Source organism: Phenylobacterium sp. (assembly GCF_013911965.1).
GTDB lineage: Bacteria > Pseudomonadota > Alphaproteobacteria > Caulobacterales > Caulobacteraceae > Phenylobacterium.
The window spans coordinates 1-56,010 of sequence record NZ_JACESE010000020.1 but is presented as its reverse complement, the minus strand read 5'-3'; the positions used below and the strand labels follow the sequence as shown (position 1 = coordinate 56,010).

The 56,010-nt window shown below is 69.9% G+C and carries 49 protein-coding genes and 1 pseudogene (1 of these 50 only partly in view); 25 read left to right on the top strand and 25 right to left on the bottom strand.

Annotation, left to right across the window (positions count from 1 at the left end):
- On the bottom strand, positions 1 to 32 hold the 5' portion of the coding sequence (locus H2041_RS16825; protein ID WP_293414686.1) for an HIT domain-containing protein. The gene continues 388 nt to the left of window position 1, outside the view; 32 of the gene's 420 nt are visible here — the first part of the coding sequence; the start codon lies at positions 30 to 32; its stop codon lies beyond the left edge, outside the window.
- A gap of 119 nt (positions 33 to 151) precedes the next feature.
- Between H2041_RS16825 and H2041_RS16820 the strand changes: the two genes are divergently transcribed.
- Positions 152 to 1,138: a malate dehydrogenase gene (locus tag H2041_RS16820; RefSeq protein ID WP_293414684.1), complete on the top strand. Its 987-nt coding sequence runs from the start codon at positions 152 to 154 to the stop codon at positions 1,136 to 1,138.
- A 68-nt stretch (positions 1,139 to 1,206) separates the two neighbouring features.
- On the opposite strand, the gene H2041_RS16815 is transcribed toward H2041_RS16820, so the two are convergent.
- Positions 1,207 to 1,962, bottom strand: coding sequence for a lysozyme inhibitor LprI family protein (locus H2041_RS16815; RefSeq protein ID WP_293414682.1), 756 nt, complete (start codon positions 1,960 to 1,962; stop codon positions 1,207 to 1,209).
- Between the two features lie 108 nt (positions 1,963 to 2,070).
- Here H2041_RS16815 and H2041_RS16810 point away from each other — a divergent pair, with 108 nt between their 5' ends.
- Positions 2,071 to 2,646, top strand: coding sequence for a GNAT family N-acetyltransferase (locus H2041_RS16810; RefSeq protein WP_293414680.1), 576 nt, complete (start codon positions 2,071 to 2,073; stop codon positions 2,644 to 2,646).
- Positions 2,647 to 2,649: 3 nt separating this feature from the next.
- On the opposite strand, the gene H2041_RS16805 is transcribed toward H2041_RS16810, so the two are convergent.
- A complete protein-coding gene (locus H2041_RS16805; protein ID WP_367134164.1) occupies positions 2,650 to 3,486 on the bottom strand; it encodes a LytTR family DNA-binding domain-containing protein in 837 nt (278 codons plus the stop codon).
- 97 nt (positions 3,487 to 3,583) lie between these two features.
- Between H2041_RS16805 and H2041_RS16800 the strand changes: the two genes are divergently transcribed.
- From H2041_RS16800 to lpdA, 6 genes are all read left to right on the top strand, one after another.
- Positions 3,584 to 4,135, top strand: a complete 552-nt coding sequence (locus H2041_RS16800) for a DUF2306 domain-containing protein (protein ID WP_293414676.1) — start codon at positions 3,584 to 3,586, stop codon at positions 4,133 to 4,135.
- A 142-nt stretch (positions 4,136 to 4,277) separates the two neighbouring features.
- Positions 4,278 to 5,477: an ADP-forming succinate--CoA ligase subunit beta gene (sucC, locus tag H2041_RS16795; RefSeq protein WP_293414674.1), complete on the top strand. Its 1,200-nt coding sequence runs from the start codon at positions 4,278 to 4,280 to the stop codon at positions 5,475 to 5,477.
- Positions 5,477 to 6,355: a succinate--CoA ligase subunit alpha gene (sucD, locus tag H2041_RS16790; RefSeq protein WP_293414672.1), complete on the top strand. Its 879-nt coding sequence runs from the start codon at positions 5,477 to 5,479 to the stop codon at positions 6,353 to 6,355. Before sucC ends, sucD begins: the two co-directional genes overlap by 1 nt.
- An 80-nt stretch (positions 6,356 to 6,435) precedes the next feature.
- A complete protein-coding gene (locus H2041_RS16785) occupies positions 6,436 to 9,387 on the top strand; it encodes a 2-oxoglutarate dehydrogenase E1 component (RefSeq protein ID WP_293414671.1) in 2,952 nt (983 codons plus the stop codon).
- A 47-nt stretch (positions 9,388 to 9,434) separates the two neighbouring features.
- Complete coding sequence (odhB, locus tag H2041_RS16780; protein ID WP_293414670.1) at positions 9,435 to 10,652, top strand: 2-oxoglutarate dehydrogenase complex dihydrolipoyllysine-residue succinyltransferase; 1,218 nt, start codon at positions 9,435 to 9,437, stop codon at positions 10,650 to 10,652.
- 121 nt (positions 10,653 to 10,773) lie between these two features.
- The gene (gene lpdA / locus H2041_RS16775; protein WP_293414668.1) at positions 10,774 to 12,174 is read left to right on the top strand and encodes a dihydrolipoyl dehydrogenase; all 1,401 of its coding nucleotides are present in this window, start codon (positions 10,774 to 10,776) and stop codon (positions 12,172 to 12,174) included.
- Positions 12,175 to 12,221: 47 nt separating this feature from the next.
- Here the strand turns inward: lpdA and rimM are convergent, their stop codons facing one another.
- From rimM to H2041_RS16755, 4 genes are all read right to left on the bottom strand, one after another.
- Positions 12,222 to 12,725 carry a ribosome maturation factor RimM gene (rimM, locus tag H2041_RS16770; protein ID WP_293414667.1) on the bottom strand — a complete coding sequence of 168 codons (504 nt, stop codon included), beginning with the start codon at positions 12,723 to 12,725 and terminating at the stop codon, positions 12,222 to 12,224.
- Positions 12,726 to 12,817: 92 nt separating this feature from the next.
- The gene (rpsP, locus tag H2041_RS16765) at positions 12,818 to 13,324 is read right to left on the bottom strand and encodes a 30S ribosomal protein S16 (protein WP_293414666.1); all 507 of its coding nucleotides are present in this window, start codon (positions 13,322 to 13,324) and stop codon (positions 12,818 to 12,820) included.
- A gap of 18 nt (positions 13,325 to 13,342) precedes the next feature.
- Entirely contained in the window at positions 13,343 to 14,887 is a 1,545-nt protein-coding gene (ffh, locus tag H2041_RS16760; protein WP_293414665.1) for a signal recognition particle protein, read from the bottom strand.
- Positions 14,888 to 15,110: 223 nt separating this feature from the next.
- Entirely contained in the window at positions 15,111 to 16,028 is a 918-nt protein-coding gene (locus H2041_RS16755) for a LysR family transcriptional regulator (protein ID WP_293414664.1), read from the bottom strand.
- 100 nt (positions 16,029 to 16,128) lie between these two features.
- Between H2041_RS16755 and H2041_RS16750 the strand changes: the two genes are divergently transcribed.
- Positions 16,129 to 16,590 (top strand): hypothetical protein, encoded by a 462-nt coding sequence (locus H2041_RS16750; RefSeq protein WP_293414662.1) that lies wholly within the window; start codon positions 16,129 to 16,131, stop codon positions 16,588 to 16,590.
- Between the two features lie 170 nt (positions 16,591 to 16,760).
- Here the strand turns inward: H2041_RS16750 and H2041_RS16745 are convergent, their stop codons facing one another.
- Positions 16,761 to 18,881, bottom strand: coding sequence for a M3 family metallopeptidase (locus H2041_RS16745; RefSeq protein ID WP_293414660.1), 2,121 nt, complete (start codon positions 18,879 to 18,881; stop codon positions 16,761 to 16,763).
- A gap of 145 nt (positions 18,882 to 19,026) precedes the next feature.
- Here H2041_RS16745 and H2041_RS16740 point away from each other — a divergent pair, with 145 nt between their 5' ends.
- Together H2041_RS16740 and H2041_RS16735 are read left to right on the top strand one after the other, a co-directional pair.
- The gene (locus H2041_RS16740; RefSeq protein ID WP_293414658.1) at positions 19,027 to 19,878 is read left to right on the top strand and encodes a glutamate racemase; all 852 of its coding nucleotides are present in this window, start codon (positions 19,027 to 19,029) and stop codon (positions 19,876 to 19,878) included.
- A gap of 227 nt (positions 19,879 to 20,105) precedes the next feature.
- Positions 20,106 to 21,440 carry an acyl-CoA dehydrogenase family protein gene (locus H2041_RS16735; protein ID WP_293414656.1) on the top strand — a complete coding sequence of 445 codons (1,335 nt, stop codon included), beginning with the start codon at positions 20,106 to 20,108 and terminating at the stop codon, positions 21,438 to 21,440.
- A 64-nt stretch (positions 21,441 to 21,504) separates the two neighbouring features.
- Here the strand turns inward: H2041_RS16735 and H2041_RS16730 are convergent, their stop codons facing one another.
- The 4 genes from H2041_RS16730 to rfbB form a co-directional block, all read right to left on the bottom strand.
- Positions 21,505 to 23,247 carry a DUF885 family protein gene (locus H2041_RS16730; RefSeq protein ID WP_293414654.1) on the bottom strand — a complete coding sequence of 581 codons (1,743 nt, stop codon included), beginning with the start codon at positions 23,245 to 23,247 and terminating at the stop codon, positions 21,505 to 21,507.
- Positions 23,248 to 23,318: 71 nt separating this feature from the next.
- Positions 23,319 to 24,215, bottom strand: a complete 897-nt coding sequence (rfbA, locus tag H2041_RS16725) for a glucose-1-phosphate thymidylyltransferase RfbA (protein WP_293414652.1) — start codon at positions 24,213 to 24,215, stop codon at positions 23,319 to 23,321.
- On the bottom strand, positions 24,212 to 25,108 hold the full coding sequence (gene rfbD, locus H2041_RS16720; RefSeq protein WP_293414650.1) for a dTDP-4-dehydrorhamnose reductase: 897 nt from the start codon (positions 25,106 to 25,108) through the stop codon (positions 24,212 to 24,214). Before rfbD ends, rfbA begins: the two co-directional genes overlap by 4 nt.
- Positions 25,105 to 26,154, bottom strand: coding sequence for a dTDP-glucose 4,6-dehydratase (rfbB, locus tag H2041_RS16715; protein WP_293414648.1), 1,050 nt, complete (start codon positions 26,152 to 26,154; stop codon positions 25,105 to 25,107). The genes rfbD and rfbB overlap by 4 nt, the downstream gene beginning before the upstream one ends.
- Before the next feature lie 216 nt (positions 26,155 to 26,370).
- Between rfbB and H2041_RS16710 the strand changes: the two genes are divergently transcribed.
- From H2041_RS16710 to H2041_RS16695, 4 genes are all read left to right on the top strand, one after another.
- Entirely contained in the window at positions 26,371 to 27,861 is a 1,491-nt protein-coding gene (locus tag H2041_RS16710) for an MATE family efflux transporter (protein ID WP_293414646.1), read from the top strand.
- Positions 27,862 to 27,969: 108 nt separating this feature from the next.
- Positions 27,970 to 29,154, top strand: coding sequence for a thiolase domain-containing protein (locus tag H2041_RS16705; protein WP_293414644.1), 1,185 nt, complete (start codon positions 27,970 to 27,972; stop codon positions 29,152 to 29,154).
- 5 nt (positions 29,155 to 29,159) lie between these two features.
- Complete coding sequence (locus H2041_RS16700) at positions 29,160 to 29,576, top strand: Zn-ribbon domain-containing OB-fold protein (protein ID WP_293414642.1); 417 nt, start codon at positions 29,160 to 29,162, stop codon at positions 29,574 to 29,576.
- Between the two features lie 224 nt (positions 29,577 to 29,800).
- A complete protein-coding gene (locus tag H2041_RS16695) occupies positions 29,801 to 31,420 on the top strand; it encodes a peptide ABC transporter substrate-binding protein (RefSeq protein ID WP_293414640.1) in 1,620 nt (539 codons plus the stop codon).
- 168 nt (positions 31,421 to 31,588) lie between these two features.
- Here H2041_RS16695 and H2041_RS16690 read toward each other — a convergent pair whose 3' ends face one another.
- Together H2041_RS16690 and H2041_RS16685 are read right to left on the bottom strand one after the other, a co-directional pair.
- Positions 31,589 to 32,140 carry an NACHT domain-containing protein gene (locus tag H2041_RS16690; protein ID WP_293414638.1) on the bottom strand — a complete coding sequence of 184 codons (552 nt, stop codon included), beginning with the start codon at positions 32,138 to 32,140 and terminating at the stop codon, positions 31,589 to 31,591.
- 4 nt (positions 32,141 to 32,144) lie between these two features.
- Positions 32,145 to 33,368, bottom strand: coding sequence for a CoA transferase (locus H2041_RS16685; protein ID WP_293414636.1), 1,224 nt, complete (start codon positions 33,366 to 33,368; stop codon positions 32,145 to 32,147).
- 90 nt (positions 33,369 to 33,458) lie between these two features.
- Between H2041_RS16685 and H2041_RS16680 the strand changes: the two genes are divergently transcribed.
- Complete coding sequence (locus H2041_RS16680; RefSeq protein WP_293414634.1) at positions 33,459 to 34,625, top strand: acyl-CoA dehydrogenase family protein; 1,167 nt, start codon at positions 33,459 to 33,461, stop codon at positions 34,623 to 34,625.
- Positions 34,622 to 35,398: an enoyl-CoA hydratase/isomerase family protein gene (locus tag H2041_RS16675; RefSeq protein WP_293414632.1), complete on the top strand. Its 777-nt coding sequence runs from the start codon at positions 34,622 to 34,624 to the stop codon at positions 35,396 to 35,398. Before H2041_RS16680 ends, H2041_RS16675 begins: the two co-directional genes overlap by 4 nt.
- 3 nt (positions 35,399 to 35,401) lie before the next feature.
- Here the strand turns inward: H2041_RS16675 and H2041_RS16670 are convergent, their stop codons facing one another.
- The 3 genes and pseudogenes from H2041_RS16670 to H2041_RS16660 all read right to left on the bottom strand — a co-directional run bounded on the left by H2041_RS16670 (position 35,402) and on the right by H2041_RS16660 (position 37,769).
- A complete protein-coding gene (locus H2041_RS16670) occupies positions 35,402 to 36,496 on the bottom strand; it encodes a glycosyltransferase family 1 protein (RefSeq protein WP_293414696.1) in 1,095 nt (364 codons plus the stop codon).
- A gap of 171 nt (positions 36,497 to 36,667) precedes the next feature.
- Positions 36,668 to 36,754: pseudogene (locus tag H2041_RS16665) on the bottom strand (TetR family transcriptional regulator); the annotation flags it as partial.
- A gap of 193 nt (positions 36,755 to 36,947) precedes the next feature.
- The gene (locus H2041_RS16660; protein ID WP_293414630.1) at positions 36,948 to 37,769 is read right to left on the bottom strand and encodes a UDP-2,3-diacylglucosamine diphosphatase; all 822 of its coding nucleotides are present in this window, start codon (positions 37,767 to 37,769) and stop codon (positions 36,948 to 36,950) included.
- Between the two features lie 141 nt (positions 37,770 to 37,910).
- Here H2041_RS16660 and H2041_RS16655 point away from each other — a divergent pair, with 141 nt between their 5' ends.
- The 3 genes from H2041_RS16655 (at position 37,911) to ribB (ending at position 41,651) form a co-directional block, all read left to right on the top strand.
- Positions 37,911 to 38,546: a TetR/AcrR family transcriptional regulator gene (locus tag H2041_RS16655; RefSeq protein ID WP_293414628.1), complete on the top strand. Its 636-nt coding sequence runs from the start codon at positions 37,911 to 37,913 to the stop codon at positions 38,544 to 38,546.
- A gap of 120 nt (positions 38,547 to 38,666) precedes the next feature.
- Positions 38,667 to 40,424, top strand: coding sequence for a class I adenylate-forming enzyme family protein (locus tag H2041_RS16650; protein ID WP_293414626.1), 1,758 nt, complete (start codon positions 38,667 to 38,669; stop codon positions 40,422 to 40,424).
- A gap of 69 nt (positions 40,425 to 40,493) precedes the next feature.
- Positions 40,494 to 41,651 (top strand): 3,4-dihydroxy-2-butanone-4-phosphate synthase, encoded by a 1,158-nt coding sequence (gene ribB / locus H2041_RS16645; RefSeq protein WP_293414624.1) that lies wholly within the window; start codon positions 40,494 to 40,496, stop codon positions 41,649 to 41,651.
- A 146-nt stretch (positions 41,652 to 41,797) separates the two neighbouring features.
- On the opposite strand, the gene H2041_RS16640 is transcribed toward ribB, so the two are convergent.
- Positions 41,798 to 42,340, bottom strand: a complete 543-nt coding sequence (locus H2041_RS16640; RefSeq protein ID WP_293414622.1) for a hemerythrin domain-containing protein — start codon at positions 42,338 to 42,340, stop codon at positions 41,798 to 41,800.
- Between the two features lie 256 nt (positions 42,341 to 42,596).
- On the opposite strand from H2041_RS16640, the gene H2041_RS16635 reads away from it, so the two are divergent.
- The gene (locus tag H2041_RS16635) at positions 42,597 to 43,358 is read left to right on the top strand and encodes a hypothetical protein (protein WP_293414620.1); all 762 of its coding nucleotides are present in this window, start codon (positions 42,597 to 42,599) and stop codon (positions 43,356 to 43,358) included.
- Between the two features lie 104 nt (positions 43,359 to 43,462).
- Positions 43,463 to 44,098, top strand: a complete 636-nt coding sequence (locus H2041_RS16630; RefSeq protein ID WP_293414618.1) for a trimeric intracellular cation channel family protein — start codon at positions 43,463 to 43,465, stop codon at positions 44,096 to 44,098.
- A 22-nt stretch (positions 44,099 to 44,120) separates the two neighbouring features.
- Here H2041_RS16630 and H2041_RS16625 read toward each other — a convergent pair whose 3' ends face one another.
- The gene (locus H2041_RS16625; protein WP_293414616.1) at positions 44,121 to 44,894 is read right to left on the bottom strand and encodes a molybdopterin-dependent oxidoreductase; all 774 of its coding nucleotides are present in this window, start codon (positions 44,892 to 44,894) and stop codon (positions 44,121 to 44,123) included.
- Positions 44,891 to 45,727 carry a cytochrome b/b6 domain-containing protein gene (locus H2041_RS16620; RefSeq protein ID WP_293414614.1) on the bottom strand — a complete coding sequence of 279 codons (837 nt, stop codon included), beginning with the start codon at positions 45,725 to 45,727 and terminating at the stop codon, positions 44,891 to 44,893. Before H2041_RS16620 ends, H2041_RS16625 begins: the two co-directional genes overlap by 4 nt.
- 123 nt (positions 45,728 to 45,850) lie before the next feature.
- Between H2041_RS16620 and H2041_RS16615 the strand changes: the two genes are divergently transcribed.
- Entirely contained in the window at positions 45,851 to 46,033 is a 183-nt protein-coding gene (locus H2041_RS16615) for a hypothetical protein (protein WP_293414612.1), read from the top strand.
- An 86-nt stretch (positions 46,034 to 46,119) separates the two neighbouring features.
- The gene (locus tag H2041_RS16610; RefSeq protein ID WP_293414610.1) at positions 46,120 to 47,055 is read left to right on the top strand and encodes a thioesterase family protein; all 936 of its coding nucleotides are present in this window, start codon (positions 46,120 to 46,122) and stop codon (positions 47,053 to 47,055) included.
- Here the strand turns inward: H2041_RS16610 and H2041_RS16605 are convergent.
- Together H2041_RS16605 and dapB are read right to left on the bottom strand one after the other, a co-directional pair.
- A complete protein-coding gene (locus tag H2041_RS16605; RefSeq protein WP_293414608.1) occupies positions 47,052 to 48,503 on the bottom strand; it encodes an amidase family protein in 1,452 nt (483 codons plus the stop codon). The genes H2041_RS16610 and H2041_RS16605 overlap by 4 nt on opposite strands.
- The gene (gene dapB / locus H2041_RS16600; RefSeq protein WP_293414694.1) at positions 48,500 to 49,279 is read right to left on the bottom strand and encodes a 4-hydroxy-tetrahydrodipicolinate reductase; all 780 of its coding nucleotides are present in this window, start codon (positions 49,277 to 49,279) and stop codon (positions 48,500 to 48,502) included. Before dapB ends, H2041_RS16605 begins: the two co-directional genes overlap by 4 nt.
- A gap of 253 nt (positions 49,280 to 49,532) precedes the next feature.
- Between dapB and H2041_RS16595 the strand changes: the two genes are divergently transcribed.
- On the top strand, positions 49,533 to 51,659 hold the full coding sequence (locus H2041_RS16595; protein WP_293414606.1) for a TonB-dependent siderophore receptor: 2,127 nt from the start codon (positions 49,533 to 49,535) through the stop codon (positions 51,657 to 51,659).
- A 39-nt stretch (positions 51,660 to 51,698) separates the two neighbouring features.
- Here the strand turns inward: H2041_RS16595 and H2041_RS16590 are convergent, their stop codons facing one another.
- The 3 genes from H2041_RS16590 to H2041_RS16580 form a co-directional block, all read right to left on the bottom strand.
- On the bottom strand, positions 51,699 to 52,115 hold the full coding sequence (locus tag H2041_RS16590) for a DoxX family protein (RefSeq protein WP_293414604.1): 417 nt from the start codon (positions 52,113 to 52,115) through the stop codon (positions 51,699 to 51,701).
- A gap of 98 nt (positions 52,116 to 52,213) precedes the next feature.
- Entirely contained in the window at positions 52,214 to 53,974 is a 1,761-nt protein-coding gene (locus tag H2041_RS16585) for a hypothetical protein (protein WP_293414602.1), read from the bottom strand.
- Entirely contained in the window at positions 53,971 to 55,728 is a 1,758-nt protein-coding gene (locus H2041_RS16580; RefSeq protein WP_293414600.1) for a hypothetical protein, read from the bottom strand. The genes H2041_RS16585 and H2041_RS16580 overlap by 4 nt, the downstream gene beginning before the upstream one ends.
- Between the last annotated feature and the right edge of the window lie 282 nt (positions 55,729 to 56,010).

Genomic DNA, 56,010 nt, shown 5'->3' with positions numbered 1-56,010 from the left:
GTGGCGAGGAAGGCGGGGTCGAGGCCGGTCATGGGCTGAGCTAGCGCGACCCGCGCAGGCTGAGCAACCGGTGGCGCCTTGCCGCAGGGGCGCGCCATGGGCTACGGGACCGGCCACATCGTCTCGCCATCTCTATGAGGAGCGCCCTCCCATGACCACGAAGCCCCCCGTCCGCGTGGCGGTCACCGGCGCGGCCGGCAATATCGGCTACGCCCTGCTCTTCCGCATCGCCTCGGGCGAGATGCTGGGCAAGGACCAGCCGGTCATCCTGCAGCTCCTCGAAATCCCCACCGAAGGCGCCCAGAAGGCGCTCAAGGGCGTGGCCATGGAGCTGGACGACTGCGCCTTCCCGCTGCTGCAGGACATGGTTCTGACCGACGACCCGAAGGTCGCCTTCAAGGACGCCAACTGGTGCCTGCTGGTCGGCTCCAAGCCGCGCGGCCCGGGCATGGAGCGCGCCGACCTCCTGAAGGACAACGGCAAGATCTTCATCGCCCAGGGCCAGGCGATCGACGCCGTGGCCGCCGACGACGCCCGCATCGCCGTGGTCGGCAACCCCTGCAACACCAACTGCATGATCGCCGCCAGCCAGGCCAAGCGCCTGACGCCCGACCGCTTCACCGCCATGGTCCGCCTGGACGAGAACCGCGGCCGCGCCCAACTGGCCAAGAAGGCCGGGGTGTCGATCAACGAGGTCAGCGACCTCTTCATCTACGGCAACCACAGCCCGACCATGTTCGCCGACTTCACCCACGCCAAGATCGGCGGCAAGGCGGCCGCTGACGTGATCGGCGACGAGGCCTGGCTGAAGAACGACTACCTGCCCACCGTCGGCAAGCGCGGCGCGGCCATCATCGAAGCCCGCGGCCAGAGCTCGGCGGCCTCGGCGGCCAACGCCCTGATCGACCACGTCCGCGACCTGGCCACCCCGGGCAAGATCCACTCGGTCGCCGTCAACAGCGAGGGCCGCTACGGCTTCGCCGAGGGCGTCTGGGCCGGCATGCCGGTGAAGTCCACGGCGAACGGCTACGAGGTCGTCACCTCCTACGAGATGGACGACTTCGCCAAGTCCAAGATCGCCGCCACCAACGAGGAGCTGGTCGGCGAGCGCGAGACCGTGAAGGACATGCTGGGCTAAGCCCCGCCGTCATCGCGCGCCTATCGGAGGGCGGTCCCGGCGACGGGGCCGCCCTCTCGCGTTTCGGCTCAAGGCCAGAGCGGCCAGGGGGCGGCCGGCGCTTCGGGCGCGACAGGCGCGGGCGGCGGCTCGGGCGGCGGCCCGGCGGCGAAGGGCGGGACCCCGTCGGCCAGCGCCTGCAGCTCGGCGATCCGGGCGTCATAGACGCCGGCCACGGCTTCCGGCGCATCGAAGGCCGCATCCTCCCGCGCGCGCAGCCAGCGGCGCTGCTGCCGCTCCAGCCGCCAGGCGGGCACGCCGGCATCCAGCGCACGGCGGTAGGCGGCCTCCAGCCGGCGATCGGCCTCGGCCAGGCCCGGATCGGCGCAGACCATCAGCTCGGCCCGGCTGCGGGCGTAGCGGCAGTCGAAGCTGGGCGGGGCGACATTGTTGGCCGGAATCCGCAGGGCGGGCGGCTCGCGCTCGTGCGGCGGCTCGACGGCCCCGGGATCGGGCTCCGGATCGGCCTGGGCGAGGTCGAGGACCGGACCCTCGGGCGCGGCGGCGGCCATGTCGGGCGGCAGCACCTCCAGGGGCTCGCCCGAGGACTCGGGAATCGGCGCCGGCGCGACCTCGGCGATCTCGATGTCGAGCGCCGTCTCGGAGCGGAGCTTCGGCGGACCGCCGTTCACCGCCAGCGCCGCCGACAGCCCGACCACGGCGGCCAGGGCGACGCCGCCCCCGATCCACAGGGCCGGCGGGACTCTGGGCCGCGCAGGGGCGGGATCGCGGGGCGGCAGGACGAGATCGTCCGGCTCGGTCGGGGGGTTCGGGTCCTGGCTCATGGCGGGGCTCGAAGGCGGGGTTTCGTATCCGATATCGACAAGCCTCCCACCTTACGCCTGAATTGCGGCTGAACGATGCGAAGACGCGCTGGGGAGGCGCAGGGACAGGTGAATTTTAAGGTCGAGGCCGGATCGCCGGCGGCGGAGAAGCTTGGCCCCACCCTGGAGACGGCGCGCCTCGTCCTGCGGCCCCCGACCATGGCCGATTTCGAGCCCTGGTGCGCCTTCTCCGCCGACGAGGAGGCCGCCCGCTACATCGGCGGCGTCGGGACGCCGCCGCAGGTCTGGCGCTCGATGATGACCATGGCCGGCGCCTGGGCGCTGGAGGGCTTCTCCATGTTCTCCGTCATCGAGAAGGAGAGCGGGCGCTGGGTGGGGCGGCTCGGACCCTGGCGGCCGCACGGCTGGCCCGGCACGGAGGTCGGCTGGGGCGTCGTGCGCGACTGCTGGGGCCGCGGCTACGCCACCGAGGGGGCGACCGCCGCCATCGACTGGGCCTTCGACCATCTGGGCTGGACCGAGGTGATCCACACCATCGAGCCCGCCAATGTGAACTCCCAGGCCGTGGCCCGGCGGCTCGGCTCGTCCATCCTGCGCCAGGCCCGGCTGCCGCCGCCCATGGACGTCGAGGTCGACGTCTGGGGCCAGAGCCGCGAGGACTGGAAGCGCCGCCGGGCCGGATAGGCCTCAGTACCAGCCCGCCTCGCGCAGGGCCTTGGCGTAGGTGCGGCTGACGGGGACCTGGGCGCCGTCCTTCAGCGTCAGCGTCGCCCGCCCGTCGCCGCGCTTGACGTCGGTGAGCGCCGCCCGCGCCACCCACCAGGAGCGGTGGACCTGGGCGCCCTCCAGCCCGTCCAGCTCGGCCACGGCGTCGGCCAGGCGCATGAGGATCAGGTCCTGCCCCCTGGAGGTGTGCAGGCGCAGATAGTGGTCCTCGGCCTCGACGGCCCACAGATCGGCGCCGCGCAGCCGCAGGGGCAGGCGTTCCAGGAACTTCACCGGCTTCGGCGGCGAAGGCGCGGCGGCGGCCAGGGCCAGTGCGGTCCGCTGCCGCTCCACCAGGGTGTTCAGCGCCGTCATCACCAGGGCGACCATGAGGACCGGAACGAAGAGCACGGGCAGGCGCGAGAGCGGCAGGTCGCCCCCCAGGATCAGCCGCGACCCCAGCCAGACCACGACGGTGAAGGGCGCCGACATGGCCAGGCTGGCCAGGAGCCCGTTCAGCCACAGCCGCCGCGCCGGCCCCGGCGGGTCGCCGCGCGGGAAGAACAGCCGGGCGACGGCGCCGCCCATCACCGTCCCCGCCGCCATCAGTCCGAGCCAGTAGGCCAGGCGCCGCCACAGCGGGATCTCCAGCGTTCCGAAGGCGCCCGACAGGGCCAGGAACAGGCCGACGGCCATGGCGAGGGCGAAGCCCCGCAGCCAGCCCGACATGCCGTCATAGGGGCCGAACCGCCAGGGCCGGGCGGCGGTCGGCGCTTCGCCGGCGGCGGGCCCCTGCGCTTCACGAACGGCGCGCGTCACTTGGCGCAAACGCCCTGGCCGCCCGCCCATCCCGTCCGCATCCCTCGGCCGACAGACACGCGGCCCGCCGGCCGCACCGAGCCTTGGGAGATAACGGATGTCGCTGGCTTCGCAAACGCCCCCCGCCCCCGCCCGTGGCGGGTTCCTCAAAGGGTTCGCCCTCTCGATGGGCGTCGTCGCCCTGATCCTGGCCGCGGCGATGGGCGGCGCCCTGGACGACATTGCGGGCGCCGCCGCGCAGGCCCGGCCGCACGCTCCCGACCTCGCCCGGCTGACGCAGCTTCCGCCGGTGATCCAGGTCCACCTCTACACCGCGCTCGCCGCCCTGGCGCTGGGCGGGGTGCTGATGGCCGTGCGCAAGGGCCGCGCCTTCCACCGCGTCGCCGGCTGGGTCTGGGTCGCGCTGGTCTCGGTGACGGCCGGCTCGACCCTCTTCATCACCAGCCTGAACCACGGGAGCTGGTCGTTCATCCACCTGTTCACCGGCTGGACCCTGATCATCCTGCCCCTGGCGGTCCTGTGGGCCCGGCGGCGCGAGGTGGCGCGCCATCGGCGGGCCATGATGGGCCTCTTCTACGGCGGCTTCGCGATCAACCTGATCATCGCCTTCATCCCCGGGCGGACGATGTGGAGCCTGTTCTTCGGATAGAAGGGCATGCCTTCCCCCGCGGCGCCGCCGAATGCGGGGGAAAAAGCCTCCCGCCCCCGGTTGCCACGCTGAAATGCGGCTCCTATAAGCGCCAGAACCCGCCGGCTGGGCGGGACGATTTCAGCGACAACATCGCGGCCTCATGAACATCCACGAGCATCAAGCCAAAGCCGTCCTCGCAGAGTTCGGCGTGGCGGTTCCGCGCGGCTACGCCGCCTTCTCCGTCGACGAAGCGGCCCAGGCCGCCGAGAAGCTGGGAGGCCCGGTCTGGGTCGTGAAGTCCCAGATCCACGCCGGCGGCCGCGGCAAGGGCCGCTTCGAGGGGCTGGGCCCCGACGCCAAGGGCGGGGTGCGGGTGGTCAAGTCCGCCGCCGACGTCAAGGCGAACGCGCAGGAGATGCTCGGCCGGGTGCTCGTCACCCACCAGACCGGGCCCAAGGGCAAGCAGGTCAACCGCCTCTATATCGAGGAAGGCGCGGCCATCGCCCGCGAGCTCTACCTCTCCCTGCTGGTGGACCGCGAGACGAGCCGGGTCTCGGTCGTCGCCTCCACCGAGGGCGGCATGGACATCGAGGAGGTCGCCGCCTCCACGCCGGAGAAGATCGTCTCCTTCTCGATCGACCCGGCCACCGGCGTCTTCCCGCACCACGGCCGCACGCTCGCCAAGTCGCTGGGCCTGACCGGCGGCCTGGCCAAGGAAGCCGCGACCCTGCTTTCGCAGCTCTATGCGGCCTTCCTGGCCAAGGACATGGAGATGCTCGAGATCAACCCGCTGATCGTCACCGAGGACGATCACCTGCGGGTGCTGGACGCCAAGGTCAGCTTCGACGGCAACGCCCTCTTCCGCCATCCCGACATCGTCGAGCTGCGCGACACCAGCGAAGAGGACGACAAGGAGATCGAGGCGTCGAAGTACGACCTCTCCTACATCGCCCTCGACGGCGAGATCGGCTGCATGGTCAACGGCGCCGGCCTGGCCATGGCGACCATGGACATCATCAAGCTCTACGGCGCCGAGCCGGCCAACTTCCTCGACGTGGGCGGCGGCGCCAGCAAGGAGAAGGTCACCGCGGCCTTCAAGATCATCACCGCCGACCCGAACGTGAAGGGCATCCTCGTCAACATCTTCGGCGGCATCATGCGCTGCGACATCATCGCCGAGGGCGTGGTCGAGGCCGTCAAGGAAGTGGGCCTGAAGGTGCCGCTGGTCGTCCGCCTGGAAGGCACCAATGTCGAGCTCGGCAAGAAGATCATCGCCGAGAGCGGCCTGAACGTCGTGTCCGCCAACGACCTGTCGGATGGCGCCGAAAAGATCGTCAAGGCCGTTCGGGGGGCCGCGTAATGTCCATCCTCATCGGAAAAGAAACCCGCGTCATCTGCCAGGGCATCACCGGCAGCCAGGGCACCTTCCACTCCGAACAGGCCATCGCCTACGGCACCAAGATGGTCGGCGGCGTCACCCCGGGTAAGGGCGGCACGACCCATATCGGCCTGCCGGTGTTCGACACCGTCGCCGAGGCGGTCCAGGAGACCGGCGCCGAGGCCAGCGTGATCTACGTCCCGCCGCCGTTCGCCGCCGACTCCATCCTGGAGGCCATCCAGGCCGAGATCCCCCTGATCATCTGCATCACCGAGGGCATCCCGGTGGCCGACATGGTCAAGGTCAAGCGCGCCCTGTCCGGCTCCAAGTCGCGGCTGATCGGCCCGAACTGCCCCGGCGTGCTGACGCCCGACGAGTGCAAGATCGGCATCATGCCGGGAAATATCTTCAAGCGCGGCTCGGTGGGTGTTGTCTCCCGGTCGGGGACGCTTACCTACGAAGCCGTGTTCCAGACCACCCAGGTGGGCTTGGGCCAGACCACGGCCGTCGGCATCGGCGGCGACCCGGTCAAGGGCACCGAGTTCATCGACGTGCTTCAGATGTTCCTCGACGACGACGAAACCGAGTCGATCATCATGATCGGTGAAATCGGCGGGTCGGCCGAAGAGGCTGCGGCGGAATTCATCAAGAATTCACCGAAGAAGAAGCCTATGGTCGGGTTCATCGCGGGACGCACCGCCCCTCCCGGGCGGCGGATGGGTCACGCGGGCGCGATCATTTCGGGCGGCAAGGGCGGCGCCGAGGACAAGATCGCTGCGATGGAGGCCGCGGGCATCCGCGTCTCGCCGTCGCCGGCGAAGCTTGGCGAGACCCTGCTCGAAGTGCTCAAGGGCGCCTAAGAGGCAAATTTTAAGCGTATGGCGGTCCGCCGTCGGCTCCTCTCACCAAGAAGCTCCGCGGACCGTCTGGAAGCGGAACGATGGCGGACGACGCAGGTCTGATCAACGAGGTGCTCGCCGAGACCTCTTTCCTCTATGGCGGCAATCTCGCCTTCGTGGAGGACCTCTACGCCCGGTGGGCGGAGAACCCCAACTCGGTCGAGGCCTCGTGGCGGGCCTTCTTCGCCTCGCTCCACGACCGCGCCGACGAGATCAAGCGCGGCGCCGGTCAGCCCGGCTGGACCAAGGCGCCGACGCCCGGCCCGCGGCCCGACTGGCTCTCGGCCATCGACGGCCTCTGGCCGGCGGTCGAGGCCAAGCTCGAAAAGAAGGTCGCCGACCGGGCCCCGGCGGCCTCGACCGACACGGTCCGCGCCGCCACGCTCGATTCCCTGCGCGCCATCATGATGATCCGGGCCTACCGGATGCGCGGCCACCTGCGGGCCAATCTCGACCCGCTGGGCATCGCCATCGTGCCCGGCGACGCCTCCGAGCTCGACCCGGCGACCTACGGCTTCACCGAGGCCGACTACGACCGCCCGATCTTCCTCGACTATGTGCTGGGCCTGGAGACCGCGACCCTTCGCGAGATCCTCGACATCCTGCGCCGCACCTACTGCGGCGACGTGGGCGTCCAGTACATGCACATCTCCGATCCCGCCCAGAAGGCCTGGCTGCAGGAGCGGATCGAGGGCCGCGACAAGGAGATCGCCTTCACCAATGAAGGCAAGGTCGCCATCCTGAAGAAGCTGATCGAGGCCGAGGGCTTCGAACGCTTCCTGCACAAGCGCTTCCCCGGCACCAAGCGGTTCGGCCTGGACGGCGGCGAGGCCATGGTCCCGGCGCTGGAGCAGATCATCAAGCGCGGCGGCGCTCTGGGCGTGCGCGACATCGTGCTCGGCATGCCCCACCGCGGCCGCCTGAACGTGCTCGCCGCCGTGATGGGCAAGCCCTATCACGTGATCTTCCACGAGTTCCAGGGCGGCTCGTCCACCCCGTCGGACATCGAAGGCTCCGGCGACGTGAAGTACCATCTGGGCGCTTCGTCGGACCGCAGCTTCGACGACAACAGCGTCCACCTGTCGCTGACCGCCAATCCCAGCCACCTGGAAATCGTCAACCCGGTGGTGATCGGCAAGACGCGGGCCAAGCAGGCCTTCACCCTGCGCGAGAACCCCGACGCCGGCCGCGGCCATGTCCTGCCCCTGCTGCTGCACGGGGACGCGGCGTTCGCCGGCCAGGGCGTGGTGGCCGAGTGCTTCGCCCTGTCGGGCCTGAAGGGCTACGGCGTCGGCGGCACCATCCACTTCATCGTCAACAATCAGATCGGCTTCACGACCAGCCCAAAGAACAGCCGCTCCTCGCCCTATCCGTCGGACGTGGCGCTGATGGTCGAGGCGCCGATCTTCCACGTGAACGGCGACGATCCGGAAGCCGTCGTCTTCGCCGCCAAGGTGGCCACCGAGTTCCGCCAGCAGTTCGGGCGCGACGTGGTCATCGACATGTTCTGCTATCGCCGGTTCGGTCACAACGAGGGCGACGACCCGACGATGACCCAGCCCCTGATGTACGCCAAGATCAAGGGCCACCCGTCGACCCGCGAGCTCTACGCCAGCCGCCTGATCAACGAGGGCGTGGTCACCGCCGCCGATGTGGACGCCTGGGTCGACGAGTTCGCCGACTTCCTCGACAAGGAGTTCGAGGCCGGCAAGGAGTACAAGGCCAACAAGGCCGACTGGCTCGACGGCAAGTGGGCGGGCCTGACCCTGCCCACCACCGAGGACCGCCGCGGCGACACGGCCGTGCCGCTGCAGAAGCTGCTCGACCTCGGCCGCAAGATCACCGCCATTCCCGAAACGGTCACGCCGCACAAGACGGTGGCCCGCGTCCTGCAGACCCGCCGCGACGCCATCGAGAGCGGCGAGGGCCTGGACTGGGCCACGGCCGAGCACCTGGCCTTCGCCAGCCTGCTCGACCAGGGCTATCCGGTGCGCCTGTCGGGCCAGGACTCGGTCCGCGGCACCTTCAGCCAGCGCCATTCGGCGATCATCGACCAGAAGACCGAGGAGCCCTACTTCCCGCTCCGCAACCTCTCGCCGACCCAGGCCCACTTCGAGGTGCTGGACTCCGCCCTGTCGGAAGAGGCGGTGCTGGGCTTCGAATACGGCTTCTCCCTGGCCGATCCGCGGACGCTGACCCTGTGGGAAGCCCAGTTCGGCGACTTCACCAACGGCGCCCAGGTGGTCATCGACCAGTTCATCTCCTCGGGCGAACGCAAGTGGCTGCGGATGAGCGGCCTCGTCATGCTCCTGCCGCACGGCTACGAGGGCCAGGGGCCGGAGCACTCCTCGGCTCGCCTGGAGCGCTTCCTACAGTCCTGCGCCGAGGACAATATGCAGGTGGCCAACTGCACCACCCCGGCCAACTACTTCCACATCCTGCGCCGCCAGCTCCTGCGCGAGTTCCGCAAGCCCCTGGTGCTGATGACGCCCAAGAGCCTGCTGCGCCACAAGAAGGCGGTCTCGCGCCTGACGGACCTGTCGGAGGGCTCGTCCTTCCACCGGGTGCTGCTGGACGACGCCGAGCGCGGCGAGCACACGACGGTCGCGCTCAAGGGCGACGATGCGATCCGCCGGGTCATCCTCTGCTCCGGCAAGGTCTATTACGACCTGCTCGACGCGCGCGAGGAGAAGGGCGTCGACGACGTCTACATCCTGCGCCTGGAACAGTTCTATCCGTGGCCGGTTAAGTCCCTCTCCAACGAGCTGAAGCGGTTCAAGAACGCCGAGCTGGTCTGGTGCCAGGAAGAGCCCAAGAACATGGGCGGCTGGACCTTCGTCGACCCCTGGCTCGAACTGACCCTGGAGCGCCTGGACGTGAAGGCCAAGCGCGCCCGCTATGTCGGCCGCCCGGCCTCGGCCTCCACGGCCGCGGGCCTGATGAGCCGCCACCTGGCCGAGCTCAAGGCCTTCCTCCAAGACGCCTTCGCCTGAGGCGCCTCAAACCCCAACTCGCTGAATAAGAACAGGAAACTTTCGTAATGGCCGACATCATGACGCCCGCCCTGGGCGAGTCCGTCACCGAGGCGACGGTGGCGCGCTGGACCAAGAAGGCCGGCGAGGCCGTGCGCAAGGATGAGATCCTTGTGGAACTTGAGACCGACAAGGTGAGCCTGGAAGTGGCCGCGCCGTCGGACGGCGTGCTGTCGGAGATCCTCGCCGGCGAGGGCGACACGGTCGAGCCCGGCACGGTGCTGGGCAAGCTGTCGGAGGGCGCCGCTGCGGCGCCGGCCAGGAGCGAGCCGAAGGCGGAAGCTCCGAAGGCCGAAGCGCCCAAGCCCACCGAAGCCCCGAAGCCCGCCCCTGCGCCGGCCGCCGAGGCGCGGCCCGCCGCGCCGTCGGCCCAGCGCGTGGCGGCCGAGAACAATCTCGACCTCTCCAAGGTCGCCGGCTCCGGCAAAGACGGCCGCGTCACCAAGGGCGACGCTCTGGCTGCCCTGGAGGCCCGCGCCAGCGCGCCGGCCGCGGCGCCCGCGCCGGCCGCCCCGCGCGAGCTGCATGAGCGCGAGGAGCGGGTCCGCATGACCCGCCTGCGCCAGACCATCGCCCGGCGCCTGAAGGAGGCGCAGAACTCCGCGGCCATGCTGACCACCTTCAACGAGGTGGACATGAGCGCGGTCATGGCTCTGCGCTCGGAATACAAGGACGTCTTCGAGAAGCGCCACGGCGTGCGCCTGGGCTTCATGTCCTTCTTCGTGAAGGCCTGCATCGCGGCCCTGAAGCAGGTGCCCGACGTCAACGCCGAGATCGAAGGCCAGGACATCATCTACAAGAACCACTACGACATCGGCGTCGCCGTCGGCACCGAGAAGGGCCTGGTGGTTCCGGTGGTTCGCGACGCCGACCAGCTCAGCCTGGCGGGCGTGGAGAAGGCGATCGGCGACCTGGGCAAGAAGGCCCGCGACGGCCAGCTGGCCCTCGAGGACCTGCAGGGCGGCACCTTCACCATCTCGAACGGCGGGGTCTACGGCTCGCTGATGTCGACGCCGATCCTCAACGCGCCGCAGTCGGGCATCCTGGGCATGCACAAGATCCAGGAGCGTCCGATGGTGGTGAAGGGCCAGGTGGTGGTCCGTCCGATGATGTATCTGGCGCTGTCCTACGATCACCGCGTGGTCGACGGCCAGGGCGCGGTGACCTTCCTGGTGAAGGTCAAGGAAGCCATCGAAGACCCGCAGCGCCTGCTGCTCGACCTGTAAAACGCCCCTGGGGCGACCGGCCGTGCGCGCCGGACGAAATGGGCCGTTCGCGGCGCTGCGACGAGCAGCGTCCGCCTTCGGCGTCCGTCCGGCCCCCGCGCGGCGAAAAGAGGATCAAGCCATGTCCCAATACGACGTCGTCATCATCGGGGGCGGCCCCGGCGGCTACAACGCGGCCATCCGCGCCGGCCAGCTGGGTCTCTCGGTCGCCTGCGTGGAGAAGCGCGAGACCCTGGGCGGCACCTGCCTGAACGTCGGCTGCATGCCCTCCAAGGCCCTGCTGCACGCCTCCGAACTCTATGAGGCCGCCGTCGGCAAGGAATTCGAGACCCTGGGCATCGAGGTGAAGCCCAAGCTCAACCTCGTCCAGATGATGAAGCAGAAGGCCGACTCCGTGGCCCAGCTCACCAAGGGGATCGAGTTCCTGTTCAAGAAGAACAAGGTCGACTGGGTGAAGGGCGCGGGCCGCATCGCAGGCCCGGGCAAGGTGGAGGTCACCGGCGCCGACGGACAGGTCCAGACGCTGGAGGCCAAGAACATCGTCATCGCCACCGGCTCGGAGCCGACCCCCCTGCCGGGCGTGGAGATCGACCAGAAGCGGATCGTCGACTCCACCGGCGCGCTCTCCCTCCCCGAAGTGCCGAAGAAGCTGATCGTGGTCGGCGCCGGCATCATCGGCCTGGAGCTGGGTTCGGTCTGGCGGCGCCTGGGCGCGGAAGTGACGGTGGTGGAGTTCCTGGACCGCATCACGCCCGGCATGGACGTCGAGACGGCCAAGACCTTCCAGCGGTCGCTGACCAAGCAGGGCATCGTCTTCAAGCTGGGCGCCAAGGTGACCGGCGCGGCCACGTCCAAGTCCGGCGTCAAGCTGACCGTCGAGCCGGTGGCCGGCGGCGAGGCCGAGACGCTGGAGGCCGACTACGTCCTCGTGGCCATCGGCCGCCGCCCCTACACCGATGGGCTCGGTCTCGAGAGCGTCGGGATTACCCCCGACAAGCGCGGCTTCATCGAGACCGACCACTTCAGGACCAGCGCCCCGGGCGTCTGGGCCATCGGCGACGCCATCCATGGCCCGATGCTGGCCCACAAGGCCGAGGAAGACGCCGTGGCCTGCATCGAGATCATCGCCGGCAAGTACGGCCACGTGGACTACAATCTGGTCCCCAGCGTGGTCTACACGGCCCCGGAAGTGGCCTGGGTCGGCAAGACCGAGGAGCAGCTGAAGGCGGCGGGCGTGGCCTATAAGGTCGGGAAGTTCCCCTTCACCGCCAACAGCCGCGCCAAGATCAACCACGAGACGGACGGCTTTGCGAAAGTCCTCGCCGACGCCAGGACCGACGAGATCCTCGGCGTCCACATCGTCGGGCCCCAGGCCGGCGAGATGATCGGCGAATACTGCGTGGCCATGGCCTTCAAGGCCGCCAGCGAGGATGTCGCCCGCACCTGCCACCCCCACCCGACCCGCTCCGAGGCCGGCCGCCAGGCCGCCATGGGCGTGGAAGGCTGGACCATGCAGGCCTGATCGCCTCAGGCGGCCCGTCCGGCCTCGCCGGGCGCGCCGCCCGAGGACTATTCCGTCTCGGCCGGGCGCACGGCGATCAGCCGGCCCTCGGCGATCTTCACCTCGGGCACGGTTTCCCGCGTGAAGGGCAGCCACCAGCTGGCGCCGGCCGGAGGCTGGATTTCCAAGAGGTCCCCGGCGCCGAAATCCTGGACGGCCTTCACCTTGCCCAGGACCTCGCCCTGCGCCGTCTCCACCGAAAGGCCGAGGAGGTCGGCGAGGTAGAACTCGTCCTCTTCCGGCGGAGGCAGGCTGTCGCGGGTGATGAACAGGCGCAGGCCGCGCAGGGCCTCGGCCTCTTCGCGGGTGGCGACCTCCTTGGCGCGGGCGACGAGGCCGCCCTTCACCGGGCGGGCGCCCGAGAGGGTCAGCGCCGGCTGGCCGTCATCGCGCAGCAGGGTCCCGTAACCCGGCAGGGCCATGGGATCCTCAGTGAAGGTGGTGATGCGGATCTCGCCGCGCACCCCGAAGGCGCCGGCCACGCGGGCCACCTGGATCAGCCGTTCGCTCATGGGGGCTCCCCGATCGGGACCTGAAACGCAAACCGCGCGCCGGAACCTCAAGGCCCCGACGCGCGGCGATCGTCTGGAGACGCCGGAGGGCCTCAGCCTTCCTTGGCGGTCGCGTCGTCCGCGGCCTCGGCGGCCGGCTCCTGGGCGGCTTCCTCGGCGGCCGGTTCGGCGGCGGCTTCCGGAGCGGCTTCGGCGGCCGGGGCTTCCTCGGCGGCGGGCTCTTCAGCCGGAGCGGCGGCCGCGGCGGCCTCAGCCTCGGCGCGATCGGCCTCGCGCTGGGCGCGCTCCTCGGCGCGTTCCTTGGCCTTGCGGCCCGGCTCGGCCTTCTGCGGGTTGTTGCCGTGCTCCCACTTCACCAGGCCTTCCTGCGACAGGAAGCGGGCGACGCGGTCGGTCGGCTGGGCGCCCTTCTTGATCCACTCCTGGATGCGCTCGACCTTCAGGGTGACGCGGGTCGGGTCGTCCTTCTTCAGCAGCGGGTTGTAGGCGCCGACCTTCTCGATGAAGCGGCCGTCGCGGGGCGAGCGGCTGTCGGCGACCACGATGTGGTAGTAGGGGCGCTTCTTGGCGCCGCCACGGGCGAGACGGATCTTGAGCATGGGACTTCCTTGTAAGCTCTAGGATTTCTTGAAGGGGTTGAAGCCGGGCGGCAGGGATCCGCCGCCGAGGCCGGGAAGCTTGGGCGCGCCGCCGCCGCTTCCGAAACTGGGGCCGCCGAGGCCGGCCAGCTTGGCCTGGGCCTCCTCGATCTCGGCCTGGGAGGGCATGGGCATCTTGCCGCCGCCCATGGCCTTCAGCCGGGCCATGTCGGCCCCGCCGCCGCCGGTCAGCATGCCGGCCATCTTGGCGAAGCCCTTGCCGCCGTCGCGGCTCATCATCTTGAAGGCGTCGGCCATCTGGCGGTGCTGCTTCAAGAGCCGGTTGACGTCAGCCACGTCCACGCCCGCGCCCTTGGCGATGCGCCGCTTGCGCGAGGCCTGCAGGATGTCGGGCTTCTTGCGCTCGGCCTTGGTCATGGACGAGATGATCGCCGCCTGACGGTCGAGCGTCTTGTCCGAGACATTGGCCTCGGCCATCTGCTTCTTGATCTTCTGGACGCCCGGCAGGAAGCCCATCAGGCCCTCCATGCCGCCCATCTTCTTCATCTGGGCGAGCTGCTCGGCCATCATGTCCAGGTCGAACTGGCCCTTGGCCAGCTTCTTGGCCATGGCCTCGGCCTTGGCCTGGTCGAAGTCCTGGGCGGCCTTCTCCACCAGGGCGACCACGTCGCCCTGGCCCAGAATGCGGCCGGCCACGCGGCGGGCGTCGAAGGCGTCGAGCCCGTCGATCTTCTCCGAGACGCCGAGGAACTTGATCGGCAGCCCGGTGACCGCCCGCATGGACAGCGCCGCGCCGCCGCGGCCGTCGCCGTCGGCCCGCGTCAGCACCAGGCCGGTCAGGGGCAGGCGTTCGTGGAAGGCCTTGGCCGTGCGCACCGCGTCCTGGCCGGTCAGCGCATCGGCCACCAGCAGGGTCTCGTGCGGCGTGGCGATCTTCGCGATCTCGGCCGCCTCGGCCATCATGGCCTCGTCCAGCGTCGTGCGGCCGGCGGTGTCGAGGATCAGGACGTCATAGCCCTGCAGCTTGGCCGCCGACAGGGCGCGCCGGGCGATGTCGGGCGCCGACTGGCCGGCCACGATGGGCAGGCTGTCGACGCCGGCCTGCTGGGCGAGCGTAGCCAGCTGCTCCATGGCCGCGGGCCGGCGGGTGTCGAGGGAGGCGAGCAGCACCTTCTTGCGCTCGCGGCCCAGCCGATAGGCCAGACGGCCGGCGGTGGTCGTCTTACCCGAGCCCTGCAGGCCGGCCATCATCATGACGGTGGGCGGGTTGCGCGAGAGGGCGAGCCCTTCGACGTCTTCGCCGCCCAGCATCTCCACCAGGCCGTCATAGGTGATCTTGATCACCTGGTCGGTGGGTCGGACCGAGCGCAGCACCTCCTCGCCGGTGGCGCGCTCCTTGGCCTTGGCGATGAATTCGCGCACGACGGGCAGGGCCACGTCGGCCTCGAGCAGGGCGATGCGGACCTCGCGCAGCGCCTCGTCGATATCCTTCTCGGACAGCACGCCGTGGCCCGACAGACGGTCGAATACCCCGGAAAGCCGCTCTGAAAGTGCGTCGAACATTAGTGCTCCCATGGCGCGACAGGGTCACGCCGGCTCGATTTTCCGTTTCCAGGGCTCCCGGCAAGCCGGGAACCCAGGGGCCCAAACGCGATCGACCCCCGTGGACGATCACGTCGACGGGGGGCCTCGCCGTCCTCGTCCCATATGGTGATGGGGGTCGTGACGGTGGAGGGCGCTGACCGAGGTTGCGCCGGAAGTGGGCGCTTATGCGCCTGTGGATGGATCAGGTCAAGATTTCAGGGCCGCGGGCCAAGGCCCGGCTGCGGGCGAGGCGGGTCGTATAGGGGATGATGAAGTCCAGAAAGGCGCGCACGATCGGCGCGCTGCGCAGGTCCGAGCGCGTGATCAGCCACAGCTCAGGCTGTCGCGGCAGGTCGGGCACGAAGGCCAGGATGAGGTCTGGCTCGTCGTAGAGGTCGATCAGCGGCGCGGCCCCCACGCCGAGCCCGCTGCGGACGGCCGAGATCAGATTGCCCAGATGGTTCGAGCGGCAGGCCACCTCCGCCAGGGGCGCCTGCTCGCGCATCCAGGCGAGGATCGGCATCTGGGCGAGCGCGCCCGTCCCGCCGACCAGACGGTGTGACGCCAGGTCCTGCGGACCGGCCGGAACGCCATGCTCCGCAGCATAGGCGCGGCTGCACACCACGCCGAAGGGGAGGTCCAGAAGCTTGCGCGAGACGAGGTCGGAATCTTCCAGGGTGGTGGCGCTGCGGATCGCCACGTCGGCTTCGCCGCCGGCGATGTCCAGCAACTCACGCCCCGCGATCAGCTCCACCGCAACGCCGGGGTAGAGGGTACGGAACTCGGTCAGGGCCGGGATGACGAGATTGTCGGCGACCAGATCGACACTGGTCACACGAAGCACGCCCGAAAGTTCGCGCGTCAGCGCCTGGGCTTGGCGCATCACGCCATCGACCTCGACCGACACCCGCTCGGCCTGGGCCAGCAGGCGTGTCCCCGCCCAGGTCAGGCGGCTTCCCGTCTGGCTGCGTTCGACGAGTTGCAGGCCGAGCGCCGCCTCGAGCGCCTCGAGCCGTCGCACGACCGTCGTCTGGTTGACCTGAAGCTCGCTCGCCGCGGCCGCGGCGCTGCCGTGGCGGGCGACCGCAAGGAAGGCGCGCAGATCGTTCCAGTCGAACATGGCGAGAGACCCTGCAGGAATGCAGAACCGTCCAGCGCCCGTCTGCATTGTGGCGCTGTCCACCCTCCCGTAATCCCCGCCGCCGAGCAAGGGAGGAACCATGACCCACACGCTTGAAACCGAAGGCGATCCGGCCACGGCCCGATGGCCGCTGCTGTTCTACGCCGCCGCGACGATCTACATCCTGATCGGCGTCACCTGGGGCCTGGCGATGAGCGTGACGCACGACTTCACCACATCGCCGGCCCACGCCCACCTGAACCTGATCGGCTGGGTCAGCCAGGCCCTGATGGGGGCGTTCTACGCCACGCTCGGCCGTCGTTCGCCCGGCTGGATGCCGGCGGCCAACTTCGTGCTCACCAATGTCGGCGTGGTCTGCATGATCTCGGCCATGACCCTGATGTTCAGGGGCGTGCTGACGATGGAGGAGATCAAGCCCCTGTTCGCGATCGGCGGACCGGGCGTGCTGCTGGGCTTTGCGGTCTTCGCCTGCGCCGTGTTCACCGCCCTGGCGCGGAGCCTCGGCGTCCGCCGCGCGGCTCCCCTGGCGTCGGCCGCTTGAGGGCGGTCGCACCACCACACACCCCCTCAGCCGCCTTCGGCGGCAGCTCCCCCTGGAAGGGGTGAGCATCTTGGCGCCGAGCTTTCGGCAACCGCTGAGCAGATCCTCCCCCTCCTCGAGGGGGAGGTGACCCGGAGGGCCGGAGGGGGTTCACCCCCCGGCCCGTCCGATCACGTGACCGGGAAGCCCTTGTCGCTCAGATAGGCGCCGACATCGGCGTCGCGGCCGCGGAAGGCGCGGTAGGCTTCGGCCTGATCGACCGTGTCGCCGACCGAGAGGATGTGGTCGACCATCCGCTTGGCGACGCCTTCGTCGTACATGCCGCCCGGCGACTCCTTGAAGGCTTCGGCGGCGTCCTGCGACAGCACCTCGGCCCAGAGGTAGGAGTAGTAGCCGGCCGAATAGCCGTCCGAGGCGAAGACGTGGGCGAACTGCGGCGTGCGGTGGCGCATGGGCAGTTCGGCCGGCATGCCGAGCTTGGCCAGCTCCTCGCGTTCGAAGGCGTCGGGATCGATGTCCGCGTCGCCGGCCAGGTGCAGCTTCATGTCGATCAGCGCCGAGGCGAGATACTCGGTGACGTCGAAGCCCTGGCGGAAGGTCGAGGCCCGCTCGATCTTCTTCGCCAGTTCCTCGGGCATGGACTCGCCCGTCTCGTGGTGCAGGGCGAAGCGGCTCAGCACCTGGCGGGTCGGCAGCCACGCCTCGTTCACTTGGCTCGGGAACTCCACATAGTCGCGCGGCACGCTGGTGCCGGCGAGCGAGGGGTAGGTGACGTTCGAGAGCAGGCCGTGGATGGCGTGGCCGAACTCGTGGAACAGGGTCGTGGCGTCGTCCCAGGAGATCAGCACCGGCTCGCCCGGCGCGGGCTTCACGAAGTTGGAGTTGTTGGAGACGATCGGCGTGATCGGCCCGTCCAGCTTCTGCTGGCTGCGATAGGCGTTCATCCAGGCGCCCGACCGCTTGCCCGCCCGCGCATAGGGATCGAAGTAGAAGAGGCCGAGATGGCCGCCGCCCCGCTTCACCTCCCAGACGCGGACGTCGGGGTGCTGCACCGGGACGTTGGCCACCGGCGTGAAGCTCATGCCGTAGACCTCGCCGGCGGCCCAGAACATGCCGTCCACCAGCTTGTCGAGCTGCAGATAGGCCTTCACCTCGTTCATATCGAGGTCGTAGCGGTCCGCCCGCACCTTCTCGGCGTAGTAGCGGTAGTCCCAGGGCTCGATCTTCACGCCGGCCTTCTCGGCGTCGGCGATGGCCTGCATCTCGGCCACCTCCTCGTGGACGCGGGCCACGGCCGAGGGCCAGACGCGCATCATCAGCTCCATGGCCGCCTCCGGCGTCTTGGCCACGGCCGCCTCCAGCCGCCAGTGGGCGTGGGTCGGATAGCCCAGCAGCCGGGCGCGTTCGGCCCGCAGCTTCAGGATCTTCTGGATGACGCCGTTGTTGTCGTGGGCGTCGCCATTGTCCCCGCGGCTGTAATAGGTGCGCCAGACCTTCTCGCGCAGGTCGCGGCGCTGCGAATAGGTCAGGAAGGGGTCCATGGAGGACCGGGTGTTGAGGATGGCGTACTCGCCCGGACGGCCCCGCTCCTCGGCCGCCGCGGCCGCGGCCGAACGCACGTCGTCGGGCAGGCCGCGCAGCTCGGCCTCGGTCTTCAGATAGAGGACATAGTCCGTCTCGTCGGCCAGCAGGTTCTGGCTGAAGGTGGTGAAGGCCTGGGCCAGTTCGCCGTTGATCTCCGCCACGCGCGCCTTGGCGGCGGGATCGAGCTTGGCGCCGGCGCGGACGAAGCGGTTCCAGTGCCGCCAGGCCAGGCGCGACTGCTCGGGATTGAGACCGGCGGCCTCGCGGCCCTCATAGACGGCCTCGATGCGCTGGAAGAGCTTGGCGTTCTGCAGGATGGCGTCGCCATGGGCGGCCATCTTCGGCGCCATGGCCGTCTCGATCTCGCGCACTTCGGGCGTCGACAGGGTGCTGCCCCACACGCCGTAGATCGTCTCCACCCGATCCAGGACCGCGCCGGAGCGCTCCAGGGCCACGATGGTGTTCTCGAAGGTGGGCGGCGCGGGGTTGTTCGCGATCGCCTCGATCTCCTTCAGGTGCTGGGCCATGCCGGCCTCCAGCGCCGGGGCGAAGTCGGCGACCACCACCTTGTCGAAGGGCGGCACGCCGCCATAGGGCCCGGTCCAGGGCGCCAGCAGGGGCGCGCCGTCGGCGGCGAGGGCGGGGAGCGGAAGGGCGGCGGCGCCCACGAGGGCGGTGGAGGCGGCCAGGAAGGTGCGGCGATCCATGGGTACTCCGAGGATGAGGGTTGGCCGGGACCTTAGGCGCCGCTTGCCGGAACGTCACATGACAGGCTCGTAATGTTACGTCCGATCGCGCCCCGCCGGCGCGCCCGCCCTAGCCGTCGGCCGTCGCGCCCGCTAAAGGCCGTCCATGGCCATCGGCGTCTTCGATTCCGGAGTGGGCGGCCTGACCGTCCACCGCAAGCTGGTCCGGCGCTTTCCGGGCGCGGACTTCGTCTATCTGGCCGACCAGGCCAACGCCCCCTATGGCGGCAGGCCCGGCGAGGAGATCGTCGAGCTGACCCGGGCCGGATGCGACCGGCTGTTCGCCGAGGGCTGCGACCTGGTGGTCCTGGCCTGCAACACCGCCTCGGCCATCGCGCTCCGCCGCCTGCAGCAGACCTGGCTGCCCGGCCGCCGTCGGGAGCTGGGCCGGCCGGTCAATGTGCTGGGCATCATCGTGCCCACCATCGAGGCGGCCACCGGCCTGCCCTGGGAACACGAGGCCGAGCGCCGCGGCGACAAGGTCGAGAAGCTGGACATCCTGGCCGTCTTCGCCACTCCGGCGACGGCGAAGAGCCGCGTCTACGAGATCGAGATCGACAAGCGCCGGCAGGACGTGGCCGTCTTCGTCGAGCCCTGCCCCGAGCTCGCCGGCATGATCGAGGGCAATGCCGGCGCCGTGCAGTTGGCCGCGGCCATCGAGACCCATGTGGGCCAGATCACCGCCCGCATCGGCCGCCCGCCCGACCGCGCCATCCTGGGCTGCACCCACTACGAGATCGTCGCCGACATGTTCCGTGCGGCGCTGAAGCCCGGCACGCCGCTGATCCACCAGCCCGACGCCACGGCCGAGGCGCTCGCCGCCTATCTCGCGCGCCACCCGGAATACGAGGCGGGGTCGAGCGGCCTGAGGCGCTTCCTCACCACCGGCAAACCCGGCGCCCAGCACGAGCTGGTCGAGACCTTCTGGGAAGCCCCGCTGAGCTTCGAACGGGCCTGACCCCCGGTCCGTCGGCTGGCGCGTCCGGGCTGATCGGCCGAAAAAACAAGCGCTTATCTCAATACGACCGCCCCCGTTGCGTCGAGCGAACGGCCGCTTGATAATGGGGAGAGGCGGCCGCGGCCGGCCGCCGCCGTTCGAATTTCCGGTATGTCGGATGAGCCGAAACATACCGTGTTTACGAATAGATGCGCCGGCGCCCCTGCGACGCCGCCAAGGAGGACGACATGGCTTGGGATTTTGAGACCGACCCCGAATTCCAGAAGAAGCTCGACTGGATCGAGGAGTTCATGCGCGAGGAGGTCGAGCCGCTCAGCCACCTCGGCATGGCCGCCCACGGCCCGCTGGGCCGCGAGAAGTTCATCAAGCCGCTGCAGCAGAAGGTGAAGGAGCAGGGCCTGTGGGCCTGCCACCTCGGCCCCGAGCTCGGCGGCCAGGGCTTCGGCCAGCTCAAGCTCGCCCTGATGAACGAGAAGCTGGGCCGCAATTCCATCGCCCCCACCGTCTTCGGCTGCCAGGCGCCCGACACCGGCAACGCCGAGATCATCGCCCACTACGGCACCGAAGAGCAGAAGAAGCGCTGGCTCCAGCCGCTGCTGGACGGCGAGATCCGCTCGGCCTTCTCCATGTCCGAGCCCACCGGCGGGTCGGACCCCCTGACCTTCCAGACCCGCGCGGTCCAGGACGGCAGGGACTGGATCATCAACGGCGAGAAGTGGTTCTCCACCAACGCCCGCTATTCCAAGCTGCTGGTGGTCTACGCCATCACCGATCCGGACGCGAAGGACCCCTATAAGCGCACCTCCATCTTCCTGGTGCCCACCGACACGCCCGGCGTGGAGATCATCCGCAACGTGGCCGTCGGCGGCGGCGGCGAGATCGGCGGCGGGACCGAGGGCTATGTCCGCTACAACAACGTCCGCGTCGGGCCCGAGGCCCTGCTGGGCGACCGCGGCGCGGCCTTCGTCATCGCTCAGGTCCGCCTGGGCGGCGGCCGGGTGCACCACGCCATGCGCACCGTCGGCGCCTGCCGTCATGCGCTGGACCTGATGTGCCAGCGGGCGGTCTCGCGCACCACCCGCGACGGGCGCCTGGCCGACCTGCAGATGGTGCAGGAGCAGATCGCCGATTCCTGGATCGCGGTGGAGAGCTTCCGCCTGCTCGTCCTGCGCACCGCCTGGCTGATCGACAAGCACAAGGACTACAACAAGGTCCGCAAGGACATCGCCGCCATCAAGGTGGCCATGCCCAAGGTCTATAACGACGTGGCCACCAAGGCCGCTCACCTGCACGGAGCGCTGGGCGTCTCCAACGAGATGCCCTTCATGCGGATGGTCACCTCATCGCTGGTCATGGGCATCGCCGACGGGCCGACCGAGGTGCACAAGGTCACGCTCGCCAAGCAGCTCCTCAAGGACTACCGGCCCGAGAACGACCTCTTCCCGAGCTACCACATCCCGCGCCTGCAGGAGGAGGCCAAGGCCAAGTACGCCAAGGAGCTGGAGGAGCTGAAGGAAGGCTACGCCAAGCTGAAGGCCGAACGTCAGAAGGCCGAGGCCTGATCGCGACGGGGGCCGCGGCGGTCATCCCGCCGCGGCCCGCCGTTCGAACGGGCCGGCGCCGGCTTCAGTCGGTCGCTTCCGCCGCGATCCAGGCCTCGATCCGCGCCTCCAGGAGGTCGAGCGGCAGGGCGCCGGCCAGGAGCACGGCGTCGTGGAAGCGGCGGATGTCGAAGGCCTCCCCCAGCTCCGCCCTCGCCTGCTCGCGCAGCTCGACGATCTTCAGCTCGCCCACCTTGTAGGCCAGGGCCTGGCCCGGCCAGGAGACGTAGCGGGCCAGCTCCACCTCGATGTTCAGCGGCGACAGGGCGGTGTTCTCCGCAAAGCAGGCGCGCGCCTGATCGAGGCTCCAGCGCTTCCAGTGCAGGCCCGTGTCGGCCACCAGCCGGCAGGCGCGCCACATCTCGTAGGAGAGGCGGCCGAACCGCTCGTAAGGATCGCGGTAGACGCCCATCTCCCCGCCCAGCTTTTCCGCATAGAGCCCCCAGCCCTCGACGAAGGCGCTCATGCCCGCCTGCCGGCGGAAGTCCGGGACCGCCTCCAGCTCCTGGGCCAGCGCGATCTGCAGGTGATGGCCGGGAACGGCCTCGTGCAGGGTCAGGGCCGGCAGTTCGTAGAGCGGCCGCTGATCCAGCGCCGAGGTGTTGACGAGGTAGGTCCCGGCCACGCCCCGCTCCGGATCGCCCTGCAGGTAGCGGCCGGTCGTGTAGCCGGCCTCGATCTGGGCGGGCACGGGGCGGACGCCGTAGGGCAGGCGCGGCAGGGTGGCGAACCAGGCCGGCAGCTCGCCGTCGATCCGCTTGGCGATCTCCGAGGCCTTCTCCAGCAGGGCCTCCCGGCTCTGGGCGTGGAACTTCGGGTCGGCCCGCAGGCTGGCGATGAAGGCCGCGAGGTCGCCCTCGAAGCCGACCTCGTCCTTGATGGCGACCATCTCGCCGCGGATGCGCGCGACCTCCGACAGGCCGATCTGGTGGATCTCCTCGGGGGTGAGGTCGGTGGTGGTGTGGCGGCGCACCTCGGCGGCGTAGAACCGCGCGCCGTCGGGCAGGTCGCGGGCGGCCAGGCCGTCGCGGGCGGCGGGCAGATACTCGGTCTCCAGGAAGGCGGCGAACTCGGCCTGGGCCTGGCGCAGTTCGGCGACGGCGGCGATCCCACGCGCCCTCGCCTGCGCCTTCTCCTGCGCTGACAACGCATCAGGCAGGCGGTCGAAGGGGGCGAGGGCGGCGTCGCCTTCGACGGGGGCGGCGGCCATTTCGCGCGCCTGGGCGAGCACCGGCTCCACGGTGGTCCGCGGCTGGACGAAGCCGCTGGCCACCCCGCGGCGCGCATTGGCGATGTGGTCGCGCCAGAAGCCGGGCGCGGCCTCCAGCCGGGCGATCCAGGCCGCCACATCGGCGCGGCTGGTCATCGGCGCGCGGTGGGGCAGGTAGACGAAGGTGGTGTGGAAGCCGCCGTCCGAGGAAAAGGGCATGCGGGCGATGTCGAAGGCGAGCTGCTCGCGCTCGGCGGCGATCAGCCAGGAAAGGACGTCGCGGTTCAGCCGCGCCTCAGGGTCGAGACCGGCCGCCGGCAGGGCCTCCAGCCGCCGCTGCAGGTCCGCCAGGGTCTGCGCCCGCCGCGCATCGGCCGCCGGCGTCACGTCGGGCAGGCGGGCCAGCGCCTCGCGGTCCTCCGGCGGCGCCGACCACAGGGGATCGCTCCAGGCCTGGAAGGCGTCGTAGTCGGCGATCACCGTCGCCAGGTCGTCGGCCCGGGCGGGCGCGGACAGGGCGAGGAGGCCGGCCAGCAGGGCGGCGAAGAGGATGCGCATCGGCGGTTCCGGAGATTGCGGGGCCGCCACCTTAGCCCCGCCGCGCCGGGGGAGGCGAGCCGCGCCTCCGCCTATTCCGCCGGCTCGGCCCCGGGCGCCAGGCGCTCGGCCAGGCGGATCAGGTACTGGCCGTATTCGCCCTTGGCCTGGGACCGGCCGAGGTCGGCCAGCTGCTCGCGGTCGATGAAGCCCTTGGAATAGGCCACTTCCTCGATGCAGCCGATGCGCAGGCCCTGGCGCAGCTCGAGCGTGCGGATCAGCTCGCCCGCCTGGATCAGGCTGTCGTGGGTGCCGGTGTCGAGCCAGGCGAAGCCGCGGCCCAGCAGCTCGACATGGAGCTGGCCGGCCTCGAGATAGACCTCGTTCAGCGCGGTGATCTCCAGCTCGCCGCGATGGGAGGGCTTCAGCGTCTTGGCGTATTCGCTGGCCTTGCCGTCATAGAAGTAGAGCCCGGTGACGGCGAAGTTGGACTTGGGCTCGGCGGGCTTCTCCTCGATGCCGAGCACCTTGCCGCCCTCGCCCAGCTCGACCACGCCATAGCGTTCCGGGTCGTTGACCGGATAGCCGAAGACGGTGGCGCCTTCGGTCCGCTGGTCGGCCGAGCGCAGCATCTGCGAGAAGTTCTGGCCGAAGAAGATGTTGTCGCCCAGCACCATGATGCTGGGCTCGCCGGCCACGAAATCCTCGCCCAGCAGATAGGCCTGGGCCAGGCCCTCCGGCCGGGGCTGGACGACATATTCGAACCGCACCCCGAGCTGCGAGCCGTCGCCCAGCAGGCGCTTGAAGCCGGCCTGGTCCTCCGGGGTGGTGATGATCAGGATCTCGCGCACGCCGGCCAGCAGCAGGACCGACAGCGGATAGTAGATCATCGGCTTGTCGTAGATGGGCAGGAGCTGCTTGGAGACCGCCAGCGTCAGCGGGTGCAGCCGGGTGCCGGACCCGCCGGCCAGGATGATGCCGCGCCTCATGCGTGGACCTCTTCTGCGGACAGTTCCGCGATGATGTCGGCCAGCGCCTCGCGCCAGGGCCGGGGCGTGACGCCGAAGACCTCGGTCAGCCGGGCGGTGTCCAGCGTCCCGCGCGCCGGCCGGGCGGCCGGCCGCGGGAAGGCCGAGGTGGGAATGGGTTCGGCGGCGCGCGCGCCGGCGCCCAGGGACAGGTCGAAGACCGCCTGGGCGAGGCCGCGCCAGGTGGTCTCGCCGCCATTGGCGAAGTGCAGCAGGCCGAAGACCGGGTCGCCGGCCTGGGCCGCCGCCCAGCGGGGGGCCGCCGTGAGGATGAAGCCCGCCAGGTCGGCGGCGGCGGTGGGGCGGCCGAACTGGTCGTCGACGACGCGCACCGGCGCCTCGCCCGCCGCCAGCCGGCGCATGGTCTTGACGAAGTTCTGGCCGTGGGCGGAGACCACCCAGGAGGTGCGGATCACGCAGGCCCGCGCGCACGCCGACAGCACGGCGGCCTCGCCGGCCAGCTTGCTCGCGCCATAGACGTTCAGCGGTCCCGTGGCGTCGCCCTCCAGATAGGGCGCGCCCTTGTCGCCTGCGAAGACGTAGTCGGTGGAGATGTGGACCAGGGCCGCCCCCACATGGTCGCAGGCCTGGGCCATGGCGCCCGGCGCATCGGCGTTCACCGCCTGGGCGAGCTCGGCTTCGGTCTCGGCCCGGTCGACGGCGGTGTAGGCCGCGGCGTTGATGACGAGGTCGGGCCGATGCGCCTCGACGGCCGCGGCCGCGGCGCGGGGATCGGAGAGGTCGGCCTCGCCGCGCGACAGCACGGTCAGGGCGAGGTCGCAGCCCTGCGCCTGGCGGGTCAGTTCGCGCGCGAGCTGGCCGCTCGCCCCGAATTGCAGGACGCGCAGGCTCATCCCTGGGCCAGACCCAGGCGCTCCGAATGGAAGCCCTTCTCGCGGATCGTCTGCCACCAGTCACGGTTCTCCACGTACCAGCGGACGGTCTCGGCCAGGCCCTGATCCAGCGGGGTCGAGGGCGCCCAGCCCAGCTCCGCCTTCAGCTTGGCCGCGTCGATGGCGTAGCGGAAGTCGTGGCCCGGCCGGTCGGCGACGAAGGTGATCTTCTCCGCATGGGGGGTGTTGGCCGGGGCGACCTTGTCCAGTTCGGCGCAGAGGATCTTCACGATCTCCAGATTGCGGTGATCGGAGTCGCCGCCGATGCAGTAGGTCTCGCCCAGCCGGCCCTTGGCCAGCACCAGCAGCAGGGCCTCGGCGTGGTCGTCCACGTGCAGCCAGTCGCGCACCTGCCGGCCGTCGCCATAGACGGGGATGGTCTTGCCCTCCATGGCCCGCACGATGACCGTGGGGATCAGCTTCTCGGGAAACTGGTAGGGACCGTAATTGTTGGCGCAGTTGGTGATGACCACCGGGAAGCCGTAGGTCCGCCCCCAGGCGCGCACCAGGTGGTCGGCGCCGGCCTTGCTGGCCGAATAGGGCGAGTTGGGGTCGTAGGGGGTCTCTTCGGTGAAGGCGCCGTCCTCGCCCAGCGCCCCGAACACCTCGTCGGTGGAGACGTGATGGAAGCGGAAGGCGGCCTTCCGCTCGGCCGGCAGGCCGCTCCAGTAGGCCCGCGCCGCCTCCAGCAGCACGGCCGTGCCCAGGACGTTGGAGCGCACGAAGGCCAGCGGGCCGTCGATGGCCCGGTCGTTGTGGCTTTCGGCCGCCAGGTGCATGACCGCGTCGGGCTGGTGGCGGGCGAAGATCTCGGCCATCCGCGGCGCGTCGCAGATGTCGGCCTCCTCGAAGGCGTAGGCCGGCGAACCCGCCACCGAAGCCACGTTTTCCAGGTTGGCGGAGTAGGACAGGACGTCGAGGTTGACCACCTCGTGGCCGTCGGCGACGGCCTTGCGCACAACGGCCGAGCCGATGAAGCCCGCGCCGCCCGTGATCAGAATCTTCATAAGAACCTTCGTCGACGGACCGGCTCTCCTCCGGTCCCCTGGTCTCTCGTGTTACGCCTCATACAGCGAAATGCGGCGGGCTCAAGACGCGCGGCGGCCCCGCCGGCGGCGCACCCTCTGCTTGTGGCCGCCCGGTCGCGCTCCTAGACTGGCCTCAAGGCTTGGCCCGCCAAGGGCTGGCGCGGGCGTGATGCGTCGCCACGACGGGGATCAGCAGTGGAAGCGTCGAACGAGGCGGCCGGGCCCGAAGCATCGCCGTCGCGGAGCGGCAAGGCCGCGCAGCAGGATCTGACCTCCGGGCCGATCGGCAAGACGCTGATCCTCTTCACCCTGCCGGTGCTCGGGTCCAACGTCCTCCACTCGCTGAACGGCACGGCCAACGCCGCCTGGGTCAGCCACGTCCTGGGACCGGCGGCCCTGACCGCCACCTCCAACGCCAACAACATCCTCTTCCTGATGCTCGGCGCGGTCTTCGGCGTCAGCATGGCCGCCAACCTGATGATCGCCCAGAGCGTGGGGGCCCGGGACATGGCCAAGGCCAAGACCGTGGTCGGCACCAGCACCCTCTTCTTCCTGGCGCTGTCCCTCAGCGTCGGGATCGGCGGCTTCCTGATGACGCCCGCCGTCCTCGACGCCATGGGCACGCCGGCCGACGCGCGGCGCGACGCGGTCACCTATCTGCGGGTGATCTTCGCGGCCATGCCGTTCATGTACTTCTTCTCCTTCGTGATGATGGCCATGCGCGGGGCGGGCGATTCCAAGACGCCCTTCTACTTCTCGCTGGCCGCCGTCGGCCTGGACATCGTCCTGAACCCGATCCTGATCACCGGCTTCGGACCGGCGCCGCGGCTGGGGATCGGCGGTTCGGCGGCCGCCACCCTGATCAGCCAGACGGTCGTGCTCTTCGCCATGATCGCCCACCTCTACCGTTCGGGCAGCGTGCTGGTGCTGTCGGCGGCGGAGTGGCGGCGCATGCGGCCCGACCTCGCCGTGCTGAAGACGCTGCTGGTCAAGGGCATGCCCATGGCCATGCACATGCTGGTGGTCTCCGGGGCGGCGGTGGTGATGATCAGCTACGTCAACGCCTATGGCTCCCAGACCGCGGCCGCCTACGGCGCGGCCCTGCAGCTCTGGACCTACGTCCAGATGCCGGCCATGGCCCTGGGCGCGGCCGTCTCCTCCATGGCCGCCCAGAATGTCGGCGCCGGGCGCATGGACCGGGTAGATCGCGTCGCCGTGCTGGGGGCGCTCTTCGCCGTCGCCTTCACCGGCCTGCCGGTCCTGCTGATCTACGCCATCGAGCCCATCGCCCTGCTGCTCTTCCTGCCGCCGGGCAGCCCCTCGGCGCCCATCGCCATGCACATCAATGCGATCGCCCTCTGGGGCTTCATCCCGTTCGGCGTGGCCTTCGTCTTCGCCGGCGTCGTGCGGGCCACCGGCGCGGTGATCGCCCCGCTGCTGGCCATGGTCGTCTCCCTGTGGGTGGTGCGCATCCCCTTCGCCCACCTGCTGACGCCGGCCTGGGGCGCCGACGCGGTCTGGTGGAGCTTCCCCCTGGGCAGCTTCATCACCCTCGTCCTCGCGGGCGGCTACTACCTCTGGGGCGGCTGGCGGACCTCCAGCCTGATGCCCGCCCCGCCGCGGGGCGCGGCGCCCGACACCGGCCAGGCCACGCCCGCCGTGGCCCCAGCCGCGCGCGTCGACTGAGCGCCGCCAGCCCCGCTCATCCCGCCTTCAGCAGAAGCGGGATGACAGCGCCGCCTTGTGCGCGATAAGCCGGGCGGCATTCATCCAAACCATAATCCGGGAAGGGACATGAGCATTAAGGGCAAGGCCTACATCATGGGCGCCTACGAGCATCCGCTCCGCGACGCGCCCGACAAGTCCACCCCGCAGATCCACGCCGAGTGCGCCAAGGGCGCCTTGGAGGATGCGGGCCTCACCAAGGACGACGTGGACGGCTATTTCTGCGCCGGCGACGCGCCCGGCTTCGGCGGCATGTCCATGATCGACTATATGGGCCTGCGCAACGTCCGCCACATGGACTCCACCGAGACCGGCGGCTCCTCCTACATCCTGCATGTGGGCCACGCGGCCCAGGCGATCGCCGAGGGCAAGTGCAAGGTGGCGCTGATCACGCTGGCCGGCCGTCCGCGCCAGGGCCAGTTCGGCGGCTTCGGCGGGGGCGCCCGTCCCGGCAAGCTCTCCGACGGCCCGCCCGAGGCCGGCTTCGAGAACATCTACGGCGGCACCACGCACAACACCTATGCGATGTGCGCCAAGCGCCACATGTACGAGTACGGCACCACCTCGGAGCAGCTCGCCTGGATCAAGGTGGCCGCCAGCCACCACGCCCAGTGGAACGAGCACGCCATGCTGCGCGACGTGGTCACGGTCGAGGACGTGCTGAACTCGCCGATGATCGCCGACCCGCTGCACCGCCTGGACTGCTGCGTCGTCTCCGACGGCGGCGGCGCCCTGATCGTCACCAGCCCCGAGATCGCCAGGAGCCTGAACCGGCCCAAGGTGAAGATCCTCGGCGCCGGCGAGAGCCCCAAGGGGCCCATGGGCGGCCATGACCTGGACCTGACCCATTCGGGCGCCCTGTGGTCCGGGCCCATCGCCTTCGAGGAGGCGGGCGTGAAGCCGGCCGACATGAAGTACGCCTCGATCTACGACAGCTTCACCATCACCGTGCTGATGCAGCTCGAGGACCTGGGCTTCTGCGAGAAGGGCCAGGGCGGCAAGTTCGTCGCCGACGGCAACCTGATCTCCGGCGTCGGCAAGCTGCCCTTCAACACGGACGGCGGCGGTCTCTGCAACAACCACCCCACCAACCGCGGCGGCATCACCAAGGTGATCGAGGCGGTCCGCCAGCTGCGCGGCGAAGCCCACCCCAAGGTCCAGGTCGCCAATTGCGACCTCGCCATCGCCCACGGCACGGGCGGGTCGCTCGGCACCCGCCACGGCTCGGCCACCCTCATCATGGAACGGGAGTAGGTCCCATGAGCGACACCAAAACCGCCCCCGAAGCTCAGGCGCGCAAGATCCCGGCCCCGCCGGTGACCATCGAGTCCAAGCCCTTCTGGGATGCGGCCGCCGAGGGCCGCTTCCTGATCAAGCGCTGCAATGCCTGCGGCAAGGCGCACTGGTATCCCCGCGCCATCTGCCCGATCTGCTTCTCCGAGGACACGGTGTGGGAGGAAAGCCCCGGCGAGGGCGAGATCTACACCTTCTCGGTCATGCGCCGCTCGCCCACCGGCCCCTACGCCATCGGCTATGTGACGCTGGCCGAGGGCCCGGCCGTGCTGACCAACTTCGTCGACTGCGACTTCGACGCGCTCGAAATCGGCCAGAAGGTGAAGGTGAAGTTCCAGGAGACCGAGGGCGGCCCGCCCGTGCCGGTCTTCAGCCCGGTCTAAGCGCCGCCGCAGGCGCCGCTAAGAGGGACACGAAGGTCACGAAGAGTGCGAAGGACACGAAGGGGGGCGACCCGGCTCTTCGTGTTCTTTGCATCCCTTCGTGTCCTTTGTGTCCCTGCTTTTTCAAACAGCGCTGCGCGCGGTCGAGCCTTCGGCCCGGCCGGCGCTCGACAGGGCCGAGCCGGCCATGCGTCTATGGGCCAAAGTTCCGGAGTCGCCGCCTCTTGCCCCTCTCGCCGCTGCGCCTGCTCGCCCCGCTCCTCGCCGCCCTGGCGCTTGTCGCCTGCCAGGAGGGGCCGAGCCGCCCGGCCTGCCCCGCGGGCGAGACCTGCCTGGAGTTCGGCAACAACACCGAGCCGGCGACGCTCGACCCCCAGCAATCCAACCTGATCGACGAGTTCCAGGTCATCGGCGACCTGAACGTCGGCCTGACCACCGATGCGCCCGACGGCGCGCCGATCCCGGCCCTGGCCGAACGGTGGGAGACGAGCGCCGACGGCCTCGTCTGGACCTTCCATCTGCGCGAGGCGAAGTGGTCCGACGGGACGCCGATCACGGCCGAGGACTTCGTCTTCTCCTACCGGCGCATCCTCGCGCCCGAGACGGCCTCGATCTACGCCTATCTCGTCACGCTTCTGAAGAACGGGGCGGCGGTGAACGCCGGCGAGGCCGCGCCCGAGACGCTGGGCGCCCGGGCGCTCGGCCCCCGCACCCTGGAGCTGACGCTCGAACATCCCGCCCCGTACCTGCCCGAACTGCTCAAGCACCTCTCCTTCTTCCCCGTGCCCCGGCATGTGGTGGCCGAGAAGGGGGACGCCTGGGTGCGGCCCGGGACCTATGTGAGCAGCGGGCCCTACCAGCTCGTCTCCTGGCGGCTGGGCGAATACATCGAGGTGGCGAAGAACCCTCACTTCTGGGACGCCGAGGCGGTCTGCGTCGACCGCATCCGCTACTATCCGACGCCCGACCAGGTGACCGCCGAACGCCGCGTGGCCGCCGGCGAGCTCGACATCAACACCGGCTTCCAGTCCAACCGGCTGTCGCGCATCGAAGAGGCCATGCCGGGCTATGCGCGCACGCACATCTCGCTGGCCACCTCCTACCTCTCCTTCAACACCCGGGACGTGGCGGCCTTCCGCGATCCCCGGGTGCGCAAGGCGCTCTCGGCGGCCATCGACCGCGAGTTCATCGCCGAGAAGCTCCTGCGCGCCGGCCAGGTTCCGGCCTTCGCCTTCGTGCCGCCGGGCACGGCCAACTATGTCGAGGACGGTCCGACCACGAGCTTCGCGGACATGGGATTCGAGGCCCGCCAGGACCTCGCGCGGCGCCTGCTGGCGGAGGCCGGCTACACGCCCGAACGCCCCCTCAAGATCGAGATCAAGACCGGCAACACGCCCGACACCACCCTGATCATCCAGGCGATCCAGGCCGACTGGCAGGCGATCGGCGTCGACGTGGCCCTGGTCCAGAACGAAGGCCAGATCGCCTTCGCCGCCTATCGCATGCGCGACTTCGAGGTCGGCGCCATGAGCTGGTACGCCGACTACAACGACCCGCTGACCTTCCTGGAACTGCTGAAGTCCGACACCGGTCCGCAGAACTACGGCGACTATTCCAACCCGCGCTACGACGCCCTGCTGGCCGCCGCCAACGCCCAGCCCGACCTCGAAGCCCGCGCCCGCCTGCTCGCCCAGGCCGAGGCGCTCATGCTGTCGGAGGACGCGCTCGCCCCCATCTACTTCGTGGTCAACAAGGCCCTGGTGAACCCCCGCGTCACCGGCTGGGTCGACAACATCGCCAACTTCCACCGCGCGCGCTGGCTGTGCGTGAAGGGGGCGGGATAACCCCCTCCGGCCCTCCGGGCCACCTCCCCCTCGATGAGGGGGAGGATCGGCTCGGCAGTCGCCGCAAGCTCTGTGCGACGAGATGCTCCCCCTTCCAGGGGGAGCTGCCGCCGAAGGCGGCTGAGGGGGTCTGCTGCCGCGCAAAGCAAGTCTCACGCACGCAGGACCTCACCCGCCCGTCCACACCCGCTTCAGCTCCTCGACCAGAAGATCGGCCTGCTTCGGCTCGGTCAGCCGGGAGCGGGCGAGATGGGCGAAGCGGGGCTCCTCCAGGCGGGCGGCATATTCGCGTTTGCGGCGATGGTAGGTGTTCCAGGACCAGCGGATGGGATGGTCGCGTCGGAGCCACATCGAGAAGGTCTCGCGGTTGCCTGTGCCGGGCCAGAGCTCCTTGCGATCGACCGCTCGAACGAAGGATCGCCAGATCACCCGGCGCATGACCACATGGCGAGGATAATCCAGCCAGACCACGTGCGTGGCCCGCTCCCAGACCCTGTCGCGGACGGAGGAATAGTTTCCGGCCAGAACCCAGGCGGCCTGCACGATCGCCGCCTCGACCCGGCGGGCGAACTCCGGCCGGTCGGTTTCGTTCAGGGCGACCCAGCCGGGCTGATGATTGATGGCGTCCAGCTCGATCTGCGGCAGGTCGAGCGCGCGCGCCAGCCGCCCGGCGAGCGTCGTCTTTCCGGAGCCCGAGGTTCCGACGACAGCGATACGCACAGCCCTATTCCGGCGCCGTGCGCGGCTGGACTTCGCCGAAGACCTCCTCGGTCTGTTCGCCCAGGCGCGGGGGGTGGCGGCGGATGTTGGCCGGCGTCTTCTCGAAGCGCACCGGCGGGCGGACGGTCTTGTAGGGGCCGATGTGCGGGTGGTCGTAGCGCTCGAAGAGGCCGACGGCTTCGATGTGCGGATCGCTTTCCAGGTCCTCGAAGCGGTTGGTCTTCTGCACCGGGATCGACAGGCCCTTGAGCAGGTCCAGCCACTCGGCCGTCGTCCGCGTGGCGGTCACCTCCTCGACCAGGCCGTAGAGCTCGCGGGTGTGCTTGGCCCGCTGGGCGTAGTCGGAGAAGCGCGGATCCTTGGCCACCGTCTCGCCCCAGCCGGCGACCTCGAAGAACTGGTCCCACTGCCGGTCGGTATAGGGCAGCAGTCCGATATAGCCGTCCTTGGTGCGGAACGGCTTGCGGTTGGGATTGGTCACCCGCTGATAGGTCCACTGGCCGGTCGGCGGCTCGTAGGCGTGGTCGTAGAGGTTCTCGACCAGGTTGAAGCTGGTCACGCATTCCAGCATCGGCACCTCCACGAACTGGCCCTCGCCGGTCTTCTGGCGGTGGAACAGAGCGGCGGTCAGGGCCTGGGCCATGAAGAGGCCCGAGACCTTGTCGGCCACCAGCGTCGGCAGGATGCGCGGCGTCTCGTTCCCGTCGGTCCGCGGCAGGAGGTCGGCCAGGCCCGAGGCCGACTGGATCAGGTCGTCATAGGCCGGCTCGCCCGCATAGGGACCGTCCGAGCCGTAGCCGGCGGCGTGCACATAGATGACGTCGGGCCGGATCGCCTTCACCGCCTCGTAGTCGAGGCCCAGACGCTTGAGCCCCTCATATCGGATGGAGGCGGCGAAGACGTCGCAGCTGGCGATCAGGGCCTCGAGCCTGGGCCGCAGATCAGGATCGCGCAGGTTCGCCAGGACCGAGCGCTTGTTGCGGTTGATGGTCAGGAAGATGGGGCCCAAGTCCCGCGGCGCGCCTTCGGGCGTATGGCCGGCCCAGCGCATGATGTCGCCGCCGTCGCCGCGGCCCGAACCGGGATCCTCCAGCTTGATCACGTCGGCGCCCTGATCGGCCAGGATCTGGGTCGCATAGGCGCCGAAGACGACGCTGGTCAGGTCGAGGATGCGAACGCCGGCCAGGGGACCCGTCGCCTCGCTCGCCAGTTGCTTGCCTTCCGCCACGGACGCTCTCCCTTATGGATTTTCACCGGTTATGCTGCCGGAAAGAGACCGCGCCAAGCGACGAACCGGCAAGAAACAGAGGGAGCGCCCGTGGATTTCGCCCTGTCCGACGAGCATCGCATGCTCAAGGAGCTGACCGCCCGGTTCGTGCGCGACGAGCTGACGCCGCTGGAGGCCGGCGTCCTGGCTCGCGAGGCCGAGGGGAAGGGCCTCTACCTGGCCCCCGAAGAGCACGCCCGGCTCGACGAGGTGTCCAAGTCGCTCGGTCTCTGGGGCCTGGATGCCCCCGAGGACGTCGGCGGCTCGGACCTGCCCTACGTGGCCATGGTCGGCGTCGGCGAGGAGATGGGCCGCACCGTCGTCCCCTACACCCTGCCGCCGGACAGCCCGAACCTGCGCATGCTGATGGCGACGGTGAACGAGCGCCAGCGCGAGGCCTACCTGGCGCCCTATGTGCGCGGCGAGACCGTCTCGGCCATCGGCATCTCCGAACCCGGCGCCGGCGCCGATCCCGCGGCCATGACCACCAGGGCCGTGCGCGACGGGGACGACTGGATCATCAACGGCCGCAAGATCTGGATCACCCGGGCGGCCGACGCCGACTTCACCATCCTGATGGCCGTGACCGACGCGGAGAAGAAGGCCCGCGGCGGCATCTCCGCCTTCCTGGTGGACCGCGACGCCCCGGGCTTCAACGTCCTGCGGCGCATCCCGATGATCGGCGGGCAGTACACCTACGAGGTGGCCCTGGACGACTGCCGGGTCGAGGGCTGGAAGCTGCTCGGCCAGGAGGGCGCCGGCTTCGCCCCCATGCAGATCCGCTTAGGCACCCGGCGGATCGAGATGGCCGCCTGGTCCATCGGCATGGCCCAGCGGGCGCTGGACATGATGGTCGAGTACGCGCCCCAGCGAACCACCTTCGGCGCGCCGCTTTCGGAGCGTCAGGCGATCCAGTGGTGGGTGGCGGATGCGGCGACCCGCATCCACGCCGCCCGGCTGATGACCTATGACTGCGCCTGGAAGCTCGACCAGGGCCGCGACGTCCGGGTGGAGATCTCCATGATCAAGGCCTACGCCACCGAGATGGCGTGGGAGGTGGTCGACCACGCCATGCAGACCTTCGGCGCCATGGGCATGACCAAGGAGCTGCCCCTGCAGCTCATGGCCTCGCGCCTGCGGACCATGCGCATCTATGACGGCCCCACCGAAGTGCATAAGTGGGTGGTGGCGAGAAACCTTCTGGGGACCCGGCGATGACCAAATCCGACCATCTGGTGGTGAGCGTTCAGGATCATGTGGCGACGCTGGTCTTCCACCGCCCGCCGGCCAACCACGTCTCGGTGGAGCTGGTCGCCGACCTGGCCGACACGCTGCTGGCCTTCGATCGCGATCCGGCCGTGCGCGCCACCGTGCTCGCCAGCGAAGGCAAGCCCTTCTGCGCCGGCGCCGACCTCGCCTCGCCGACCGGCATCGGCGGGTCGGGCATGGGCGGGGTCTCCGAGCTCTACGACCAGGCCGTCCGCCTCTTCTCGGTGGAGAAGCCCATCGTCGCCGCCGTCCAGGGCGCCGCGGTCGGCGCAGGGCTCGGCCTGGCCCTGGTCGCCGACTTCCGCGTCGCCTCGCCCGATGCGCGCTTTTCGGCCAACTTCGTCAAGCTCGGCTTCCATCCGGGCTTCGGCCTGACGCACACCCTGCCGCGGGTGGTGGGCGCGCAGCGGGCCGACCTGATGTTCCTGACCGGCCGGCGGGTGCGGGCTGAGGAGGCGCTGGCCTGGGGCCTTGTGGACGAGCTGGTTCCGGGCGAGGAACTGCGCCAGTCGGCCTTCGCCCTCGCCGCCGAACTGGCGGAGAACGCCCCCCTCGCCGTGGTCGCCACCCGCAAGACCCTGCGCGGCAAGCTGGCCGAGGCGGTGCGTGCGGCCACCGCTCACGAGCACGGTCAACAGACCGTCCTGCGGGCCACCGAGGACTTCGCCGAGGGGGTGCGGGCCGTCGCCGAGCGCCGTCCCGGCCGGTTCAAGGGCCGGTAGGCCTCAGGCGGCCTTGGGCCTGCGGCGCACGCGGGCGAGACGGCGGAGCCGACGCCAGAAGCGGGTCTTCTCCGGTTCGGGATAGGGCTGCAGATTGCGCACGAAGTCCTCGGCGCAGGCCTTCCACGAGAAGGTCTCGGCGAAGGCGCGGACGGCCTTGCGGTCGAGCGCCAGGGCCTCCAGGCAGGCCTCCTTCAGCCCCTCGGTGGCCGAAGCCGCCAGGGCGCCGGCGCCCGAGCCGGGGATGATGTCGATCGGCCCCGGCGCCGGATAGGCCGCCACCGGCGTGCCCGAGGCCATGGCCTCCAGAATGACGAGGCCGAAGGTGTCGGTGAGCGAGGGGAAGACGAAGACGTCGGCGCAGGCGAAGTGGGCCGACAGCTCCTCGCCGAACTTGGAGCCGGTGAAGACGGCGTCGCGGTAACGCTCGGCCAGCTCGTCCTTCTGCGGTCCGTCGCCGACGACCACCTTGGTGCCCGGCAGGTCGAGGTGCAGGAAGGCCTCGATGTTCTTCTCCACGGCGACGCGGCCGACATAGAGGAAGATCGGCTTGGGCAGGTGGGCGAAGATGTCCTTCTCGTCCTCGCGCCTCGGGCGGAAGACCTCGGTATCGACGCCGCGCGACCAGGACGAGATGTTGCGGAAGCCGTGGCGGGTCAGCTCGTCGCGCATGGTGGGCGTCGCCACCATCAGCCGTCCCGACGGGCGGTGGAACCAGCGCATATAGGTGTAGCCCACCGACAGGGGCACGGGCAGGCGGGCCGAGACATATTCCGGGAAGCGGGTGTGGTAGCTGGTGGTGAAGGGCAGCTTCCATTCCACGCAGATGCGCCGCGCCGCCAGGCCGATCGGGCCTTCCGTGGCGATGTGGATGGCTTCCGGCTCGAAGGCCTTGAAGCGCTCCTGCACCGGCTCGTAGGCGGCGATGGCCACCTTGATCTCGGGATAGGTGGGTAGGGGCAGGGTCTTGAACTGGTCGGGGCGGATCACCTCCACCTCGTGGCCCAGCTCGCGCAGCTCCTTGACCACGCGGGTCAGGGTGCGGACCACGCCGTTGACCTGCGGCTCCCAGGCGTCGGTCGCCAGCAGGATGCGCATGGGCCGCTGCACGTCGTCGGCGGCCGCCTGGGCGGGCTCCCACATGCGCTGGGCGGGCGACCGGGCCGGCGGCGCGGCGGCGGGCGGCGGTTCGGGCGCGCGGGCGGCCGGTCCGGCCAGGCCGGGATCGGTGGCCTTGGCCTGGGCCCAGGCGAAGAAGGCGCCGAGCAGGGCTTCGCGGGTGGGGAAGTGGCGGTAGACGGTCCGCTCGCCCACGCCGGCGTCCTTGGCCACGTCGGCGAAGGAGAGCTCGTCCATGGGGCTGGATTCCAGCCGGCGCCCCACCGCCTGCAGGATCTGATCGCGGGTGACCGCCTTCTGGCGGTCGCGGGCGTTGGCGGCGGGTTCGTCGCCCGGCGCATCGCCGGGAAGATCGGAGTCGTCTTCGCTCATGACAGTCCCACTGTCACGAGTTTCGGGGCAAGTCAACGCAAGGCTGCGGCCGAACGCCTCAGGCCGCGGCCGGCTCCGGCAGGCGTTCGGCGTCGGCGTCCCGCGGCAGGCTGCGCACCGCCGACCAGGAGCGCAGCTTGGCCCACTCCAGGATCTCCAGCCGGCCGTCCATATGCTCGACCAGGGCGGTGCAGCTCTCCACCCAGTCACCGTCGTTGATATAGAGGATGTCCTCGATCTGGCGCATCTCGGCCTTGTGGATGTGGCCGCAGATGACGCCGTCCACGCCGCGGCGACGGGCCTCCTCGGCCACGGCCCCCTCGAAGTCCTCGATGAACTGCAGGGCGTTCTTCACGCGCGTCTTCAGATAGGCCGACAGGCTCCAGTAGCCGAAGCCCATGCGGCGCCGCACACGGTTGAACAGGGTGTTGGCCGCCAGCAGGCCGCGGTAGCTCCAGTCGCCCAGGAAGGCCAGCCACTTGGCGTGCTGCACGACGCCGTCGAACTCGTCCCCGTGCGTCACCAGATAGCGCCGGCCGTCGGCGCCTTCGTGGATCGCGTCCCGCGCCACCACGACCCCGCCGAAGTGGATGCCGCAGAAATCGCGCACCCGATCGTCATGGTTGCCGGGAACATAGATGACGTTCACGCCCTTCCGGGCCATGCGCAGGATCTTCTGCACCACGTCGTTATGGGCCTGCGGCCAGTACCAGCCGCTCTTCATCTTCCAGCCGTCGACTATATCGCCGACCAGATACAACGTGTCGCACTCGATATGCCGGATGAAATCCAGCAACATCTCCGCCTGGCAGCCGCGGGTGCCGAGATGTACGTCCGAGATGAAGACCGTTCGATAACGGCGGATTCCCAAATCACCCACTGGACGCCTCCAGAACGGCCCCAACTGTGCGTCGGGTAGGCTGATTGCGTGTCGCTTTGATGAAACCGCACTGCAACACTGGCGCCGCAGCATAGCTCGCCATATGTCAGCCGAACTTTGATCGGATCATCCCGCCCACCGATGGACGCCCGCACCTATCCCGCCAAGGAGACTCCGAAGTCTCGCCGCACCCGCGCCCGCATTCTGGACGCGGCCATGCGCCTGTTCGCCGACATCGGCTATCACGCGGCCACCAACGCCATGATCGCCGAGGCGGCCAACCTGACGCGCGGGGCGATGCTCTATCACTTCTCCAGCCGCGAGGAGCTGGTGGAGGCGGCGGTGGCCCATATCGAGGTGGAGCGCGCGCGCCTGTTCGAGCAGGCCGCCTCGACCCCGGCCGCGCCGGGGGTGGACGCCGCCGAACACGCCATCGACGCCTACTGGTCGCTTCTGCACGAGACGCCGTTCGTGGCCTTCGCCGAACTGGAGGCCGCCGCGCGCACCGATCCCATGCTGCGCACGCGCCTGGCCAACGCGCAGAGCGCCTTCGACCGCAACCAGGTCGGCGAACGCTTCCTGGCCCTCGCCCAGGCCGGCAGCGACCCGCGCTTCCAGACCAGCCGCGACCTGGGCCGGTTCCTGCTGGAGGGCCTGGCCCGCGGGGCCATGACCTATGACGAGGAGGCGCGAAAGCAGCGCCTGCTCGCCGTCGTCAAGCGCGCCGTCCGCGCCCTGAACCGCAAGGGCGAAGCCCAGGACCTCTGGGTCGACTGAGGCCGACCGGCCGCTGCCGCACGCCAGGCCGGGGCTTGCCTCGGACGGCCGGCTCGTCTTTCTGGGTCCGACGCGCCGCGACAAGACGGCGGGCAGACAAGTCGAGGACCCAGGACCCCCATGACCGAAACCGCCGCCAAGCCCTGGCCTGTCGTCTCCATCGCGGAGGCCCATGCTCAGCTCACCGCGCCCGGACAGCGCTTCGAACTGGACGAGGCGGTGATCGACGGCGTGCCGACCAAGGTCTGGAAGAACGCCCCGCCCACCCTGCGCGACGTGCTGCTCAACGGCCGCGCCTTCGGCGAGCGCGAATTCCTGGTCTATGAGGACGACCGCGCCAGCTTCGAGGCCTTCACCCGCGCGGTCGTCACGCTCGCCCACCGGCTGCAGGCCGACGGGGTGAAGAAGGGCGACCGCGTGGCCGTGGTCATGCGCAACCTGCCCGAATGGCCCGTCGCCTTCTTCGCCGCGGCCATCGTCGGCGCCGTGGTCACGCCTCTGAACGCCTGGTGGACCGGGCCGGAGCTGGAGTTCGGCCTGGCCGATTCCGGCGCCAAGGTCGCCCTGGTGGACGACGAGCGGCTGGAACGGATCCTGGCCCATCTGGACGCCTGTCCCGATCTCGCCCGCATCTATGTCACCCGCGCGAGTGCGCTGCCCGCCGATGACCGCCTCGCCCGGCTGGAGGACGTCATCGGCCCGGTGAACGGCTGGAAGACCCTGGCCGACCAACCCCTGCCCGATGTGGACCTCGCCCCCGACGATCTGGCGACCATCTTCTACACCTCCGGCACGACCGGACGGCCGAAGGGCGCGCTGGGCACCCACCGCAACCTGACGGCCAACATCATGGCCTCGGCCTGCGCCGCGGCCCGCGGCTTCCTGCGCCGGGGCGAGCCGGTCCCCGAGCAGGATCCGCACAAGCTGCCCCAGCGGGTCTATCTGCTGGTGGTGCCGATGTTCCACGTCACCGGCTGCAACGCCACGCTCTCGCCGGCGATCAATTCGGGCGCCAAGCTGGTCCTGATGCGCAAGTGGGAGCCGGTGGAGGCCATGGGCCTGATCGAGCGCGAGCGGGTCACCAACACCGGCGGCGTGCCGACCATCGCCTGGCAGCTGATCGAGCATCCGGCCCGCAAGGATTTCGATCTCTCGTCGCTGACCACCGTGGCCTATGGCGGCGCGCCCTCGGCGCCCGATCTGGTGCGCAAGATCGTCGAGACCTTCCCCGGCTCGGCCCCGTCCAACGGCTGGGGCATGACCGAGACCTCGGCCACCTGCACCACCAATATCGGCAAGGATTACGAGCACCGCCCCGACAGCTGCGGCGTCGCCCCGCCGCCCTGCGAGCTGAAGATCGTCGATCCCGCGGACGGGGTCACCGTCCTGCCCCCCGGCCGGGTGGGCGAGCTGTGGGCCAAGGGCCCCAACATCGTCAAAGGCTACTGGAACCGGCCCGAGGCCACGGCCGAGACCTTCGTGGACGGCTGGGTGCGCACCGGCGATCTCGCCCGGCTGGACGAGGAGGGCTTCTGCTTCATCGTCGACCGGGCCAAGGACATGCTGATCCGCGGCGGCGAGAACATCTACTGCGTCGAGGTGGAGAACGTCCTCTACGACCATCCCGACGTGATGGACGCGGCCCTGATCGGCCTGCCCCACCGCACCCTGGGCGAGGAGCCGGCCGCCGTCGTCCATCTGCGCCCCGGCGGCGCGGCCACCGAGGACGAGCTGCGCGCCTTCGTCCGCGAGCGGCTGGCGGCCTTCAAGGTCCCGGTGAAGGTGGCCTTCTGGCCCGAGACCCTGCCGCGCAACGCCAACGGCAAGATCATGAAATCCGAGCTGAAGACCGCCTTCGAGGAGACTGCGGCGAGCTGAACCATTGGTCGGGACCGTCCGGTCCCCTACATGGCAGGCAAGAGCTCCGGCGAGACCGAAGGTATCTGAATGACCCATCCGCCCCGCCCGGCCAATGCGCCGGTCCCCGTCGCCGTCCCGGCCGCGGACTCCCTCCAGGGCGCCATTTCGCCCATCGAGGACATCATCGAGGACGCCCGCAACGGGCGGCCCTACATCCTGGTGGACGCCGAGGACCGGGAGAACGAGGGCGACGTCATCATTCCGGCCCAGTTCGCCACGCCCGAGCAGATCAACTTCATGGCCCGCCACGCCCGCGGCCTGATCTGCCTGTCCATCACCGCCGAGCGGGCCCGGACCCTGCGCCTGCCGCCGATGACGGCGGACAACGCCTCGGGCCACGGCACCGCCTTCACCGTCTCCATCGAGGCCCGCGAAGGGGTGACCACCGGCATCTCCGCCCACGACCGCGCCCACACCATCGCCGTGGCGGTGGACCCGACCAAGGGCCCGGACGACATCGTCTCCCCCGGCCACGTCTTTCCGCTCGTCGCCAAGGCCGGCGGCGTGCTGGTCCGCGCGGGCCACACCGAGGCGGCCGTCGACATCTCCCGTCTGGCCGGCCTCAACCCCGCCGGCGTGATCTGCGAGATCATGAAGGACGACGGGACCATGGCCCGCCTGCCGGACCTGGTCGCCTTCGCCCAGACCCATGGCTTGAAGATCGGCACCATCGCCGACCTGATCGCCTACCGCCGCCGCACCGAGCGGCAGGTGGAGCGGGTTCTGGAGACGCCCTTCGAAAGCGCCCATGGCGGACGCTTCCGCATGATCGTCTACCGCAACATCCTCGACCGCACCGAGCATGTGGTCCTGACGCGCGGCCGCATCGAGCCGGACCGGCCGACCCTGGTGCGCATGCACCGCGTGGACTTCGCCGCCGACGTGCTGGGCCAGGCGGGGGGCCGCAAGGACCTGGCGCCGCGGGCGCTGGAGGCTCTGGCGGCCCATGACGGCGCAGCCGTCGGCGTCTTCATCCGCGATTCCGACCCGGCCTGGCTCTCCAACCGCTACGGTGAAGGCGCCGCGCCGCGGGAGGCCGACGTGCTGCGCGACTACGGCATCGGCGCCCAGATCCTGCTGGACCTGGGCGTGCGCGACCTCGAGCTGCTGACGAATTCCCAGACCGTGCTGCCGGGCTTCGCCGGCTACGGCCTGCGCATCCTGGGCCGCCGGGCCCTGGTCTGAGGCGGCGATCCCCCTCCGGCCCTTCGGGCCACCTCCCCCTCCGAGAGGGGGAGGATCTGCTCAGCGGATTTGGCAAGCGGGGCGCGAAAGATGCTCCCCCTTCCAGGGGGAGCTGTCACCGAAGGTGACTGAGGGGGTCTACGGCCTTAGGCCGGCGGGGTCGGGGGCTCGCCGTGGAGCACCTCGGCGCCCTTGAAGGAACGCGTCTCCGGCTTGGGCAGGCCGTTCTTCTCGATGTCGGCCTTCAGCTCTTCCTTGCGCGCCTTCATCCGCTCGCCAAGCTCGGCCATGTCCACGTCGGTCTTGCGGCACTGGGCGAACATGCCTTCCTTGGGCTGCTCCTCCTCCTTGACGTGGTGCTTGATCTCTTCCGACAGCACCGAGACCTTGGCGTCGTAGAAGGCGTCGTCGGGATCGCCGGCCATCAGCTCGGCCATCAGCACCTTGGCGCCGTCGTGCTCCACATAGCCTTCGTCGAGGATGTCGTCTTCGATCTTGCCCCGGAAGGTGGGGTAGAAGATCTCTTCCTCGAGCAGGGTGTGGATCGTCAGCTCGGTGCAGATCTGTTCCACCAGCTTGACCTTCCGGGCCTTGGTGGAGGCCTTCTCGAACTGTTCGAACAGCTCCTCCACCTCGCGGTGGTCGGCCTTGAGCAGCATGATCGCGTCGGTCTTCTCGGACTTCGCCACGGCGTGTCTCCAGATTGGTGTGCGTCTTGGCCGAACAACGCGCCGTGCTGACGTTTGGATGCTTGGTCGGGTGGGCGACTCCCTCCGGCATTGCCAAGCCCGCGGGGTTTCGGCCAATCTGGGAAAAAGCGGCGTCGCCCACCTCGGCCTCGCCCCGTTCGCGCCATTTCACCGCGGCCCCGCGCCGCCGCCCATTTCGATCACGACCTCTTTTCCCAGACCTGTTTCCCAAGACCTTTTCCCGAGACCTCTTTCCATGACCGAGATCATCGTCCCGCGGCAGTTCCGCGGCCCCCCGATCACCGCCAATGGCGGCTATATCTGCGGCGTCCTGGCCAAGGCGGTCGGCGGCAAGGGCAGCGCCATGCTGCGTTCGGGCGTGCCGCTCGACACGCCGGTGCGCCTGGAGGCGGACGGCGCGGGCGGCGTCTCGGCCCTGGGCGCCGAGGGCCAGGTTCTGGGCGTGGCCAAGCCGGCGTCGGACGAGCAGATCCCGACGCCGCCGCCTTCGCCCGGCGTCGAGGCCGCCCGCCTGGCGGCCGCCGCCTCGCCGTTCGCCAGCCGGTCGCTGCACCGCGGCTGCTTCTCCTGCTGCATCGAGCGCGAGCAGGGCGAGGGGCTGGGCGTCCATGTCGGCCAGCTGCCGGGCGCCGAGCCTGGCGTCTGCGTCGGCCTTTGGACGCCGCACGCCAATTTCGCCGAGGCCGACGGGACCGTGCCCGACGAGATCACCTGGGCCGCGCTCGACTGCTCGGGCTCGATGGCCTGGTGGATCAAGACCGGCTCGCCCGTGGGCCTTCTGGGCACCATGGCCGGCGAGGTGCTGGAAAAGCCCAAGGCCGGCGAGACCTATGTGGTCATGGCCTGGGCGCGCGAGAACGAGGGCCGGAAGTTCTTCTCCGGCGTCGCCCTCTATGATGCGGCGGGCAAGGTCGTGGCGCAGAGCGGCCAGATCTGGATCGGCCGCCCGCCGGGCGCGCCGGCGCCGGCGCCCCTGACCTCGGCCGCCGCGGGCTGACCTCTCCCCCGCGCGGGCCCCGCCCCTGCCGCTCGGCGAGGGGGGCGGGGCTTGCCGGGCGCGCCGAAACGGGGCTTGTGGGGCGCAGGGCACGGGAGGATGCGGTGGAAGGCCTCGACGCCACCTTCATCTGGCTGGACTACGCCGCCGTCTTCGTCTTCGGCGCTTCCGGCGCCCTGGCCGCGGCCCGACGCAAGCACGACATCGTCACCTTCACCTTCTTCGCCGCCGTCACCGGCGTGGGCGGCGGCACCCTGCGCGACCTGCTGATCGACGCCCCGGTCTTCTGGGTGGTGCGGCCGCAGTACCTGCTGGCGGCGCTGGCCGCGGCCGTGGCGGTCTGGGCCTTCGGCGCGGGCAAGGCGCGGCTCGCCATACTCGGCTGGCTCGACGCCCTGGGCCTCGCCGCCTACGCCATCGTCGGCGCGGCCAAGGCCCTGGCCTTCGGGGTCCCGGCCGGGGCGGCCGTGGTCATGGGGGTGCTGACGGCCACTTTCGGCGGGGTGCTGCGCGACGTCCTGGCCGAGGAGCCCTCGGTGCTGCTCAAGCGCGAGATCTATGTCTCAGCGGCCCTGGTGGGCGCGGCGGTCTTCGTGGCGGCCCAGGCCCTGGGCGCGCCGGAACTGCCGGCCAGCCTGGGCGGCTTCCTGGCCGCCTTCACCGTCCGCGCCGGGGCGATCCTCTTCGGCTGGTCCCTGCCGGGCTTTCCGGGCCGCACGCCGACCGACGACGAGGGTTGAAGGCGAAGCCGCGCGGGTCGCCTCAGACGCCGGCGTACCACGCATAGCCCCGGTCCTCCCAGAAGCCGCCCTGGCCGCCTCGGAAGGCCTCGAAGCTCTCCACCGCCTCGATCCGCATGACGTACTTGGCGTGTTTGTAGCCGAGCTGGCGCTCCACCCGCAGGCGCACGGGCGCGCCGTACCTCACCGGCAGGGGCGCGCCGTTCATGTCGTAGGCCAGGATGGTCTGGGGATGGAAGGCGTCCACCAGATCGATGCTCTCATAGTAGCGCCCCGTCTCGCCCGGGGCGTTGGGGTCGAGGGTGTCGGCGCAGTGGAAGATCAGGTACCTGGCCTGCGGGCGCAGGCCCGCCTCCTCCAGCAGGGCCGCGAGCCGCGCGCCCGTCCACTGGCCGATGGAGCTCCAGCCCTCGACGCAGTCGTGGCGGGTGATCTGGGTGCGCGCCGGCCGGGCGCGCAGGTCCGACAGGCTGAGCGACAGGGGCCGCTCCACCAGGCCGTCGATGATCAGCCGCCAGCTCTCGAAGCCCTCCGCCGCCAGGGCCTTATAGGCGGGATCGCCGGGATTGGTCGTGCCGTTGGCGCGGAAGTCGTCGGAGATGTCCTTGGGCTCGAACTCCTTGGCCAGGGAGGTGCGCGACAGCAGGGCCCTCTGCGTCGCCAGGGTCAGGTCCTCGGCCCTGGCCAGCGTCGCCTGCACGGCCTCGCTGCGGTTCAGCCGGTCGCAGCCGGCCAGGACCAGGCCCATCAGGCTGGCGCCCGCGCCGGACAGCAGGCGGCGTCGGTTGGCGGTCATCGCGCCTCTCCCTTCCGGATGGCGTAGCGGCCGGTGATCATGGACCGCAGATTGTTGAGGGGTCCCGAGGCGAGCACCATGAAGAGGTGCACGGCCACGAAGAGGACGATCAGGACGGCGCTGATGAAGTGGATCGTCCGGGCCGACTGCCGCCCGCCGAACACCTCGAACACCAGGTGGGTGACCGCGTTGAACCCCGGCGACATGGCCAGGCCCGTCGCCAGCATCAGCGGCAGAAGGACGAAGATCACCACGAGGTAGCTCAGCTTCTGCAGGGTGTTGTAGCGCGCCGCCCGTTCGTCCCTGGGAAAGCGCAGCCGGGAGTGGTCCTTGACCTCGTCCCACAGGTGGCGCGGGGCGAGCTCGGCCCGCCGGGGCGCCAGATCGCGACGGACGTGGCCGCCGGCGAAGCCCGCCGCGAGATAGACGAGCCCGTTCAGCACGAACAGCCAGGCGAAGAAGAAGTGCCATCGCCGCCCGTCGGCGAGCGAACGGTAGCTGGGGAGGGTGGCCCACGACGGAAAGCCGCGCCTCTGGCCGTCGGAATAGCCGAACACGCCGGTGGTCTCGATCCGCACCGGGCCGATCTTGGTGACGCCCGCCAGCTCGCCGCCCCGGCGCTCCGCCGTCATGGCGACCCACGGCCGGTCGAAGTCCGACTTGGCCCCCCAGTACAGCGCCGGATGGGCGTTGAAGATCTGCAGGCCCGAGCCCAGCAGGAAGAAGAGCGCGGCGACATTGATCCAGTGGGTCAGGCGCACGAGCAGGCTGTGGCGGCGGATCAGGACCCGGCCGGCGGCCGGCGCCGCGGGGGCGTTTGGCGATGCGTCCATGGAGCTCTCCCTCGCCGGCTTCTTCGCCGCCTGCGCCCGCAAGGTTACGCGCCCTGATCAAATCGAGGGAACAGGGCCCGGCCCGCGCACGCTCCGAAAGGTACGCAACCGAAGGAGCGAAAGATGGCCGAAAAGCAGCCTGTCGACCGCAACGCCCAGGCGCGCGCCGAACCCATGCGCACGCCGGTGGAAAACCCGCCGCCCGAAAAGCCCGTCCGCAGCCAGGAGGAGATGGTCGAGCGCACCGGCCGTGCGCCGGAGGTGACCGGCGAGACCGAACCGGACCCGAAGACCTCGGGCCAATAGGCCGCGCGACCCGCCCCGGGCGTTGCCGCCCGGGCGCGGGCGCCCGTAAGGTCCGCCCCGCCCCTGTTCGGGCGGGAGGGACGCGCATGGTCTGGCGAGACGGCATCGAGGTCTGGGTCGGCGGGGTCAACACCTGGGAGTGCGATGAGATGGGCCATCTCAACGTGCGCCACTGGGTGGCCAAGTCGATCGAGGCCCTGGGCGGGCTGGCCGCCGCGCTCGGCATGGAAGGCGCCTTCGCCGCCCAGGCCAAGTCGACCCTGCTGGTCCGCGAGCAGCACATCCGGTTCCTGCGCGAAGCCAAGCCCGGCGCGGCGCTGTCGGCCCGCGGCGGCGTGCTGGCCATGGGCGAGGCCGACGCCGTCCTGCTCATCGTCATCCAGCATCCGGACGGAACGCCGGCGGCGACCTTCCGCACCGTGGTGCGCCACGCCACCGCCGACGGGTCGGTGGTCTTCCCCTGGCCGCGCCGCATCCTGGCCGCCGCCGAGACGCTGAGGATCGATCCGCCGGACTTCGCCGCGCCGCGGTCCATACGGCTGGACCCCGTGACGGCGACCGCGGCCGGGGCCGCCGAGGCCGAGCGGCTCGGCCTGAAGCGTATCGGCCTCGGCATGATCGGGGCGCCCGATGTGGACGCCTTCGGCCGTATGCGGCCGGAGATCTTCATGGGCAGGATTTCCGACGGCATTCTCCATCTGCTCGGCGCCGACCGCGGGCTCTCGAACGGCGAGGGCGAACAGGGCCCACGCATCGGCGGGGCGGCGCTGGAATACCGCCTCGTCCATTTCGGCTGGCCGCGCGCCGGCGACCGCTTCGAGCTGCGCTCGGCCACCGCCCATGTGGAAGAGCGCTACCGCCTGCTGCGCCACTGGTTCATCGACCCAGCCACCGGCCGGGCCTGGGGCAGCGCCGAGAACGTCGCGGTCGGCTTCGACCTGGACGCCCGCAAGGTGGTCAAGCTGTCGCCCGAGGCCGTGGCGGCCCTGCAGGCGACGACGGTCCGGGAGATGTCCCTCTAGGCCTTCAGCTCCGGCGCCGAAAAGCCGCGGACGTTCTCGTCGATCGCCTGGGCCAGGCTCAGCAGGCGGGCGTCGCCCCCGTGCGGGCCGATGAGCTGGACGCCCACCGGCAGGCCGTCGGCCGCGGCGCCGGCCGGCACGGTGGTCACCGGCAGCAGGCAGGCGGTGGCGAGCGCGATCCAGCCCAGCATGGTGACGTAGGGAACCGTCTCGCCGGTGGAGAGGGTCAGCTTTCGGGCGGCGAAGCCCTTGTGGTCGTGCGGAAAGGCGGTCACGGGGGCGACGGGGGCGAGAATGGCGTCGAACCCGCCCAGCGCGCCCTCCATCTCCTGGCGCAGGCGGGCGCGCACGGCGTCGGCGGCCAGCCATTCGCGATGGCGGGCGGTGTAGGCCAGCGCCGTGGTCGCCCAGGAGAAGGGATCGGCCCCGGCCGCCTTGGCCATCCTGGCGGGCCCCCGCAGCAGCTCCAGGCGGCGCAGCTCCTTCTCGGGCATGTCGGCGCCGATGATCGAACCCAGCAGCACCATATAGGCCTCGAGCAGGGTCTCCACGTCCACCGGCGGGGAAACCGCCTCCACGGTCGCCCCGGCGGCGGCGAGCTCGCCGGCGAAGGCCTCGATGACCCGGCGCACCTGCGGATCGAGGGGCAGGCCCGGCGCCTCCAGCCACAGGCCGATCTTCACCTTGGCCAGGTCGGCGGGCGGCGCCTTGGGGGAGACGCCCCCATCGCAGATCACCGACAGCAGCAGACGCAGGTCCCGCGCCGAGCGCGCCATCGGCCCCACCACATTGAGGTCCGGCTCCTGCCATGAGCCCGGCTTGGGCGGCACATGGCCATGCTGGGGCACGAGGCCCCAGGTCGGCTTGTGCGAGAAGACGCCGCAGAAGTGGGCCGGCACGCGCAGGGAGCCGCCGATGTCGGAGCCGATCTCCAGCGGCGTGACCCGGGCGGCCAGGGCCGCCGCCGCCCCGCCCGACGATCCGCCCGGCGTCCGCGTCGGGTCCCAAGGATTGTTCGTCGTCCCGTAGAGCGCGTTGAAGCTCTGCCAGTCGCCGGCCATGACCGGGACATTGGTCTTGCCCCAGACGACCGCTCCGGCCCGGCGGGCGTGGCCGACCACGGTGGCGTCCTCGGCCTTGCGGCGGCGGAACGCCTCCAGCCCGGCCGAGGCCGGCATGCCGATGACGTCGAGCGTGTCCTTGACGGTCATGGGCAGGCCGGCCAGCGGCCCCAGCTGGACGTCGTTGGCCCGGTGGTCGTCGATCGCCCTGGCCCGTTCCAGGGCCCGCTCCAGGTCGGCGGCGACGACGGCGTTCAGGGTCTTGTGCGTCTGCTCGTGGCGGGCGAGGGCCATCTTCAGGAGCTCGACCGCGCTCACCCGGCGCGCGGCCAGGAGGGTGAGCTGGCCGCTGGCGTCGAGATCGAGCAGGTCGAGATCGGGGCTCATCGGCGGCTCCTCAGACCCAGCACGTCGACCATGTCGTAGGCGCCGGGCGGCTGGCGCACGGCCCAGAGCGCCGCCTCCACCGCCCCGCGGGCGAAGAGGCCGCGGTCGCGGGCCGAGTGCGACAGGGTCAGGATCTCGTCCTGCGCCGCGAAGAGCACCGAATGCTCGCCGATGATGCCGCCGCCGCGCTGGACGGAGAAGCCGATCTCCCCGGCCGGCCGCTCGCCGGTGATCCCGTCGCGCACGCGCCGGGCCACCTCCGCCAGGGCCACGCCCCGCCCGCGGGCCGCGGCCTCGCCGAGCATCAGGGCGGTGCCGGAGGGGGCGTCCACCTTGCGGCGGTGGTGGGCCTCCACGACCTCGATGTCGTAGTCGGCCGCCGGCAGGGCGCGCGCCGCCTGCTCGACGAGGCCGAGCAGCATGTTGACGCCCAGCGAGAAGTTGCCGGCCCGCACGATGGGGATGGTCTTCGCCGCCGCGTCGATGGCGGCGATCTGGTCCTCGTCGAAGCCGGTGGAGCCGATGACCAGCGCCACCTCGCCGCGGGCCGCGCAGGCCCGCGCCAGGTCGGCGGAGGCCGCCGGCGTCGAGAAGTCGATGACCGCCTGGGCGGCGGCGAGCGCCTGGTCGCGCTCGACCACGCCCTCCCCTTCGGCGCCGGGACGGTCGAAGCGGGCGAAGACCTCGCAGTCGTCGCGAAGGTCCACGGCGGCGGCGACGGCCCGGCCCATGCGGCCCAGGGCGCCGGCGACGGCGATGCGGATGGGGGCGGTCAGGGCGGATCTCCCGGGCGAGCTGGACACCGACCTGGAATGTCGCGCGCCGCCGAGCGAGGTCAAGCGAAAGGCCTGCGGGGGGCCCGTCGCGGCGCGTCCGCACCGTGTACGGACTGTGGCGCCAAAGTCGCGCTCGACGACAGCGGCGGCTCGGCGGCCATCGGCGCTTGTCGGGGCCGGCGAGGCTTGTTACTGCGAATTATTCGCATGCGCGATCGACGCGGCGGGCGTCAGGCTCGCCGGAGGGGATATGATGAACTTCAAACTGAGCTTGCTCGCGGGCGTCGCGCTCCTGGGCTTTGCGGGCGTGGCGAACGCCCAGACCGACACCACCGTCCAGGGCGTCGTGGTCACGGGCCGCTATACGGTCGACGAGGAGATCGACACCGCGACCGGGCTTGGCCTGTCGGTCCGGGAGACGCCGCAGTCGGTGACCGTCATCACCCAGCAGCGGATCCGGGACCAGAACCTGACGACCATCGCCGATGTCGTGCGCAACACCGCCGGCGTCTCGGTGGTCGAGGTCGACGACGTGCGCAACGTCTTCAATGCGCGCGGTTTCGAGATCAAGAACTACCAGATCGACAGCGTTCCCCTGTCCTGGAGCCTGGCCGGGGATTCCGGCGAGACGATCGTCGACATGTCCATCTATGAGCGCGTGGAGATCGTGCGCGGCGCCACCGGCCTGCTGACCGGCGCCGGCGACCCGTCCGCCTCCATCAATCTGGTGCGCAAGCACGCCGACGCCCGCGACTTCCAGGGCGCCCTGACGGCGGCCCTGGGCAGCTGGGACAAGCGCCTGATCGAGGCCGACGTGTCCGGCGCGGCGAACGGCGGCGCGATCCGCGGCCGTCTGGTCGCCAAGTACGAGAACCGCGACACCTATTTCGACCGGCAGAACACCGAAAAGCACGTCTTCTACGGCGTCGCCGAGGCCGACCTGACCGAGTCCACCCTGCTGCGCGTCGGCGCCAGCCGGCAGGACACGGCGCCGAACGCCGCCTTCTGGGGCGCGCTGCCGACCTTCTACACCGACGGCGGCCGCACCGACCTGCCGGTCTCGACCAACACGGCCGCCGACTGGGCCTATTGGGACACGACCAACACCAACTATTTCGCCAATCTGGCGCACACCTTCGCCAACGGCTGGAACGTCTCGTTCAACTACAACCGCCTGATCAACGAGCAGGATTCCCAGCTCTTCTACGTCTATGGCGCGATCGACCGCGCCACCGGGGCGGGCGCGGCGACCTGGCCCTACAAGAGCGTCGGCGAGACGACGCAGGACAGCTTCGACGTCCAGCTGCACGGCGACTTCCCGCTGTTCGGCCGCGCGCACGAGTTCACCCTGGGCGCCCTGCACAGCAAGCAGGAGTCCGACGTCGTCAACTTCGCCGCCGGCGGCCCCAACGCCTTCCTGCCGCTGACCAGCCTCTACGCCTTCGACGGAAACTTCCCGAAGCCGGACTTCGCCACCACGCCGACGCTCTACACCGACAACGAGACCGAGCAGACCGGCGTCTTCGCGGCCACCCGGCTCAACCTCACCGACGCGCTGAAGGTGATCGGCGGCGTGCGCCTCTCGAGCTGGGAACGCAGCGGGATCAACGGCGGCGCGCCCGACAACTACAAGGCCGACGACGTCACCATCCCCTATTTCGGGGTGCTCTACGACCTGACCCCGTCGCACCGCCTCTACGGCAGCTACACCGAGATCTTCCAGCCGCAGAACCTGCGCGACATCAACGCCCAGGTGCTCGAGCCGATCACCGGCAAGGCCTATGAGATCGGGCTGAAGAGCGCCTATCTGAACGACGCCCTGCAGTCGACGGTGGCCGTCTTCAAGATCCAGCAGGACGGCGTCGGCCAGGCCACCGGCCAGATGGTGCCCGGCTCCACCCCGCCCGAGCAGGCCTACGCCCCGGCCGACGGCGCCGAGAGCGCCGGCTTCGAGGTCGAACTCGTCGGCCGCCTGCGGCCCAACTGGGACCTGAGCGCCAGCTACGCCCAGTTCGAGGTCGAGGACGCCACGGGGGCGGAGGTCAACACCGACCAGCCGCGCAAGAGCTTCGCCCTCTTCACCACCTACCGGTTCGAAGGCCCGCTGGAGGGCCTGAGCCTCGGCGGCGGGGTCACCTGGCGCGACACCATCTATTCCCTGGCCGCCAATCCGGTGAGCGGGGCGCAGGAGCGGATCGAGCAGGACGCCTTCGCCCTGGTCAATCTGATGGCCCGCTACGACGTGACCGACGCCGTCACCGTGCAGGTCAATGTCGATAACCTGTTCGACGAGACCTATTACAGCCAGATCAGCTACTTCAGCCAGTACCGCTACGGCGCGCCGCGCAACGTCACGGCGTCCCTGACCTACCGGTTCTAGGGACTCCGACAGAGGGCGGGCCGCCTCGGCGAGGCGGCCCTAGCCCCTGCGGACCCGCCGGCCGAAGGGCCAGTCCGTCACCCCGCCGGCGAACAGGGCCCACCAGACGATCACCGGCTGAAACGCCAGCCGCGGCCCGTGATAGGGCCACCACGCCCCGGCGCCGCCGGCCGCCACCGCGTCCAGGGCGTGCTTGATGTTCGCCGGATAGACGCACACCGCATAGAGGGCCAGCCCCACCGCCGCCGCCCGCCGCAGCCGCGGAACCGCGCCCAGAGCCCCCGCCCCTGCGATCTCCGCCACCCCCGTCGCCGCGATCACGGCCTGCGGCCACGGAACCCAGCCCGGCGTGATCCCGAGGAACGGCGCCGGGTAGGCGAGGTGCAGGACGCCGGCGGCGAGGTAGGCGGCGGCCAGGATGAGGCGGAGGACGAGGCGGGAGGTTTCGAGGGTCATTGGGCGTAGCGCTCGTCGCCGGGAGCGGCGGCCGAGGTGGCGGCAACACCCGCCCTGCAAAACGGTACCTTCAGGGAATGGTCGAATGACTTGACCTGCTACCCGCCCACTGGGCGTGAGCCATCGGCGGGAGGCGCAGTCGCGGTTCCGTCCGCCGCCTCGTTGGCTTCTGGGGCAATCGCCAGTGCCTTGACCCAGAAGCCAGGCGGCACTGGTAGCCGATGGTGTCGACAGGCCACCAGAACGACCGGCCAGAACCCCTCCGCGAAGGCCGACAGCCCGTCCAAATGCTCTGCGACCCGATCAGCAGCGCTATTCACAATGTCGAACAGTGCGGCACCGTCGCCGTCTATAGGCAAGTCGGCAATAGCATAGCCATGAGCCGCGTCATTTACATAGAGGTGCGTCTCGCTGGTGTGGTCCGGGGACCAAAGCTGCATGGTGCAATGCCCCAAGTCCTTGGCGACCATCTCGCTCAGCATCGCCAATTCGGCAGTTAAACCCAATAGCCTAGCCCAAAGCGCGAGGGTAGGGATGAGGATCGACCCTTTTGTCATCTCCTCGAACTCATCGTCGCTCCTGCCACGCGGATGTTCGACAAGATCGCGATAGTCGCTCGATGTCAGAGGGTACCGCGCGCGGGCGCGGACTGCGTAACTGAGCCGACCGATGAGGTGTTCGATCCAATTGCGAATTGGCCCGCCATCGGCGCCCGTCACCAAGGCCGCCTGCAGGAAGATGGCGATGTCGATCGTCTGATCGTCGCGCACAGGCAGCAGAAGCCCCGCGTTGTTTTCGATCATCGCATAGCCGGCCTTCAGGACGGCGAGGCAGTGGGCCTCGAAGTGCTCTTTGGCCTTGCCCTCGGCCCGCTGACTCATGAACTTGAGCCAGATCGCCAGAAGGCCGATCCGGCCCAGCATGTCGAAGAGCGCGAGGTTCAAGTCGATGGCGTCGCTGCTGCGCACGGCCGCCGACACTCCGTCCTCGATCAGCGCAGCCGGAATAATCTTGCGCTCAAGCAGTTCAGCGGCCGCTTTGATGTGGAGGTCCGCGATCTGGCCAACGGCGTTCAGTAGCGCCTTGCCGTCCTTGGAGGTGGGCTTGGCGATGCCGCGACGAAGTTCCCAGGCGTAGAGCAACGCCAACTCTGTCGCGCGATAGGCCGCTTCGACATTGCCAGCGCTGCGGGCCCAGACAAACAGAATCCAAGCGCACAGGCTGAGCTGGCGGGCGCTCAGGACCCGCGCCTTGGCGTTGGCGCGCCCAGCTGACAACAGCTGGTTCGCCACCTTCCGGAAGTGCTGGTAGGAGACGTCCGGCTCATCGACCAGCGCCACCGCCTTGCGAAATCCGCTCCGCATTGCCTCAGGCAGCACCTGCTCGCGCAGCAAACCTTCCAGCAGCAGGTCGGCGATGCGGCCGCCGTTCCACTCCTCATAGCTGACACGGGCGGTGGTGTTGTTGGTCATGTAGCCGGCGACGACGTCGCGGATGTCCTCGCGAATCTCGCCACCGAAACAGAGGCAGATGACCACCTTGGCGTCGCGGTACTTCGGCGGAACCCGGTTCGGCAGATAACTGTCGCGGATTTCGTCCAGGGACGGGCGAAGGGCCTGGTCCTGCGGCCCGTTCCACTCGGTTCGCGACAGGTTTCCCGCCTTCAGGGAGAAAAGGTAGAGGATTTCCTCGCCTTCGACCTTGCGGACCGCGGCGATATCGACCCCGCGCTGCTGGGTGCCCCGGCGGGGGCGCGAGATCACGTTGTAGCCGAGTTCGGTTAGCAGGTCGGGCAGGATGGCGTCGAGTTCTGCGCGTTCTTTCAGCGAGGCTAGGTAATCGACGATCAGCAGTCTCATTGCGGCCTCGCCTCTCCGCGGAAACGGACCAGCATCAGCTGCAGACCGATGGGATCGAGCATGTCGAGGCGCGGCAGAGTCATCGTGACCGAATGCGTGCCGAGCTCCATCTCCATGGGGCGCCGGGGGCCTCCATCGAGGTCCTCCACGTAGCTCAGGGACCGGGTGCCGTAGAGCAAGGTCGAGTGACGTACGAGGTTGAAGAACACCGATTGGGCGCGCGCCGCCTTGTGGGCCGCTTGCATCTGATCGACGTGGTGCAGGTGTTGGATGCGCCGGTGCTGATCCGACGGGGTGAGTTCCGGGATGGCAGGCATGGCTTTGAGGGCGTTGAGATAGCGCTCGTTCTCACCCAGCGCAGCGTTCACCCACGGCTTGGCGGGATCGTCCTTGGGCAGATCCGCGAGGGTTTCACGCATCTCCGGATAGTTGCGCAGCATCGGGTACGCCAGAAGCCCCGCCACGTTGCGGGCCGTCACTTGGTCGCACACCCCCAGGATCGCCACCAACAAGCCGGTCGCCAGATGCGGTTGTAACATGAACCAGCCGACGGCCTTTCGTGCGAGATAGCCAAGCTCCACGGGCGTTTTCGGAAGGCCGGGCCGATCCACAGCCAGAGCGGCCTCATCGCGCTCCTGGCACCGCAGCACCTCGGTCAGGGCGAACCCCAGGGCCGGCTTGGCGGCAAGAAGCCAACTGACGATCCAGGCGCTCAGACGCTCCGATGGCCCCGAGAGGATCGCGTCCCAGACCGAGTTGAACGCGGTGGCTTTAAGCGTCCCCTGGTTCTTGACGAGCAGGTCTGCCAGGAATTGCAGGGCAGCATCGCCCTGACCGGCGTCGATCACAGCCTTCAGGCCCATATCGAGCTCGTTGGTGGTGCCCTTGTGCTCGGGATTGAGGTCTAGCAACGCCTGCAACAGCGCGGTTGCGACTTCAGGGCGCGTTGCGGCCGCGTGGGCCCACAGAACATGTGCAGCGCGATTGAGCGTACCGTCGCCGCGGCCGGATAGGGCCGCATTCAAGGACGTCAGCACCAAGTCGTTTTCGACGGGCGGCTCCGGGCTCGCGACCGACATCAGTGCTTCAACGCCATTGGCGCAGAGCATGTCGTTCTCGCCAGCGCCCAGGGCTTGCCCGATCGCGACGACGGACGCTGTCCGCGAGTCGAGATCAGGATCGGCCATCCGAGCCAAAGCGCTGAGCGCGCTGGCCCTCAGAAGCGGGTCATCCCGTTCCAGGAATGGCCTGACCCTGTGAGGGTCGCCGATAGCCTCCAACGCGAACACCAGCTGAGCCTTCGCTTGGCTGTCGTCGGCGTTGGCGGCGAAGATGACGGCTTCAGCTCGGGCAAGGTCTTTGCGCAGCCATTCCCGCAAGGCGCCGTTGGGCTGGTTGGCCGCCAAGTCCTCGCCCCCAAGCTTCACGAGCTGATCGACCGCGGCCAGCATGCGCGGAACCGGAACGTCCAGGCTCGGAATGGCCTCGTTGAAGAACTGCTGGACGTTGAAGAAGTCGTGCCCTCCGACCGCACCGACGTCGCCGTTCTCGATCAGCGACAGCAGATCCAACTTCTGATTGCCGGCCATCGCGCCGGCCCGGCGGCCTACGTCCCGGAACTGGCTGTAGTCGGCCAGGTCGAAGTAGCGAACGATCCTCTCGAGCAGCTCGCCGGCTTCGAACCAAGCGACCAGTTGCTCATCAGTAGGCGGCGCCGCATTGCGCGTCCGGCGGCCGCGCGGCGTTGGAGACATGGCGCCAAACCAATCCTGCGGTTGAGTCCTGCGGCCTAGCCTGTCTTGCCAAGCTTCAACTGTCCATTCGCACCGCCGCCTCTTCGCTCCAAATTTCGCTACGGCAAGTTGCAGCAAGCGGACCCTCCCAAGTCCGCCAACGAGCCTATTCAGCCCCGCCGGCCGTGCCCCCACGGCCACGCTTCCCGTCCAACGCCCCAACGCCCGCAATTCCTACTCCCCCGCACGGTTCTTGCAGTTGTGGCGCGGGGTTCGGGTCGGTAGGTTGCGCGCCTTCCACTC

What these genes read in the sequence shown, in the direction of transcription:
- H2041_RS16585 (WP_293414602.1), bottom strand. Translation starts at nt 53,974, where the DNA reads ATGAGACTGCTGATCGTCGATTACCTAGCCTCGCTGAAAGAACGCGCA.
- H2041_RS16580 (WP_293414600.1), bottom strand. Translation starts at nt 55,728, where the DNA reads ATGTCTCCAACGCCGCGCGGCCGCCGGACGCGCAATGCGGCGCCGCCT.
- rfbB (WP_293414648.1), bottom strand. Translation starts at nt 26,154, where the DNA reads ATGAAGATTCTGATCACGGGCGGCGCGGGCTTCATCGGCTCGGCCGTT.
- rfbD (WP_293414650.1), bottom strand. Translation starts at nt 25,108, where the DNA reads ATGAGCCTGCGCGTCCTGCAATTCGGGGCGAGCGGCCAGCTCGCGCGC.
- H2041_RS16750 (WP_293414662.1), top strand. Translation starts at nt 16,129, where the DNA reads ATGACCCACACGCTTGAAACCGAAGGCGATCCGGCCACGGCCCGATGG.
- H2041_RS16730 (WP_293414654.1), bottom strand. Translation starts at nt 23,247, where the DNA reads ATGCGCATCCTCTTCGCCGCCCTGCTGGCCGGCCTCCTCGCCCTGTCC.
- ribB (WP_293414624.1), top strand. Translation starts at nt 40,494, where the DNA reads ATGACCCATCCGCCCCGCCCGGCCAATGCGCCGGTCCCCGTCGCCGTC.
- H2041_RS16820 (WP_293414684.1), top strand. Translation starts at nt 152, where the DNA reads ATGACCACGAAGCCCCCCGTCCGCGTGGCGGTCACCGGCGCGGCCGGC.
- ffh (WP_293414665.1), bottom strand. Translation starts at nt 14,887, where the DNA reads ATGTTCGACGCACTTTCAGAGCGGCTTTCCGGGGTATTCGACCGTCTG.
- H2041_RS16610 (WP_293414610.1), top strand. Translation starts at nt 46,120, where the DNA reads ATGGTCTGGCGAGACGGCATCGAGGTCTGGGTCGGCGGGGTCAACACC.
- odhB (WP_293414670.1), top strand. Translation starts at nt 9,435, where the DNA reads ATGGCCGACATCATGACGCCCGCCCTGGGCGAGTCCGTCACCGAGGCG.
- H2041_RS16675 (WP_293414632.1), top strand. Translation starts at nt 34,622, where the DNA reads ATGACCAAATCCGACCATCTGGTGGTGAGCGTTCAGGATCATGTGGCG.
- H2041_RS16785 (WP_293414671.1), top strand. Translation starts at nt 6,436, where the DNA reads ATGGCGGACGACGCAGGTCTGATCAACGAGGTGCTCGCCGAGACCTCT.
- sucC (WP_293414674.1), top strand. Translation starts at nt 4,278, where the DNA reads ATGAACATCCACGAGCATCAAGCCAAAGCCGTCCTCGCAGAGTTCGGC.
- H2041_RS16620 (WP_293414614.1), bottom strand. Translation starts at nt 45,727, where the DNA reads ATGGACGCATCGCCAAACGCCCCCGCGGCGCCGGCCGCCGGCCGGGTC.
- H2041_RS16700 (WP_293414642.1), top strand. Translation starts at nt 29,160, where the DNA reads ATGAGCGACACCAAAACCGCCCCCGAAGCTCAGGCGCGCAAGATCCCG.
- H2041_RS16670 (WP_293414696.1), bottom strand. Translation starts at nt 36,496, where the DNA reads ATGCGCATCCTGCTGGCGACCGACGCCTGGGAGCCGCAGGTCAACGGC.
- H2041_RS16595 (WP_293414606.1), top strand. Translation starts at nt 49,533, where the DNA reads ATGAACTTCAAACTGAGCTTGCTCGCGGGCGTCGCGCTCCTGGGCTTT.
- H2041_RS16755 (WP_293414664.1), bottom strand. Translation starts at nt 16,028, where the DNA reads ATGTTCGACTGGAACGATCTGCGCGCCTTCCTTGCGGTCGCCCGCCAC.
- H2041_RS16615 (WP_293414612.1), top strand. Translation starts at nt 45,851, where the DNA reads ATGGCCGAAAAGCAGCCTGTCGACCGCAACGCCCAGGCGCGCGCCGAA.
- rpsP (WP_293414666.1), bottom strand. Translation starts at nt 13,324, where the DNA reads ATGCTCAAGATCCGTCTCGCCCGTGGCGGCGCCAAGAAGCGCCCCTAC.
- H2041_RS16625 (WP_293414616.1), bottom strand. Translation starts at nt 44,894, where the DNA reads ATGACCGCCAACCGACGCCGCCTGCTGTCCGGCGCGGGCGCCAGCCTG.
- rfbA (WP_293414652.1), bottom strand. Translation starts at nt 24,215, where the DNA reads ATGAGGCGCGGCATCATCCTGGCCGGCGGGTCCGGCACCCGGCTGCAC.
- H2041_RS16745 (WP_293414660.1), bottom strand. Translation starts at nt 18,881, where the DNA reads ATGGATCGCCGCACCTTCCTGGCCGCCTCCACCGCCCTCGTGGGCGCC.
- H2041_RS16655 (WP_293414628.1), top strand. Translation starts at nt 37,911, where the DNA reads ATGGACGCCCGCACCTATCCCGCCAAGGAGACTCCGAAGTCTCGCCGC.
- H2041_RS16590 (WP_293414604.1), bottom strand. Translation starts at nt 52,115, where the DNA reads ATGACCCTCGAAACCTCCCGCCTCGTCCTCCGCCTCATCCTGGCCGCC.
- H2041_RS16650 (WP_293414626.1), top strand. Translation starts at nt 38,667, where the DNA reads ATGACCGAAACCGCCGCCAAGCCCTGGCCTGTCGTCTCCATCGCGGAG.
- H2041_RS16740 (WP_293414658.1), top strand. Translation starts at nt 19,027, where the DNA reads ATGGCCATCGGCGTCTTCGATTCCGGAGTGGGCGGCCTGACCGTCCAC.
- H2041_RS16800 (WP_293414676.1), top strand. Translation starts at nt 3,584, where the DNA reads ATGTCGCTGGCTTCGCAAACGCCCCCCGCCCCCGCCCGTGGCGGGTTC.
- H2041_RS16815 (WP_293414682.1), bottom strand. Translation starts at nt 1,962, where the DNA reads ATGAGCCAGGACCCGAACCCCCCGACCGAGCCGGACGATCTCGTCCTG.
- H2041_RS16735 (WP_293414656.1), top strand. Translation starts at nt 20,106, where the DNA reads ATGGCTTGGGATTTTGAGACCGACCCCGAATTCCAGAAGAAGCTCGAC.
- rimM (WP_293414667.1), bottom strand. Translation starts at nt 12,725, where the DNA reads ATGAGCGAACGGCTGATCCAGGTGGCCCGCGTGGCCGGCGCCTTCGGG.
- lpdA (WP_293414668.1), top strand. Translation starts at nt 10,774, where the DNA reads ATGTCCCAATACGACGTCGTCATCATCGGGGGCGGCCCCGGCGGCTAC.
- sucD (WP_293414672.1), top strand. Translation starts at nt 5,477, where the DNA reads ATGTCCATCCTCATCGGAAAAGAAACCCGCGTCATCTGCCAGGGCATC.
- H2041_RS16635 (WP_293414620.1), top strand. Translation starts at nt 42,597, where the DNA reads ATGACCGAGATCATCGTCCCGCGGCAGTTCCGCGGCCCCCCGATCACC.
- H2041_RS16705 (WP_293414644.1), top strand. Translation starts at nt 27,970, where the DNA reads ATGAGCATTAAGGGCAAGGCCTACATCATGGGCGCCTACGAGCATCCG.
- H2041_RS16605 (WP_293414608.1), bottom strand. Translation starts at nt 48,503, where the DNA reads ATGAGCCCCGATCTCGACCTGCTCGATCTCGACGCCAGCGGCCAGCTC.